The 57,671-nt window shown below is 71.0% G+C and carries 46 protein-coding genes and 1 tRNA gene (2 of these 47 cut by a window edge); 30 read left to right on the top strand and 17 right to left on the bottom strand.

Going from position 1 to position 57,671, the window contains the following annotated elements:
* Both OG780_RS11890 and OG780_RS11885 read left to right on the top strand, forming a co-directional pair.
* Positions 1–656: the 3' portion of a DegT/DnrJ/EryC1/StrS family aminotransferase gene (locus OG780_RS11890; protein ID WP_328458064.1), read on the top strand. It extends 7 nt beyond the left edge of the window; the window shows 656 of its 663 coding nt (coding positions 8–663); its start codon lies beyond the left edge, outside the window; its stop codon occupies positions 654–656.
* An 83-nt stretch (positions 657–739) separates the two neighbouring features.
* Positions 740–812: transfer RNA gene (locus OG780_RS11885), tRNA-Thr, on the top strand.
* Between the two features lie 115 nt (positions 813–927).
* Here the strand turns inward: OG780_RS11885 and OG780_RS11880 are convergent.
* Positions 928–3,675 (bottom strand): SpoIIE family protein phosphatase, encoded by a 2,748-nt coding sequence (locus OG780_RS11880; protein WP_328447408.1) that lies wholly within the window; start codon positions 3,673–3,675, stop codon positions 928–930.
* 400 nt (positions 3,676–4,075) lie between these two features.
* Between OG780_RS11880 and OG780_RS11875 the strand changes: the two genes are divergently transcribed.
* From OG780_RS11875 to OG780_RS11835, 9 genes are all read left to right on the top strand, one after another.
* Complete coding sequence (locus OG780_RS11875) at positions 4,076–9,571, top strand: HAMP domain-containing protein (protein ID WP_328447406.1); 5,496 nt, start codon at positions 4,076–4,078, stop codon at positions 9,569–9,571.
* Between the two features lie 331 nt (positions 9,572–9,902).
* Complete coding sequence (locus tag OG780_RS11870) at positions 9,903–10,586, top strand: response regulator (protein WP_151468805.1); 684 nt, start codon at positions 9,903–9,905, stop codon at positions 10,584–10,586.
* A gap of 173 nt (positions 10,587–10,759) precedes the next feature.
* The gene (locus OG780_RS11865) at positions 10,760–13,513 is read left to right on the top strand and encodes a DNA translocase FtsK (protein WP_328447403.1); all 2,754 of its coding nucleotides are present in this window, start codon (positions 10,760–10,762) and stop codon (positions 13,511–13,513) included.
* A 335-nt stretch (positions 13,514–13,848) separates the two neighbouring features.
* Positions 13,849–14,706 (top strand): helix-turn-helix domain-containing protein, encoded by an 858-nt coding sequence (locus tag OG780_RS11860; RefSeq protein ID WP_328447401.1) that lies wholly within the window; start codon positions 13,849–13,851, stop codon positions 14,704–14,706.
* Between the two features lie 92 nt (positions 14,707–14,798).
* Positions 14,799–16,274, top strand: a complete 1,476-nt coding sequence (rimO, locus tag OG780_RS11855) for a 30S ribosomal protein S12 methylthiotransferase RimO (protein ID WP_326785137.1) — start codon at positions 14,799–14,801, stop codon at positions 16,272–16,274.
* The gene (pgsA, locus tag OG780_RS11850; RefSeq protein ID WP_328447399.1) at positions 16,271–17,065 is read left to right on the top strand and encodes a CDP-diacylglycerol--glycerol-3-phosphate 3-phosphatidyltransferase; all 795 of its coding nucleotides are present in this window, start codon (positions 16,271–16,273) and stop codon (positions 17,063–17,065) included. Before rimO ends, pgsA begins: the two co-directional genes overlap by 4 nt.
* Positions 17,062–17,607, top strand: coding sequence for a CinA family protein (locus tag OG780_RS11845; protein WP_328447397.1), 546 nt, complete (start codon positions 17,062–17,064; stop codon positions 17,605–17,607). Before pgsA ends, OG780_RS11845 begins: the two co-directional genes overlap by 4 nt.
* A gap of 109 nt (positions 17,608–17,716) precedes the next feature.
* Positions 17,717–18,094, top strand: coding sequence for a helix-turn-helix domain-containing protein (locus tag OG780_RS11840; RefSeq protein WP_326785134.1), 378 nt, complete (start codon positions 17,717–17,719; stop codon positions 18,092–18,094).
* 247 nt (positions 18,095–18,341) lie between these two features.
* Entirely contained in the window at positions 18,342–18,812 is a 471-nt protein-coding gene (locus OG780_RS11835; protein WP_328447394.1) for a Dps family protein, read from the top strand.
* 353 nt (positions 18,813–19,165) lie between these two features.
* Here OG780_RS11835 and OG780_RS11825 read toward each other — a convergent pair whose 3' ends face one another.
* The 3 genes from OG780_RS11825 to OG780_RS11815 form a co-directional block, all read right to left on the bottom strand.
* A complete protein-coding gene (locus OG780_RS11825) occupies positions 19,166–19,927 on the bottom strand; it encodes an SDR family NAD(P)-dependent oxidoreductase (RefSeq protein ID WP_328447390.1) in 762 nt (253 codons plus the stop codon).
* 165 nt (positions 19,928–20,092) lie between these two features.
* Entirely contained in the window at positions 20,093–20,968 is an 876-nt protein-coding gene (locus OG780_RS11820; protein ID WP_328447389.1) for an Fpg/Nei family DNA glycosylase, read from the bottom strand.
* A gap of 32 nt (positions 20,969–21,000) precedes the next feature.
* Positions 21,001–26,061: an ATP-dependent helicase gene (locus OG780_RS11815; RefSeq protein WP_328447387.1), complete on the bottom strand. Its 5,061-nt coding sequence runs from the start codon at positions 26,059–26,061 to the stop codon at positions 21,001–21,003.
* A 156-nt stretch (positions 26,062–26,217) separates the two neighbouring features.
* Here OG780_RS11815 and OG780_RS11810 point away from each other — a divergent pair, with 156 nt between their 5' ends.
* From OG780_RS11810 to OG780_RS11800, 3 genes are read left to right on the top strand one after another with little or no spacing between them, the layout of a single operon-like run.
* The gene (locus OG780_RS11810; protein ID WP_328447385.1) at positions 26,218–27,210 is read left to right on the top strand and encodes an AraC family transcriptional regulator; all 993 of its coding nucleotides are present in this window, start codon (positions 26,218–26,220) and stop codon (positions 27,208–27,210) included.
* Positions 27,111–27,926 (top strand): AzlC family ABC transporter permease, encoded by an 816-nt coding sequence (locus OG780_RS11805; RefSeq protein ID WP_328458062.1) that lies wholly within the window; start codon positions 27,111–27,113, stop codon positions 27,924–27,926. Before OG780_RS11810 ends, OG780_RS11805 begins: the two co-directional genes overlap by 100 nt.
* Positions 27,923–28,231, top strand: a complete 309-nt coding sequence (locus tag OG780_RS11800; RefSeq protein WP_328447383.1) for an AzlD domain-containing protein — start codon at positions 27,923–27,925, stop codon at positions 28,229–28,231. Before OG780_RS11805 ends, OG780_RS11800 begins: the two co-directional genes overlap by 4 nt.
* A 182-nt stretch (positions 28,232–28,413) precedes the next feature.
* Here OG780_RS11800 and OG780_RS11795 read toward each other — a convergent pair whose 3' ends face one another.
* Positions 28,414–29,358, bottom strand: a complete 945-nt coding sequence (locus OG780_RS11795; protein ID WP_328447381.1) for a hypothetical protein — start codon at positions 29,356–29,358, stop codon at positions 28,414–28,416.
* Positions 29,359–29,438: 80 nt separating this feature from the next.
* On the opposite strand from OG780_RS11795, the gene OG780_RS11790 reads away from it, so the two are divergent.
* Positions 29,439–29,633, top strand: coding sequence for a DUF3046 domain-containing protein (locus tag OG780_RS11790; RefSeq protein ID WP_326785125.1), 195 nt, complete (start codon positions 29,439–29,441; stop codon positions 29,631–29,633).
* Between the two features lie 71 nt (positions 29,634–29,704).
* A complete protein-coding gene (locus OG780_RS11785) occupies positions 29,705–30,916 on the top strand; it encodes an AI-2E family transporter (protein ID WP_328447378.1) in 1,212 nt (403 codons plus the stop codon).
* Between the two features lie 30 nt (positions 30,917–30,946).
* Here OG780_RS11785 and OG780_RS11780 read toward each other — a convergent pair whose 3' ends face one another.
* Complete coding sequence (locus OG780_RS11780) at positions 30,947–31,723, bottom strand: hypothetical protein (RefSeq protein ID WP_328447376.1); 777 nt, start codon at positions 31,721–31,723, stop codon at positions 30,947–30,949.
* Between the two features lie 388 nt (positions 31,724–32,111).
* Between OG780_RS11780 and recA the strand changes: the two genes are divergently transcribed.
* Both recA and recX read left to right on the top strand, forming a co-directional pair.
* Positions 32,112–33,233: a recombinase RecA gene (gene recA, locus OG780_RS11775; RefSeq protein WP_328447374.1), complete on the top strand. Its 1,122-nt coding sequence runs from the start codon at positions 32,112–32,114 to the stop codon at positions 33,231–33,233.
* Between the two features lie 3 nt (positions 33,234–33,236).
* Entirely contained in the window at positions 33,237–34,157 is a 921-nt protein-coding gene (gene recX, locus OG780_RS11770; protein WP_328447372.1) for a recombination regulator RecX, read from the top strand.
* 43 nt (positions 34,158–34,200) lie between these two features.
* Here the strand turns inward: recX and OG780_RS11765 are convergent, their stop codons facing one another.
* The 8 genes from OG780_RS11765 to OG780_RS11730 form a co-directional block, all read right to left on the bottom strand.
* Complete coding sequence (locus OG780_RS11765) at positions 34,201–34,614, bottom strand: rhodanese-like domain-containing protein (protein WP_328447370.1); 414 nt, start codon at positions 34,612–34,614, stop codon at positions 34,201–34,203.
* Positions 34,611–35,183 carry a cysteine dioxygenase gene (locus OG780_RS11760; RefSeq protein WP_443062150.1) on the bottom strand — a complete coding sequence of 191 codons (573 nt, stop codon included), beginning with the start codon at positions 35,181–35,183 and terminating at the stop codon, positions 34,611–34,613. Before OG780_RS11760 ends, OG780_RS11765 begins: the two co-directional genes overlap by 4 nt.
* Positions 35,184–35,256: 73 nt before the next feature.
* Positions 35,257–35,328 carry a putative leader peptide gene (locus OG780_RS11755; RefSeq protein WP_318658241.1) on the bottom strand — a complete coding sequence of 24 codons (72 nt, stop codon included), beginning with the start codon at positions 35,326–35,328 and terminating at the stop codon, positions 35,257–35,259.
* 122 nt (positions 35,329–35,450) lie between these two features.
* A complete protein-coding gene (locus OG780_RS11750; RefSeq protein WP_328447368.1) occupies positions 35,451–37,202 on the bottom strand; it encodes an FAD-dependent monooxygenase in 1,752 nt (583 codons plus the stop codon).
* A gap of 232 nt (positions 37,203–37,434) precedes the next feature.
* Positions 37,435–38,322 (bottom strand): amino acid ABC transporter permease, encoded by an 888-nt coding sequence (locus tag OG780_RS11745; RefSeq protein ID WP_328447365.1) that lies wholly within the window; start codon positions 38,320–38,322, stop codon positions 37,435–37,437.
* Entirely contained in the window at positions 38,319–38,987 is a 669-nt protein-coding gene (locus OG780_RS11740) for an amino acid ABC transporter permease (protein ID WP_328447363.1), read from the bottom strand. The genes OG780_RS11745 and OG780_RS11740 overlap by 4 nt, the downstream gene beginning before the upstream one ends.
* 178 nt (positions 38,988–39,165) lie before the next feature.
* On the bottom strand, positions 39,166–40,008 hold the full coding sequence (locus tag OG780_RS11735; RefSeq protein WP_328447361.1) for a glutamate ABC transporter substrate-binding protein: 843 nt from the start codon (positions 40,006–40,008) through the stop codon (positions 39,166–39,168).
* A 121-nt stretch (positions 40,009–40,129) separates the two neighbouring features.
* Positions 40,130–40,906, bottom strand: coding sequence for an amino acid ABC transporter ATP-binding protein (locus tag OG780_RS11730; protein WP_328447359.1), 777 nt, complete (start codon positions 40,904–40,906; stop codon positions 40,130–40,132).
* 324 nt (positions 40,907–41,230) lie between these two features.
* Here OG780_RS11730 and OG780_RS11725 point away from each other — a divergent pair, with 324 nt between their 5' ends.
* Positions 41,231–41,917 (top strand): response regulator transcription factor, encoded by a 687-nt coding sequence (locus OG780_RS11725; protein WP_326785114.1) that lies wholly within the window; start codon positions 41,231–41,233, stop codon positions 41,915–41,917.
* Between the two features lie 8 nt (positions 41,918–41,925).
* Positions 41,926–43,332: a HAMP domain-containing sensor histidine kinase gene (locus OG780_RS11720; RefSeq protein ID WP_328447355.1), complete on the top strand. Its 1,407-nt coding sequence runs from the start codon at positions 41,926–41,928 to the stop codon at positions 43,330–43,332.
* Positions 43,333–43,369: 37 nt separating this feature from the next.
* On the opposite strand, the gene OG780_RS11715 is transcribed toward OG780_RS11720, so the two are convergent.
* Entirely contained in the window at positions 43,370–44,368 is a 999-nt protein-coding gene (locus OG780_RS11715; RefSeq protein WP_328447353.1) for a TAXI family TRAP transporter solute-binding subunit, read from the bottom strand.
* A gap of 81 nt (positions 44,369–44,449) precedes the next feature.
* Between OG780_RS11715 and OG780_RS11710 the strand changes: the two genes are divergently transcribed.
* From OG780_RS11710 to OG780_RS11695, 4 genes are all read left to right on the top strand, one after another.
* The gene (locus tag OG780_RS11710) at positions 44,450–44,944 is read left to right on the top strand and encodes a MazG nucleotide pyrophosphohydrolase domain-containing protein (protein WP_328447351.1); all 495 of its coding nucleotides are present in this window, start codon (positions 44,450–44,452) and stop codon (positions 44,942–44,944) included.
* Positions 44,945–45,060: 116 nt separating this feature from the next.
* Positions 45,061–45,939: an alpha/beta hydrolase gene (locus tag OG780_RS11705; protein WP_328447349.1), complete on the top strand. Its 879-nt coding sequence runs from the start codon at positions 45,061–45,063 to the stop codon at positions 45,937–45,939.
* Between the two features lie 138 nt (positions 45,940–46,077).
* A complete protein-coding gene (gene miaB / locus OG780_RS11700) occupies positions 46,078–47,604 on the top strand; it encodes a tRNA (N6-isopentenyl adenosine(37)-C2)-methylthiotransferase MiaB (protein WP_328447347.1) in 1,527 nt (508 codons plus the stop codon).
* A gap of 50 nt (positions 47,605–47,654) precedes the next feature.
* The gene (locus tag OG780_RS11695) at positions 47,655–48,431 is read left to right on the top strand and encodes a class III extradiol dioxygenase subunit B-like domain-containing protein (RefSeq protein ID WP_328447345.1); all 777 of its coding nucleotides are present in this window, start codon (positions 47,655–47,657) and stop codon (positions 48,429–48,431) included.
* 163 nt (positions 48,432–48,594) lie between these two features.
* Here OG780_RS11695 and OG780_RS11690 read toward each other — a convergent pair whose 3' ends face one another.
* Positions 48,595–48,861: an antitoxin gene (locus tag OG780_RS11690; RefSeq protein WP_328447343.1), complete on the bottom strand. Its 267-nt coding sequence runs from the start codon at positions 48,859–48,861 to the stop codon at positions 48,595–48,597.
* Between the two features lie 25 nt (positions 48,862–48,886).
* A complete protein-coding gene (locus OG780_RS11685) occupies positions 48,887–49,126 on the bottom strand; it encodes a hypothetical protein (protein ID WP_328447341.1) in 240 nt (79 codons plus the stop codon).
* Positions 49,127–49,308: 182 nt separating this feature from the next.
* Here OG780_RS11685 and miaA point away from each other — a divergent pair, with 182 nt between their 5' ends.
* From miaA to hflX, 6 genes are all read left to right on the top strand, one after another.
* The gene (gene miaA / locus OG780_RS11680; RefSeq protein ID WP_328447339.1) at positions 49,309–50,247 is read left to right on the top strand and encodes a tRNA (adenosine(37)-N6)-dimethylallyltransferase MiaA; all 939 of its coding nucleotides are present in this window, start codon (positions 49,309–49,311) and stop codon (positions 50,245–50,247) included.
* 107 nt (positions 50,248–50,354) lie between these two features.
* On the top strand, positions 50,355–50,894 hold the full coding sequence (locus OG780_RS11675) for a hypothetical protein (RefSeq protein ID WP_328458058.1): 540 nt from the start codon (positions 50,355–50,357) through the stop codon (positions 50,892–50,894).
* Between the two features lie 111 nt (positions 50,895–51,005).
* Positions 51,006–51,875, top strand: a complete 870-nt coding sequence (dapF, locus tag OG780_RS11670; protein ID WP_328447337.1) for a diaminopimelate epimerase — start codon at positions 51,006–51,008, stop codon at positions 51,873–51,875.
* 236 nt (positions 51,876–52,111) lie between these two features.
* On the top strand, positions 52,112–54,307 hold the full coding sequence (locus tag OG780_RS11665; RefSeq protein WP_328447335.1) for a RelA/SpoT family protein: 2,196 nt from the start codon (positions 52,112–52,114) through the stop codon (positions 54,305–54,307).
* 167 nt (positions 54,308–54,474) lie between these two features.
* Positions 54,475–55,971, top strand: a complete 1,497-nt coding sequence (locus OG780_RS11660) for a M1 family metallopeptidase (protein ID WP_328447333.1) — start codon at positions 54,475–54,477, stop codon at positions 55,969–55,971.
* A gap of 285 nt (positions 55,972–56,256) precedes the next feature.
* Positions 56,257–57,671, top strand: partial view of a GTPase HflX gene (gene hflX / locus OG780_RS11655; protein WP_328447331.1) — the 5' portion only. The gene runs 82 nt beyond the window's last position; only the first 1,415 of its 1,497 coding nucleotides appear in the window; the start codon lies at positions 56,257–56,259; its stop codon lies beyond the right edge, outside the window.

Genomic DNA, 57,671 nt, shown 5'->3' with positions numbered 1-57,671 from the left:
CAGCCGCGGGCGTCGGAGCCGGTGACGAGGTCGTCGTTCCGGCCTTCGGGAACGTCGAGGTCGCCGACGCCGTCACCGAAGCCGGCGCCACCGTCGTCTTCGCTGACATAGACCCCGTGACGTACTGCCTCGACCCCGATGCGGTGGAGGCGGTCATAACTCCCCGGACGGCGGCGCTCGTTGTCGTGCACCGCTTCGGGCGGACCGCCGACATGGTGCGGTTGCGGGAGCTGGGGCAGCGGCATGAAGTGCTGGTCCTGGAACAGGGCGAGTCCGAGGCGCCGTACGACGACATCGCGCAGCGCAGGGAGCGGGCCGCCTATCTCGACGGCCGGCTCAGGGGCGTACGCACGCCCGTCAGCGGCGACGGACACACCTACCAGCAGTACGTCGTACGGGTGCCCGGCAACGGGCGTCCGGACCGCGACGCCTTCGCACGGGCCGTACGGGCCAGGGGAGTCGAGTGCCGGGTTCCGGTGAAGACGCCGGTGCACCGGCTGCCCGGGTTCCGTCGGGACGTACAGCTTCCCGAGACCGAGCGGGCCGCCGACGAGACCCTCTCGCTGCCTGTGGACGGGACGTTGACGAAGCGGGAGATGCAGCGGATCGTCTCCGCGTGCAACGCGCTCGGCGGACTGTTGCAACCGGCCTTCTGATCACGGCCGGACAGGTTGGGAGCACGGTCCGGTTCAGGGTATGATCTCTCTTGTTGCCGCGAGGGAAACCTCGAAAGCGACAGGCCCCCCTAGCTCAGTCGGCAGAGCGTCTCCATGGTAAGGAGAAGGTCAACGGTTCGATTCCGTTGGGGGGCTCAGACTGAAAAGGCCTCCGCCCTTGTGGGCGGGGGCCTTTCGCATGTCCGGGGGACTCTGGTCCCGGGACCTCAGCCCCCGGGACCGGAGTCCCGGGAGCGTCGGTCGCCGGGTCTCAGTCCGTGTGGAGGCCAGGGACGCGCATCGCCAGAATCGCCATGTCGTCCGACGGGGCGTCCGAGGCGAAGCGTTCGACCGCGCGCATGATGCGCGCGGCGACAGCGCCGGCCGTCAGCCCCGTGCACGTGGTGAGGACATCGGCGAGACCGTCGTCGCCGAGCATACGAGTGCCCTCGCGCCGTTCCGTGACCCCGTCCGTCACGCACAGCAGGACATCGCCCGGATCGAGTGTGACCGTCTGCTCGTACAGCTCCAGGTCCTCCATGACACCGAGGAGCGGCTGCGGTTCCGCGGCCGGCTCGACCGTTCCGTCCTGGCGCAGACGCAACGGGAGCGGATGGCCGGCGCAGACGACCTTCAGGACGGCGCTGCCGTCCTCCTGGGGCCACAACTCGCCGTAGAGAAGCGTCAGGAAGCGGCTGCGGGCGCCCTCGTCGAGGATGGCGGAGTTCAGCCGCTCCAGGACCGCGGGGCCGCCGTAGCCCTCGCGGGCCAGCAGGCGCAGTGCGTGCCGGGCCAGGCCCGTGACCGCCGCCGCCTCCGGGCCCGTACCGCAGACGTCGCCGATGGCGAAGCCGTACGCGCCGTCACGGATCGGGAAGAGGTCGTAGAAGTCGCCGCCGACTTCGTTGCCCTCTCCGGCCGCACGGTAGATGACCTCGACCTCGACGCCGTCGATCTGGGGGAGTTCCGGGGGCAGCAGGCTGCGCTGGAGGGACTGGCTGATCGCCGTGCGCTCCGAGTACAGGCGGGCGTTGTCCAGTGCGAGAGCCGCTCGCCGGGAGAGGTCCTCGGCCAACTCCAGGATCTCCTGGCGGAAATGCTCGTCCGACGGCTTGCCGAGGGTCAGCATGCCGATGACACGGTTGCGGGCGACCAGGGGAAGGACGACGGTCTCGCCACCGACAGCTGCGGCCGTCGCCAGGGTCGGGCCGATGCTGGAGCTCATCGACGTCTGCCCGCCGAGGCCCAGGCTGCGCATCGAGGTCCGCAGGGCCGCGTCGTGAGCGGCCGCGGCGGGAGCCGACCAGACACGGGCACCCGGGGTGGGGACCGGGTCCGGTGGGGCGATCTTCGAGAGCAACGCCTTGAGGCCGTCGATGAGTTCCTCGTCCTCGTGCAGGACGTACGAGAGGTAGGGATCGGAAGCCTGGTCGGCGATCGTGTACACGGCGCACCAGGTGGCCAGGGTCGGGACCGTCATCTGGGCCATGAGGGCGAGCGTCTGGTCGCGGTCCAGCGTGCCGGCGAGCAGGTCGGAGGCTTCGACGAGGAACGACAGCGAGCCGCGGCGCAGGCGTTCCAGCTCGCCGAGGCGGGCCGATTCCACCGCGAGGGCGATGCGGTCGGCGGCGAACTGGAGGCGCAGGGCCTCCTCGTTGGAGTAGCGGCCGGGTGATTCGGCCGCGACGCCCAGGGAGCCGGTCAGGCGGCCCTCGACCTTCAGCGGGACCGTGACGACCGAGCGCATGCCGGTACCGCCGAGGAGCGGTACGGCGCCGGGGACGAGCGTCAGGTCCTCGTGGACGGTGGGCATCCGGGCCGAGCCGTAGCGGCCGGGGCCCGCCTCGACGGGGACACGGGCGAAGCGCTGGCGCGCGGAGGGCAGGCCCGTGGAGGCGCGTACCTCCAACTCCGTCTCGTCGTCGGTCGCGAGGAGCAGGAAGGCGGAGTCGCCGTCCAGCATGTCGCGGGCCCGTTCCACCGTGCGCTGGAGAAGACCGTCGAGGTCGTCCGGGGCCGGCGATCCGATGAAGACCTCGAACGGATCCGTTGCCTGACCCTCCGCGTGGCTGCCCGCGTCGGAGGCGGGACCGCGCAACGGGGTCTGCAGGACAGCACGTTCGTGGTCGCGTACGAGGAGGCAGACGGTGGAGGGCTCGCCGCTCGTGTCGCGGACCCGCAGGTGCGAGGCGTACACCGGAGTGACACGGCCGTCGGCGCAGCGGACGCCGTAACTGCCTTCCCAGCGCGAGAGCTGGAGGGCCTCGACGATGCCGGTGCCGGTGCCGGGGGTGTGCGGCCAGGCCGCGAGGTCGGTGAGCGGTTTGCCGGTGACCTGGTCGGCCGCGTACCCGAAGAGTTCCTCGGCGTCCTCGTTCCAGGCGTTGATGGCGCCGGTGCGGTCGATCTGGACGACCGCCACGCGTACGCGGCCGTCGGCCAGGGGGAGGAGGTCGGCGGGAAGCGGGGGGCCGGCGGTTCGGGTGCCGACCGCGCGCTCGGGGAGGTCGAGCTGGAACCAGACCTGCTTGTGGGTGGGCGTGTAGTCGACGCCCCAGCGGCGGGCGAGGGCTGCGCAGAGCTGGAGGCCGCGGCCGCCCTCGCGGTCTGGGCTGCCCATGTTGACGGCCGTGGCCTGGAGTGGGATCTCGCGTTCCGGGTAGCGGTCCGCCACCTCGATGCGCACGCCGTCGTCGCTGCGCAGACACAGGACGTCGGCGGAGGTGCCCGCGTGCACAACGGCATTGGTGACCAGCTCGCTGGTCAGAACGACGGCGTCGTCGACGATGTCGGCGAAGCCCCAGCCCTGGAGGGTGTCCCGGACGAACGAGCGGGCGGTCGCGACGGACCGTCCCACGGGTTCGAAGCTGGCGGCCGCGCGCGCGGTGATCACAGAACTCCTCGTCCGATCGTCGGCATGCGGGGTTCCGTGGCCGGCCCGCTCCTGCGTGGGCAGAGCGTGGTTCCCTGTCGGCCGGGGATCCTGGGGTGTCCCTCCAGGATGCAGTCCGGTGGTCATGGTGCGGTGCCCCTCCGATGCCTGCCCGCTCGTACTCGTGCCACCGCCCAGGCCGGACGGGACCGGCACGGCTGGACAGCCGCTTGCAAGGTTACTTACCTTCGTGGGCCCTGCGGATGCCGGTCACGGGTGTTTCCGTCTTGAAGAGTGCGCTGTTTCCGTTCGGACAGGTGCGTGTGATTGCCTGCGGCCGGGGCCGAGGACTGTCCCGTGGGTGTGCGGACGATGTGCGAAGCTGCCGAACTGTTATGGCCTGGTTCGGCCGGGGTGAAACACTGGGCAGGCTCCAGGAACAGGTCCGGGCAGGTCGCGTGCCTCCCGCGGACCACGAACAGAAGTACCCGACAGAAGTACCCGAGTACGCCGAGCAGTATTGGTCGACCCTTGCGGGAGGGACACAGTGGAGTCTGGCGCAGCGACGCGGGGCGGTAGGACGCGCGCGAAAGGCGGACAGTCCCTGAACAGCGGGCGCACACCGCGCACCGGCACCACCGAGGTGGACACGGCGGCCCTGAACCGGTTGCTGGCGGCCCTGGTGGCGATGAGGGACGGCAACTTCCGTAAGCGGCTCACTGTTTCCGGTGACGGCGTGATGTCCGAGGTCTCGGCGGTCTTCAACGAGGTCGCCGACCGGAATCTGCACCTGACGGGCGAGCTGTCGCGGGTACGCCGTGTGGTGGGCCGTGAGGGCAAGCTCACGGAGCGGCTGGAGGCCGGCGCCGGCGAGGGTGCCTGGGCGGCCGCGATCGACGCCTCGAACGCGCTGGTGGACGATCTCGTACGGCCTGTCTCCGAGGTCGGCCGGGTGCTGTCCGCCGTCGCGGAGGGCGATCTGTCGCCGCGCATGGACCTGCGGGCGCAGGCGGCGGACGGGAACGGGCATCCGTTGCGCGGTGAGTTCCTGAAGGTCGGCCGGACCGTCAACAACCTGGTGGACCAGCTCTCGACGTTCACCGACGAGGTCACCCGGGTGGCCAGTGAGGTGGGTACCGAGGGCAAGCTCGGGGGGCAGGCCCGGGTCCGCGGTATGTCCGGTTCGTGGAAGGACCTCACGGACTCGGTCAACACGATGGCGCACCGGCTCACCGCGCAGGTGCGTGACATCGCTCTCGTGACGACGGCGGTCGCCAAGGGTGACCTGTCGCGGAAGGTCACGGTTCACGTGGCCGGCGAGATGCTGGAGCTGAAGAACACCGTCAACACGATGGTGGACCAGCTGTCCTCCTTCTCCTCCGAGGTGACCCGCGTCGCGCGCGAGGTGGGTACGGAGGGTGAGCTGGGCGGCCAGGCGCAGGTGCCCGGTGTGGCCGGTGTGTGGAAGGACCTCACCGATTCGGTGAACCTCATGGCCGGCAACCTGACGGCCCAGGTGCGCGGGATCGCCCAGGTGACGACGGCGGTCGCGAGCGGTGACCTGTCGCAGAAGGTGACCGTCTCCGCACGGGGTGAGGTCGCGCAGCTCGCCGAGACGATCAACCAGATGACCGAGACGCTGCGGACGTTCGCCGACGAGGTCACCCGTGTGGCCAACGAGGTCGGTGGCGAGGGACGGCTCGGCGGTCAGGCGAACGTGCCGGGGGCGGCGGGAACGTGGAAGGACCTCACGGACTCGGTCAACACGGTCTTCCGCAACCTCACGACCCAGGTGCGTGACATCGCCGCCGTGACGACCGCCGTGGCCAACGGCGATCTGTCGCAGAAGGTCAGTGTCCAGGTCGCCGGCGAGATGCTGGAGCTGAAGAACACCGTCAACACGATGGTCGACCAGCTGTCGTCCTTCGGTGTCGAGGTCACGCGCGTGGCCCGCGAGGTCGGTGTCGAGGGTGAACTGGGCGGCCAGGCACAGGTTCCGGGAGTGGCCGGCACCTGGAAGGACCTCACGGACTCCGTCAACACGGCGTTCCAGAACCTGACCGGCCAGGTGCGCAACATCGCGCAGGTGACCACGGCGGTCGCGAACGGTGACCTGTCGCAGAAGGTGACCGTCGAGGTCGCCGGCGAGATGCTGGAGCTGAAGGTCACCGTGAACACCATGGTGGACCAGCTGTCGAGCTTCGCCGACCAGGTGACCCGGATGGCCCGTGACGTGGGTACGGAGGGCCGGCTCGGTGGCCAGGCCCGGGTGGACGGCGTGTCCGGCACCTGGAAGGAACTCACCGACTCCGTCAACTTCATGGCGGGGAACCTGACTTCGCAGGTACGGCAGATCGCGCAGGTGACCACGGCGGTGGCGCGGGGTGACCTGTCGCAGAAGATCGACGTGGACGCGCGCGGCGAGATCCTGGAGCTGAAGAACACCATCAACACGATGGTCGACCAGCTCTCCGCGTTCGCCGACCAGGTGACGCGGGTGGCCCGTGACGTGGGTACCGAGGGCCGGCTCGGCGGTCAGGCGCAGGTGCCTGGCGTCGCCGGTGTGTGGCGTGACCTGACCGATTCGGTGAACGGCATGGCCGGCAACCTCACCGCGCAGGTGCGCAACATCGCGCAGGTCGCGACCGCGGTGGCGCGGGGTGACCTGTCGCAGAAGATCGACGTGGACGCGCGCGGCGAGATCCTGGAGCTGAAGAACACCCTCAACACGATGGTGGACCAGCTCTCGAACTTCGCCGAGCAGGTGACGCGGGTGGCCCGCGAGGTGGGCACGGAGGGCATCCTCGGCGGGCAGGCCGAGGTGCAGGGTGTCTCGGGCACCTGGAAGGACCTCACCCAGTCCGTGAACTTCATGGCGAACAACCTGACCATCCAGGTGCGCAACATCGCCGAGGTCACGACCGCGGTCGCCATGGGAGACCTGTCCAAGAAGATCACCGTCGACGCCAAGGGCGAGATCCTCGAACTGGTCACCACCGTCAACACGATGGTCGACCAGCTGTCGTCGTTCGCCGAGCAGGTGACCCGGGTGGCCCGCGAGGTGGGCACCGAGGGCCAGTTGGGCGGTCAGGCGCGGGTGCCCGGGGTCACGGGCATCTGGAAGGACCTGAGCGACAACGTCAACCTGATGGCCTACAACCTGACCATGCAGGTGCGGAACATCTCGCAGGTGGCGGCGGCCGTCGCCAACGGCGACCTGACCCGGACGGTGACGATCGAGGCGCGGGGCGAGGTCGCGCAGCTCGCCGACACCTTCAACACCATGGTGAAGACGCTGAGTTCGTTCGCCGAGCAGGTCACCAAGGTGGCCCGCGAAGTGGGTACGGACGGCATCCTCGGCGGTCAGGCGCAGGTCCCGGGAGTCGCCGGTACGTGGAAGGACCTCACCGAGTCGGTGAACGGGATGGCGTCCAACCTGACCGGCCAGGTGCGCAACATCGCGATGGTCACCACGGCCATCGCCAAGGGTGATCTCACCAAGAAGATCGACATCGACGCGCGCGGCGAGATCCTGGAGCTCAAGACCACCATCAACACGATGGTCGACCAGCTGTCGTCCTTCGCGGAGGAGGTCACCCGAGTCGCCCGGGAGGTGGGCACCGAGGGGCAGTTGGGTGGTCAGGCGCGCGTCCGTGACGTCGACGGCACCTGGCGCGACCTCACCGAGTCGGTGAACGAGATGGCCGGGAACCTGACCCGGCAGGTGCGTGCCATCGCGCGCGTGGCGACCGCGGTGACCCGCGGCGACCTGAACCTGAAGATCGACGTGGACGCCTCCGGCGAGATCCAGGAACTCCAGGACTACATCAACAAGATGATCGCCAACCTGCGCGACACCACCATCGCCAACAAGGAGCAGGACTGGCTGAAGGGCAACCTCGCCCGTATCTCCGCCCTGATGCAGGGCCGCCGCGATCTCGACGACGTGGCCTCGCTGATCATGAGCGAGCTGACGCCGGTCGTCTCGGCCCAGCACGGCGCGTTCTTCCTGTCGATGCCGCTGGTCGACGGCAAGGACGCGGGCACGGAGGACGAGGAGGCGTACGAGCTGCGCATGCTCGGGTCGTACGGCTACTCGATGGGCTCCATGCCGACGTCGTTCCGGCCCGGTGAGGCGCTGATCGGGACGGCCGCGCAGGAGAAGCGCACGATCCTGGTGGAGAACGCGCCGAGCGGCTATCTGAAGATCTCCTCCGGGCTCGGCGAGGCACCTCCGGCCCAGGTCATCGTGCTTCCGGTGCTCTTCGAGGGGACCGTGCTCGGTGTCATCGAGCTGGCGTCGTTCACGCCCTTCACGCAGATCCAGAAGGACTTCCTGAACCAGATCGCGGAGATGATCGCGACGAGCGTCAACACGATCTCGGTCAACACCAAGACGGAGGTGCTGCTGCGGCAGTCGCAGGAGCTCACCGAGCAGCTGCGGGAGCGGTCGGCGGAGTTGGAGAACCGGCAGAAGGCGCTCCAGGACTCGAACGCGGAACTGGAGGACAAGGCCGAGCTGCTGGCCCAGCAGAACCGCGACATCGAGGTCAAGAACACCGAGATCGAGGAAGCGCGTCAGGTTCTGGAGGAGCGCGCCGAACAACTCGCGGTCTCCATGCGCTACAAGAGCGAGTTCCTGGCGAACATGTCGCACGAGCTGCGGACACCGCTCAACTCGCTGCTGATCCTGGCCAAGCTGCTCGCCGACAACGCGGACACGAACCTCACGCCGAAGCAGGTCGAGTTCGCCGAGACGATCCACGGCGCGGGCTCCGACCTGCTCCAGCTCATCAACGACATCCTCGACCTGTCGAAGGTCGAGGCGGGCAAGATGGACGTGTCGCCGACCCGTATCGCGCTCGTCCAGCTCGTCGACTACGTGGAGGCGACGTTCCGTCCGCTGACCGCGGAGAAGGGGCTCGACTTCTCCGTACGGGTCTCGCCGGAGCTGCCCGCCACCCTGCACACCGACGAGCAGCGTCTTCTCCAGGTGCTGCGCAACCTGCTCTCCAACGCGGTGAAGTTCACCGACTCCGGAGCGGTCGAGCTGGTGATCCGGCCCGCCGGGGCGGACGTGCCGGTGGCCATCAGGGAGCAGCTGCTGGAGTCGGGGTCGCTGAGGGACGCGGACGCCGACCTCATCGCGTTCTCCGTGACCGACACCGGTATCGGGATCGCGGCGAGCAAGATGCGGGTCATCTTCGAGGCCTTCAAGCAGGCGGACGGCACGACGAGCCGCAAGTACGGCGGTACGGGTCTGGGGCTGTCCATCTCGCGGGAGATCGCGCGGCTGCTGGGCGGCGAGATCTACGCCCAGAGCGAGCCGGGTCGCGGCTCCACCTTCACGTTGTACCTGCCGCTGCACCCGAGCGAACTGCCGCCGCAGGGTTACGGGCAGCTCGCGCCGGCGCTGGAGGCGGGGGAGCTGCTGGCCTCCGAGGGCGAACTGCACAGCATCGGGATGCCGGCCGAGGTGAAGTCGTATCAGGACGCCCAGAACGGGCCCGCCGCGCTGTTCAGGAGGCGCCGCAGGGCGCTGCCCACGGCCGAGCAGCGCGCGGACGTGCCGGGGCAGCCGGACGGTGCCGCGGGCGCGGCTCAGGAGCCGTGGGGGGCCGCGGGGCAGCAGGACGCGGGGCAGCAGCAGGGCCGGGGCATCCGCTTCGAGGGCGAGAAGGTGCTGATCGTCGACGACGACATCCGCAATGTCTTCGCGCTGACCAGCGTCCTTGAGCAGCACGGACTTTCGGTGCTGTACGCGGAGAACGGCCGTGAGGGCATCGAGGTCCTGGAGCAGCACGACGATGTGACGGTCGTTCTGATGGACATCATGATGCCCGAGATGGACGGCTATGCCACGACCACGGCGATCCGGCGGATGCCGCAGTTCGCGGGGCTGCCGATCATCGCGCTGACGGCGAAGGCCATGAAGGGCGACCGGGAGAAGGCGATCGAGTCGGGCGCCTCCGACTACGTGACCAAGCCGGTCGATCCCGATCACCTGCTGTCGGTGATGGCCCAGTGGATGCGTCAGGAGTGACACACTCGGGGGAGCGACCCGGGTCGTCACGGTGACCGGTATCGGCACACCGTGACGACCCGGCCGTTCGGACGGCCCGGCGTCGGATGACCGACTGTGGCGGAAGCCGTGTAGAAGCACGGGATACGGGGAACCTTCTGGTCCCCTGCCGCGTTTCTGCTACGTGCACAGTGACATCACGGTGACAGGGTGTGGCGACGGGCGGGGTGCGGCTAGCATGACCGGCACAAGGACGGACGGCGCAAGGGAGTCGTCCCCAGGGGCGGCGCCCGGCGCTTCCCCAAGTCCTGCGGACAGGGGAGGCCCCATGCCGGGGCGAGGAGGGCGGGCCATGGTGCAGAAGGCCAAGATCCTCCTGGTCGATGACCGGCCGGAGAATCTGTTGGCGCTGGAGGCGATCCTCTCCGCGCTCGATCAGACACTGGTACGGGCATCGTCCGGGGAGGAAGCGCTCAAAGCGCTGCTCACGGACGACTTCGCGGTCATTCTGCTGGATGTTCAGATGCCCGGCATGGACGGATTCGAGACCGCCGCGCACATCAAGCGGCGGGAGCGGACCCGGGACATCCCGATCATCTTCCTCACCGCCATCAACCACGGACCCCACCACACCTTCCGGGGGTACGCGGCCGGCGCGGTGGACTACATCTCCAAGCCCTTCGACCCGTGGGTGCTGCGCGCGAAGGTCTCGGTGTTCGTCGAGCTCTACATGAAGAACTGCCAACTCCGTGAGCAGGCGGCCCTGTTGCGGCTCCAGCTCGAGGGCGGCGGCAAGGCGGCACTCGGCGAGGCCAAGGAGCCCGCCGGACTCCTCGCCGAACTCTCCGCGCGCCTCGCGGCCGTCGAGGAGCAGGCCGAGGCGCTGTCCAAGCAGCTCGACGACGACTCCGCGGACGCGGCGGCGGTGGCGACCGCGGCTCATCTCGAACGCAAACTCACCGGGTTGCGCAGGGCGCTGGACGCGCTGGAGCCGGGCACGGGGAGCGGGGCACCCTCGGTGCCGTCGCAGGGCTGAAGCCCGTACGGGCATGCACGGGCTGCCCCGCCGGACCTTGAGGAAGCGTCAGTTCCGTTTCTGGTGAGGGTGACACGATCGGGTGAACCTCAGCATCCCCCCTGTTCGAGCGAAGTCGAGAACTTGGGGGAGGCACACGTGTCGCCGACATCTCCACCGGTAACCTCACACACATGGCCCCACGTCAGTCCGCAGCCAAGAAGCCGCCCGCGAAGAAGGCGGCCGCTCCGACGAAGGCTCCGGCGAAGAAGGCCCCCGCGAAAAAAGCTCCCGTGAAGAAGGCGGCCGCCGGCAAGGCGCCCGCCAAGAGGGCCGCCGCGAAGAAGCCCGCCCCCGCGCCGGCGCCCAACCCGACCGCGGGCGTGTACAGACTCGTACGCGCCCTGTGGCTGGGCATCGCCCATGCCGTCGGAGCCGGCTTCCGCGGGATAGGGCGCGGTGCCAAGGGGCTCGACCCGGCGCACCGCAAGGACGGACTCGCGCTCCTGCTGATCGGTCTCGCGCTGATCGTCGCGGCGGGTACGTGGTCCAATCTGCGCGGTCCCGTCGGCGACCTCGTCGAGGTGCTCGTCACCGGCGCCTTCGGCCGCCTCGACCTCCTCGTCCCGATACTTCTCGCCGTGATCGCGGCGCGGCTCATCCGGCACCCCGAGCAGCCCGACGCGAACGGCCGGATCGTGATCGGTCTGTCGGCGCTCGCGATCGGCGTGCTCGGGCAGGTGCACATCGCGTGCGGTTCGCCGGCGCGCAGCGACGGGATGCAGGCGATAAGGGACGCCGGCGGGCTCATCGGCTGGGGGTCGGCCACCCCGCTGACGTACACGATGGGTGACGTCCTGGCCGTACCGCTCCTGGTGCTGCTCACGATCTTCGGGCTGCTGGTCGTCACGGCGACCCCGGTCAACGCGATTCCGCAGCGGCTGCGGCTGCTCGGCCAGAAGCTCGGCATCGTCCAGGCCGACTTCGACGAGGACGCGTTCCGTGAGGACGAGGAGCGCTACGACGAGCAGTGGCGTGAGGGGATCGCGGGGCGCTCCGGCGGGCGCTCGCGCGCCCCCGAGTCGTACGACCCCGACAGTGCCGAGCGGGAGGCGCTCACCAGGCGCCGGAGCCGCCCCCGGCGGCCCGGCGCGCAGCAGCCCGACATGAACCGGCCGATGGACGCCGTGGACGTCGCGGCGGCCGCCGCCGCGGCGCTGGACGGTGCCGTGCTGCACGGGATGCCGCCCTCGCCCCTGGTCGCCGATCTGACGCAGGGCGTCAGTGTGGAACGCGAGGGGTACGAGGAGACGACACCGGTGCCGGCCGCCCGCGCCAAGGTCGTCCCGGGCGCCAAGCGGCCCAAGCAGGAGGCCCTGCCGGTCGAGTCCGTCGTGCCCGACCTCACCAAGGCCGCGCCCGACGCCCCGCGCGAGCTGCCCCCGCGCGCGGAACAGCTCCAGCTCTCCGGGGACATCACCTACGCGCTGCCCTCCCTGGACCTCCTGGAGCGCGGCGGCCCCGGCAAGGTCCGCAGCGCCGCCAACGACGCGGTCGTCGACTCCCTGCGTCAGGTCTTCGCCGAGTTCAAGGTCGACGCCGACGTCACGGGCTTCACCCGCGGACCGACGGTCACGCGGTACGAGGTCACGCTCGGCCCCGCCGTGAAGGTCGAACGGATCACCGCGCTGACCAAGAACATCGCGTACGCGGTCGCCAGCCCCGACGTGCGGATCATCAGCCCGATCCCCGGCAAGTCCGCGGTCGGCATCGAGATCCCCAACACCGACCGCGAGATGGTCAACCTCGGTGACGTGCTGCGTCTCGCGGACGCGGCGGAGGACGACCATCCGATGCTGGTCGCGCTCGGCAAGGACGTCGAGGGCGGCTATGTGATGGCCAACCTGGCGAAGATGCCCCACGTCCTCGTCGCCGGAGCCACCGGTTCCGGCAAGTCGTCCTGCATCAACTGCCTGATCACCTCGGTCATGGTCCGCGCGACCCCCGAGGACGTGCGGATGGTCCTCGTGGACCCCAAGCGCGTCGAGCTGACCGCGTACGAGGGCATCCCGCACCTGATCACGCCGATCATCACCAACCCGAAACGGGCCGCCGAGGCGCTGCAGTGGGTCGTACGGGAGATGGACCTGCGCTACGACGACCTCGCGGCGTTCGGGTTCCGGCACATCGACGACTTCAACGAGGCCATCAGGAACGGCAAGGTCAAGCTGCCCGAGGGCAGCGAGCGGGAGCTGACCCCGTACCCGTATCTCCTGGTGATCGTCGACGAGCTCGCCGACCTGATGATGGTCGCGCCACGCGACGTCGAGGACTCGATCGTGCGCATCACCCAGCTCGCGCGCGCGGCCGGCATCCATCTGGTGCTCGCCACGCAGCGGCCCTCCGTCGACGTCGTCACCGGTCTGATCAAGGCGAACGTGCCCTCCCGGCTGGCCTTCGCGACCTCGTCGCTCGCGGACTCGCGGGTCATCCTCGACCAGCCCGGTGCCGAGAAGCTGATCGGCAAGGGCGACGGACTCTTCCTGCCGATGGGGGCCAACAAGCCCACGCGTATGCAGGGCGCCTTCGTCACCGAGGACGAGGTCGCGGCGATCGTGCAGCACTGCAAGGATCAGATGGCGCCCGTCTTCCGGGACGACGTCACCGTGGGCACCAAGCAGAAGAAGGAGATCGACGAGGACATCGGTGACGACCTCGACCTGCTGTGCGCGGCCGCCGAGCTGGTCGTCTCCACGCAGTTCGGGTCCACCTCGATGCTCCAGCGCAAGCTGCGCGTCGGCTTCGCCAAGGCGGGCCGTCTCATGGACCTCATGGAGTCGCGCGGGATCGTCGGGCCCAGCGAGGGTTCCAAGGCGCGTGACGTCCTGGTGAAGGCCGACGAGCTGGACGGGGTGTTGGCCGTGATGCGCGGGGAAGCAGAAGCGTAGGAGTCCCCGGCGAGGGGGGACGGGACAACCGGCAACGGCGCGGTGAGCGCGTGGCCGTCGCTCAGGAAGCGGCCGCGCTGTCGGGCGGATGGCGGAACGTCATGTTCCGAACCCGGCTGATATGTGAATGTGACTCACCCGTAAGGAGTCGGTGAGCAACCGTTTCGCCTTGTCGCACGTCAAGTTGAGCGAAGGGGCGTCACCATGTCCCTATATCAGGATGACCGGCCATTCTGATGGCGTACAAAGTCCCACCGCCCGGTTGCCCCACCCTTTCGTACCCCCCCTAGACTGAACTTCCAGCACAGGTGGCTACACGCTCGAAAGGCGCCCCCGTGTCCATCGTCAACTCACCTGACGGCAACTCCCCCGAAGACGAGCGTCCGTTCGAAGACGACCCTACGGCCGAACGGCTCTCGATCGGACGTGCCCTCCAGAAGGCACGCATCGAGGCCCATCTGACCGTCGACGACGTCAGCAACGCCACCCGCGTCCGCATCACGATCATCCACGCCATCGAACAGAACGACTTCGCTCCCTGTGGTGGCGACGTCTACGCGCGCGGGCACATCCGGACCCTGGCCCGCGCCGTCCGGCTCGACCCGGCTCCGCTGCTCGCGCAGTACGACGCCGAACACGGCGGACGTCCCGCGCCGACGCCCGCCGCCCCGCTGTTCGAGGCGGAACGCATCCGCCCCGAGCGCCGCGGCCCGAACTGGACGGCCGCCATGGTCGCCGCGATCGTCGCGGTGATCGGCTTCGTCGGGTTCACCATGGTCAAGGGCGGCGGCAACGGCGACGACTCGAAGACCCAGGTCGCCGAGGGGTCCACGCCGACCACCAAGAAGTCCGCCGCTCCGTCCGCGACCGCCACCAAGCCGGCCGACCCGAAGCCCGAACCGTCCGACAGCGCCATCGCGGCCGCCCCGCAGGACAAGGTGACCGTCCAGGTCAGCGCCGCGGACGGACGCAGCTGGATCTCCGCCAAGGACCACAACGGGCGGATGCTCTTCGACGGGCTGCTGAAGCAGGGCGAGTCCAAGACCTTCCAGGACAGCTCCAAGATCAACCTCATCCTCGGCGACGCCGGAGCCATCCAGCTCTTCGTCAACGGCAAGAAGATCGAGGATCAGTTCCAGCCGGGCGCGGTGGAGCGTCTGACGTACACGAAGGGTGACCCGCAGGTCGGATAGGGGTCCCGAGTAGCACACCGTCGACGGGGTTGGCCAAGATCGGCCAACCCCGTCGACGTGGGCTGTCGGCCAGACAAAGTAGTCTTGAGCCCATGCCTGAACGCCGTACCGTCGCACTCGTCACCCTTGGCTGCGCCCGTAACGAGGTGGACTCGGAGGAGCTCGCAGGCCGCTTGGAGGCGGACGGCTGGCAACTCGTGAAGGACGCCGAGCAAGCGGACGTCGCCGTCGTCAACACCTGCGGATTCGTCGAAGCCGCCAAGAAGGACTCCGTCGACGCCCTCCTCGAAGCCAATGACCTCAAGGGGCACGGCAGAACCCAGGCCGTGGTCGCGGTGGGCTGTATGGCCGAGCGCTACGGCAAGGAACTCGCCGACGCGCTCCCCGAGGCCGACGGTGTGCTCGGCTTCGACGACTACGCCGACATCTCCGACCGCCTCCAGACCATCCTGAACGGCGGCATCCACGCCTCCCACACCCCGCGCGACCGGCGCAAGCTGCTGCCGATCAGCCCGGCCGAGCGGCAGAGCGCCGGCGAGGAAGTGGCCCTTCCCGGCCACGGCACCCCCTCCGACCTCCCCGAGGGCGTCGCCCCGGTCTCCGGCCCCCGTGCGCCCCTGCGCCGCCGCCTGGACGGGTCCCCGGTCGCCTCGGTCAAGCTGGCCTCCGGCTGCGACCGCCGCTGCACGTTCTGCGCCATCCCCTCCTTCCGCGGTTCGTTCATCTCGCGCCGCCCCAGCGACGTCCTGAACGAGGCGCGCTGGCTGGCCGAGCAGGGCGTCAAGGAAGTGATGCTCGTCTCCGAGAACAACACCTCGTACGGCAAGGACCTGGGTGACATCCGTCTCCTGGAGACGATGCTCCCCGAGCTGGCCGAGATCGACGGCATCGAGCGCGTGCGGGTCAGCTACCTCCAGCCCGCCGAGATGCGCCCCGGGCTCATCGACGTCCTGACCTCGACGCCGAACGTCGCGCCCTACTTCGACCTGTCCTTCCAGCACTCCGCGCCCGACGTGCTGCGCTCGATGCGCCGCTTCGGTGACACCGACCGGTTCCTGGAACTGCTCGACACCATCCGGGCCAAGGCCCCGCAGGCCGGCGTGCGCTCCAACTTCATCGTGGGCTTCCCCGGTGAGAGCGAGGCCGACCTCGCGGAGCTGGAGCGCTTCCTCACCGGAGCACGCCTCGACGCGATCGGCGTCTTCGGGTACTCCGACGAGGAGGGCACCGAAGCGGCGACGTACGAGAACAAGCTGGACGAGGACGTCGTCGCCGAGCGCCTCGCGCGGGTGTCCCGGCTCGCCGAGGAGCTGGTCGCCCAGCGCGCGGAGGAGCGCGTGGGCGAAACCGTGCGCGTGCTGGTCGAGAGCATCGACGACGAGGACGGCGCGTACGGCCGCGCCGCGCACCAGGCGCCGGAGACGGACGGCCAGGTCCTGTTCACGAGCGGCGAAGGTCTGATCGTCGGCCGTATCGTCGAGGCCAAGGTGGTCGGCACGGAAGGTGTCGACCTGGTGGCCGAGCCGCTTCCGGGCTCGCTCGTGAGCGCTGAGGAGGCGGCCAGATGACCGGAGCCCCGGCATCCGCGGCAGGAGGCTCCCCGGGCGCCAAAGGTGCGACGGGCGCCCCCGGCGCATCCGGTGCTCCGGGCGCATCCGGCACCTCGGGTGCGTCGAGCGCTCCCGGCACCTCCGGTGCATCGGCTGCGTCCGGTGCCCCGGAAGGCCCGAAGACGCCTCGCGGCGGGAAGCTGGGCGCCGCGGCCGTCAACCAGGCCAGCCTGTGGAACATCGCCAACATCCTGACCATGATCCGGCTCGTCCTCGTGCCGGGTTTCGTGGCGCTGATGCTGGCCGACGGCGGATACGACCCCGCCATGCGGGCCTGGGCCTGGGCCGCCTTCGCCGTGGCCATGATCACCGACATCTTCGACGGTCATCTGGCGCGCACGTACAACCTGGTCACCGACTTCGGGAAGATCGCCGACCCCATCGCCGACAAGGCGATCATGGGCGCGGCGCTGGTCTGCCTGTCCGCCCTCGATGACCTGCCCTGGTGGGTCACCTTCGTGATCCTGGGCCGTGAGTTCGGCGTCACCCTGCTGCGCTTCGTCGTGATCCGCTACGGGGTCATCCCGGCGAGCCGCGGCGGCAAGCTGAAGACGCTGGCCCAGGGCACGGCGGTCGGCATGTACATCCTGCCGCTGACCGGGGCGCTGGCCACCCTGAGGTTCTGGGTGATGGCCGTCGCGGTCGTGCTGACCGTGGTCACCGGCCTCGATTATGTGCGGCAGGCCGTCGTGCTGCGCCGCCGCGGAATCGCCGAGCGGCGGGCGGCCGCCGCGGAGGCCGAGCGGTGAGTCCCACGGCCGCCGAAGTGGTGCGACTACTCACAGTGAGGGGCGAGACGCTCGCCGTCGCCGAGTCGCTCACCGGTGGCCTGGTGGCCGCGGAGATCACCGCGGTGCCGGGTGCCTCGAAGGCGTTCCGGGGCTCGGTGACCGCGTACGCCACTGAACTGAAGCACGAACTCCTCGGCGTCGATGTCACTCTTCTGGCCGAACGCGGTGCGGTGGATGCCCAGGTCGCGGCACAGATGGCGGCCGGGGTTCGCAAGGCGCTCGGAGCCGACTGGGGGATCGCGACCACCGGCGTCGCCGGTCCCGAACCGCAGGACGGACAGCCGGTCGGTACGGTCTACGTGGCCGTCGACGGCCCCTTCGCGGCGCCTTCCGGCACCCTTCGCGACGGGAAAGTGGTGCCACTGCGGTTGAACGGCGACCGGGCGGAAATCCGTATGGAGAGTGTACGCAGCGTACTCGCGCTGCTTCTTCGGGAGCTCGCGGGCGAACAGACCGGGAATGAGCGGGCACAGGATACGGAACAGAACGGGGGGTTTTGATGTTTGCAGCCCTGAGTGAACACGACATCGCTCCCCGCACGGCCGCGGCGCAAGGCGGTACGGTGGGGCGTGAAGGATGCGGCTACGCGGTCCGAGGAGGGAGCCACCGATGATTCTGCTCCGTCGCCTGCTGGGTGACGTGCTGCGTCGGCAGCGCCAGCGCCAGGGCCGTACTCTGCGCGAAGTCTCCTCGTCCGCCCGAGTCTCACTCGGCTATCTCTCCGAGGTGGAGCGGGGGCAGAAGGAGGCATCCTCCGAACTGCTCTCCGCGATCTGCGACGCGCTGGACGTACGGATGTCCGAGCTCATGCGGGAAGTGAGCGACGAGCTCGCCCTCGCCGAGCTGGCACAGTCGGCTGCGGCCACCGCACCGGTGTCCGCACCGGTGCGTCGCCCGATGCTCAATTCCGTATCGGTGACCGGTGTGCCACCGGAACGGGTCACGATCAAGGCGCCTGCCGAAGCGGTCGACGTCGTCGCCGCCTGACGCTCACCAGCTCGCGTTTCCTGAGCTGAGAGACGTACCACCGAAGCCCCGGCCGGGGCTTCCCCGGGGAGACCCGGAGAAGCGCGGCCGGGGCTTCCGTGTTCCCCGCGGTCCCTCATGGGCCCATTTGCCGGTATCCGGCGCGGCCTCCATGGTGGAGGGATCCGGCGAAAGCCGCCGCCGGCCGTCGTGGCCGCCGCGGCCTGAGAGGCCGGCCGGCGGAGGCGTCGTGAATCGGAGGATGCGGATGTACGTCGTGAAGAGCTCCCTGTCCGACGCGGACCTGAAGACCGTAGCCGAGGCACTCCAGGGCGCCCTGGTCGATCTGGTGGACCTCTCCCTCGTGGCCAAGCAGGTCCACTGGAACGTGGTGGGGCCCCGCTTCCGTTCCGTCCACCTCCAGCTCGACGAGGTCGTGGACATCGCGCGACTGCACTCCGACACCGTGGCGGAGCGTGCCTCGACCCTGGGTGTCCCGCCGGACGGGCGGGCCGCCACCGTGGCGTCGAGCAGCGGCGTCGCGGACACGCCCGCGGGCTGGATCAAGGACGCCGACGCCGTACGGACGCTCGTGGAGGCGCTCGGCGCGGTGATCGCGCGGATACGGGAACGGGTCGCCGTCACCGCGGACCCGGATCCGGTGAGCCAGGACATCCTCATCGGGATCACGGCCGACCTGGAGAAACATCACTGGATGTTCCAGGCGGAGAACGGGTGAGCGCCCGGGAGCCGCTTCGCCCCGGCCGGTGCCGCGTGCCGCCGGTGTGCCCTGCTCGCGCGTGAGATCGGCGGCCCGGTGCCGCGCCGGAGGAGGTGCCATGGCAGGGCGAACAGTACGCCGGGGGGCTTGCCTGGCGCTCGGCGCGCTGTGGTGGTTCAGCGTGCTCCGGCTCGCGCTCGCGCCCGATGCCGGGGTCCTCGAAGGAGCGGTCGCCGCGGGCGGGTGGGGGCTCAGCCTGCTGCCGGTGCACTGCGTCCCGAAGTCCCGGTCCGCCGGTGCCGTGGGATCGGACCGGGGGCGGGACCGCCGGCGGGGTAGCCGACGCGGGTACGGGCGTGGTGGCGGGTGGGCTACCAGGGCATGGCGACGCCGCCGTTGGGGCGGAGGATCTGGCCGGTGGTGAATGCCGAGGCGTCCGAGGCCAGGTACAGAACGGCGTGGGCGATGTCCTCGGGCTCCCCGACGCGGCCCAGTGGTGACAGGCGTGCCATGAACGCCTCGGTGTGCGCCTGGCGCTCGCCGTGACGGTCGGTCATGGGCGTGCGGATCCAGCCGGGCGCCACGGCGTTGACGCGTATGCCGTGCGGGCCGACCTCGGTCGCCAGCGTCTTCGTCAGCTGTACGACGGCCGCCTTGGCCGCGCTGTAGCACAACAGGCCGGGACCGCCGGAGTCGATGGCGCCCGATGCCATGGTGATGACGCTGCCGCGGACGCCGTTCTCGATCATGGAGCGTGCGGCCGCCTGGCAGGCGTACAGGACCCCCTTGAAGTTGACGTTCAGGACCCGGTCCAGATCCTCGTCCAGGGTCTCCAGGACCGGGCTGCTGTGCATGATCCCGGCCACCGCCGCCATGACGTCGACACGGCCGCACGACGCGACGGCCTCTTGGACCCGGGCCCGGTCGGTGACGTCGAGCGGGTGACCGAGCGCGGTGCCGCCCTGGCCCTTGATCAGCGTCGCCGTCTCGTGCAGGCCCGGCTCGTCGACGTCCGCGCAGTGCACGGTGGCGCCCGCCTCCGCGAGCAGGACCGCCGCAGCGCGGCCGATGCCGCCGGCCGCGCCGGTGACGAATGCGGTGCGTCCGGTGAGGTCGTACGCGGAGAGGCCCATGAAGGGGACGGTACGAAGAGATCTGACGGTCCGTCAATTGGTCGCGCGTGAGTTGATGCGCCGCCGGCTGGGCGGGTGGCCGGGCCGGATGCGGTGCGGCGCGTGGCCTGCGGTGCGTGCGACGCGGGGCTGGGCGGTGGTTCCAGGGGCCGTTCTGCCCGGGGCTCAGCGGTGCGGTCGGCCGGGTGCCTGGGACTCGCGCCCGGTGGGGCGGTGCGCCCTGACGGTGCGCCGGCCGGGGTCCGGCCGCGGGGTGGGGCCCGTCTGGCAGTGGGGGCACCAGTACGTGGGGCGCTCGCGGGATCCGTCGCCCTGGTTCCCCGAGCGGACCGGTGTTCCGCAGCGCAGACACGGGCGCGGGGTGCGCCCGTACACGAACAGGTTCTGTTCGCGGCGCCCGGTGGTGACACGGACCGGACGGTCGCGGTTGAACTCCAGCAGCTTCTTGGCCAGGGCCGGCAGTTGGGCGGCACGGTCGGCGGGCAGCGCGCCGACGGACAGCCAGGGGGTGACGCCGAGCAGGAAACACAGCTCGCTCTTGTACACGTTCCCGATGCCGGCGAGATTGCGCTGGTCCAGGAGGGCCTCGCCGAGGGCGCGGTCGGGGTCGCGAAGAAGGTTCTCCAGGGCTCTGTCCGGGTCCCAGCCGGGACCCAGGAGGTCGGGGCCGAGGTGACCGACCGCGCGGGATTCGTCGGTGGTGCGGAGCAGTTCGAGCACGGGCAGGCGGTAGCCGACCGCCGTACGGTCCGCCGTGCCGAGGACGGCCCGGATCTGGTGTGCGGGGCCTCCGCTCCAGCGTCGGCCGGTGTCGTACACCTTCCACGAACCGTCCATCCGCAGATGCGAGTGCAGGGTCAGACCGCCCTCGATCCGGGTGAGGAGGTGCTTGCCGCGCGGGGTGACGTCCAGGACGGCGCGGCCGGTGAGGTCGGCCGTGGCGTACCGGGGCACCCGCAGGTCGGCACGGGTCAGGACCTTGCCCGCGAGGGCGACGTGCAGGCGCCTCGCGGCCTGCCAGACCGTGTCTCCTTCGGGCATGACTCCAGGGTTGCACGGGTGGGGGTGGTCGGTCAGGCGCGAAGGCGGAGTCCGCGCGGGGTGGCGATGAAGCCCGCTCCTTCCAGGAGAGTGCCGAGGGGTGAGGTGAGGGCCGAGGCGCCGTTGACCCGCTCGACGGTGACCGTGCCGAGCGAGCCCGCGCGGGCGGCGGCGGCGAGGGCCTCCGCCGCGGCGCCCAGGCGGGTGTCCTGCGCGAGGGGACTGTCCGGGTCGGTTGGCCAGGCCAGCAGTGTCTTGCCGCCGCGTTCCATGTACAGAGCCAGTTCACCGTCGACCAGGACGACCAGGGAACCTGCCTTGCGGCCCGGCTTGTGGCCCGCTTCGGTCGGGGACTCGGGCCACGGGAGGGCCGCGCCGTAGGCGTTCGCGGGGTCGGCGGCGGCCAGCACGACGGCCGGGGAGGCGGTACGGGAACGGGAGCGGGCGCCGGGAAAACCCGCACCGCCGGGGTAGCCGGAACCGTTCGCCGGGTACGGCGAGCCGCCGCGGTCGGACCGGGCGTTCCGGCTGTGGGGCGCGCCGGGGTGGGACACATCGGGGTGCGGGGAGCCGGCCGTGAGCGCGGAGTCGCCGGAGAAGGCGTGGTCGTCGCCGAAGCCGAGGTCGAGGGCGGATCCGGGGCCGAGCGGGGAATCGGGGCCGAGGGCGAGGTCGCGCGTGAGGTCGTTCAAGAAGTCCGGACCGTCGGAGACATCGTCCCGGTCCACGGAGGACTCGCCACGGTCCTCGCTGCCGAAGCCCGAGCCGGAAGGCGGGAAGGCGGCGGTGTCCGGGAAGCCGTGGGCAGCCGGGGAGTTGTCCGGGACGCCGGGGTCGAAGAGAGCGGCGCCCCGGTCACGCGCGTTCGCCGCGGCCCGCAGTCGGTCCACCGCGCCGTCCATGGCGAACTGGGCCGCGCCGAGTCCCTCGACCACATAGCCCCGCCGTGCCTGGCCGCTGTCCTCGAAGGCCGACAGGATGCGGTACACCGCCGAGAAGCCTCCCTCGACACCCTCCGCCGCGACGGCTCCCCGGGTCACCACCCCGTGCCGGTCGAGCAGAGTGCGGGCCAGGGCGTGGGCGCGGACGGTGGCGTCGGGATCACGCTCGGGCAGCAGCGACCAGCGGCCCGCCACGGTGGGGGGACCCGTACGCGACTGGGGGCGCGCCCCTCCCGTCAGGGAGCCGTAGCGCCCGCGGGGGACCGAGCGCTTGGCGCGGTGGGCGGTCGATCCCGCGGTGCGGCCCGAACCCAGCAGGGAGCGCATCGGCGCGAGCGTGTCGTTCGTCAGGCGCCCGGACCAGGCCAGTTCCCAGATCGCGTCGGCGAGCTGCGGATCGGTCGCGTCGGGGTGCGTGGTGGCGCGGACCTGGTCGGCGATCTGACGGAAGAACAGGCCGTAGCCCCCCGAGAGGGTGTCGAGGACCGACTGATGCAGAGCCGTCGGCTCCAGGGGGTGCGCGGCCGGAAGGAGCAGGGGGGCGGCGTCCGCGAGATACAACGACACCCAGCCGTCCTTGCCCGGCAGTGAACCCGCCCCGGCCCAGACCACCTCACCGGCGGCCGTGAGCTCGTCGAGCAGCGCGGGCGTGTAACCGGAGACCCGGGACGGCAGCACGAGCTTCTCCAGCGCGGACGCCGGCACCGACGCGCCCTGCAACTGTTCGACGGCACGCACCAGTCCGTCGATGCCGCGCAGCCCGTGGCCACTGCCCACGTGCTGCCACTGCGGCAGGAACTGGGCGAGCGTGGCGGGCGGGACCGGCTCGAGTTCATGGCGCAGCGCCGCGAGCGAACGGCGGCGCAGCCTGCGCAGCACCGCCGCGTCGCACCACTCCTGGCCGATGCCCGCCGGATGGAACTCTCCTTGGACGACCCGGCCGTTCGCCGCGAGGCGATGCAGCGCGCCGTCGGTGACGGCCGTGCCGAGACCGAAGCGGGCGGCGGCCGTCGCCGAGGTGAACGGGCCGTGGGTGCGCGCGTACCGGGCGAGGAGATCGCCGAGCGGATCCTTGACCGGCTCGGTGAAGGCTTCCGGGACGCCGACGGGCAGCGCCGTGCCGAGCGCGTCGCGCAGCCGGCCCGCGTCCTCGATCGCCGTCCAGTGGTCGGCTCCGGCGATCCGGACCCGGATGGCGCGGCGGGCGGCCGCCAGCTCCTTCGCCCACTGCGGCTCCGCGCCCCGCTCGGCCAGCTCGGCCTCCGTGAGCGGCCCGAGCAGCCGCAGCAGGTCGGCGACACCCTCCACGTCCTTGATACGGCGGTCCTCGGTGAGCCACTGGAGTTCGCGCTCCAGCTCGGTCAGGACGTCGGCGTCCAGGAGCTCGCGCAGTTCGGCCTGGCCCAGCAGTTCGGCCAGCAGGCGCGAGTCCAGCGACAGCGCGGCGGCCCGCCGTTCGGCGAGCGGTGAGTCGCCCTCGTACAGGAACTGGGCGACGTACCCGAAGAGCAGGGAACGGGCGAAGGGGGAGGGCTCGGGGGTGGTGACCTCGACGAGGCGGACCTTGCGGGACTCGATGTCGCCCATCAGCTCCGTGAGACCGGGGACGTCGAAGACGTCCTGGAGGCATTCGCGCACCGCTTCCAGGACGATCGGGAACGAACCGAACTCACTGGCCACCTGGAGCAGCTGGGCGGCGCGCTGGCGCTGCTGCCACAGCGGGGTGCGCTTGCCTGGGTTGCGGCGCGGCAGGAGCAGGGCGCGGGCGGCGCATTCGCGGAAGCGGGCGGCGAAGAGGGCCGAACTGCCGACCTGGTCCGTGACGAGCTGGTTGACCTCGCCCTTGTCGAAGGCGACGTCCGCCGCTCCGACCGGTGCCTGCTCGGCGTCGTACTCCGTGCCCGCCTTCAGGGGTGCCTGGTCGAGCAGGTCCAGGCCCATCAGGTCGGCGTCGGGCAGCCGCAGCACGATGCCGTCGTCCGCGTGCATGACCTGGGCGTCCATGCCGTAGCGCTCGGAGAGTTTGGCGCCCAGGGCGAGGGCCCAGGGAGCGTGGACCTGGGCGCCGAAGGGGGAGTGCACGACCACACGCCAGTCGCCCAGCTCGTCGCGGAAGCGCTCGACGACGATCGTGCGGTCGTCCGGGACGTGCCCGCACGCCTCGCGCTGCTCGGTGAGGTACGCGATGACGTTGTCGGCGGCCCAGGCGTCCAGGCCGGCGGCGAGCAGACGCAGGCGGGCGTCGCCCTCGGGGAGCGAGCCGACCTCGCGGAGGAACGCGCCCACCGCGCGGCCCAGTTCGAGCGGGCGTCCGAGCTGGTCGCCCTTCCAGAAGGGCAGCCTGCCGGGGACGCCGGGCGCAGGGGAGACCAGGACGCGGTCCCGGGTGATGTCCTCGATGCGCCAGGAGCTGGTGCCGAGGGTGAAGACATCGCCCACCCGGGACTCGTAGACCATCTCCTCGTCGAGTTCGCCGACCCGGCCGCCGCCCTTCTTGGGGTCGGATCCCGCGAGGAACACCCCGAAGAGTCCGCGGTCGGGGATGGTGCCCCCGGAGGTGACGGCGAGGCGCTGGGCGCCGGGGCGGCCGGTCACCGTGCCCGCGACACGGTCCCACACCACCCGCGGCCTCAGCTCGGCGAAGGCGTCCGACGGATAGCGGCCCGCGAGCATGTCGAGCACGGCGGTGAACGCCGACTCGGGGAGCGAGGCGAAAGGGGCCGCCCGGCGGACCGTGGTGAGCAGATCGTCGACCTGCCAGGTGTCGAGCGCCGTCATGGCGACGAGCTGCTGGGCCAGCACGTCCAGAGGATTGGCGGGGACCCGGAGGGACTCGATGGAGCCGGTGCGCATCCGCTCGGTGACCACGGCCGCCTGCACCAGGTCGCCCCGGTACTTCGGGAAGACCACGCCGGTGGAGACCGCGCCGACCTGGTGACCCGCACGGCCCACGCGCTGCAGCCCCGAGGCCACGGACGGCGGCGACTCCACCTGGACGACGAGGTCGACCGCGCCCATGTCGATGCCCAGTTCGAGACTGGAGGTGGCGACCACGGCGGGCAGACGGCCGGCCTTCAGGTCCTCCTCGACCTGCGCCCGCTGTTCCTTGGAGACCGAACCGTGGTGAGCGCGGGCGATGACCGGCGGGGCCCCCTGCGCCGCGCCCGAGCCGCCCATCAGCTCGGCCGGGGCGTGCGCCTCCTCCAGGGGCTCGCCGGTCGCCCTCTCGTACGCGATCTCGTTGAGCCGGTTGCACAGACGCTCGGCCAGGCGGCGCGAGTTGGCGAACACGATCGTCGAGCGGTGGGACTGGACGAGGTCGGCGATCCGCTCCTCGACGTGCGGCCAGATGGACGGCTTCTCCGCGCCCTCCTTGCCGTCGGCGGCCGGGGACCCGCCCAGCTCGCCCAGGTCCTGCACCGGGACGACCACGGACAGGTCGAACTCCTTGCCGGACGGCGGCTGGACGATCTCCACCTTGCGGCGGGGCGAGAGATAGCGTGCCACCTCGTCCACGGGACGCACCGTCGCCGAGAGACCGATGCGCCGGGCCGGCTTCGGCAGCAGCTCGTCGAGGCGCTCCAGCGTGAGCGCGAGATGGGCGCCGCGCTTGGTGCCCGCGACCGCGTGCACCTCGTCCAGGATCACCGTCTCGATGCCGGTCAGCGCGTCGCGCGTGGCCGAGGTCAGCATCAGGAACAGCGACTCGGGGGTCGTGATCAGGATGTCCGGGGGACGGGTGGCCAGCGCCCGGCGCTCGGCGGGCGGGGTGTCGCCGGAACGGATGCCCACCTTCACCTCCGGCTCCGGCAGCCCGAGCCGCACGGACTCCTGCCGGATACCGGTCAGCGGGCTGCGCAGATTGCGCTCCACGTCGACGGCGAGCGCCTTGAGCGGCGACACGTAGAGAACCCGGCAGCGCTTCCGCGGGTCCGCGGGAGGCGGAGCCGAGGCCAGCTGGTCGAGCGCGGCGAGGAAAGCGGCCAGTGTCTTGCCCGAACCGGTGGGGGCCACGACCAGCACGTCCGAACCCGCGCCGATGGCCGCCCATGCCCCGGCCTGGGCCGCGGTGGGCGCGGAGAAGGCCCCCGTGAACCAGCCTCGGGTCGCGGGGGAGAAGCCGTCGAGCGCTCGGTGTGCGGAGCTGACCATGCGTCCATCCTGCACCCGCCCACTGACAACATCGCTGACCTGCGAGAACGCCACGGTTGAGCGGAGGGGGCACGGTGCGCCGCCGGATCCGGGCAGAGCGGCACAGCGGGCAGGCGTCGGCGGTCGGTCCCTGGCACGGTGGCGGACAATGAGGACGTGGCAGGTTCGGGGCAGGAGCGGGCACGGCACTGGCAGTACGCGGAGCTGCCCGGTGTCGATCTCCTGCGGGCCCGCTACATCGAGAAGATCTTCGTGCGCCACACCCACGAGAACTTCGTCATCGCCGCCGTCACCGAGGGCGTCGAGGTCTTCCACCACGGCGGCGCCGACCAGTACGCGGGACCGGGTTCGCTGGCACTGGTCAACCCCGACACCCCGCACACCGGGCGCGCGGGCGTTCCCGAGGGCTGGAGATACGGGGCTGTGTACCCCTCGCCGGACATGGTGGCCGAGATCGCCGCCGAGACCACCACCCTTCGCGGCACCCCCGGATTCAGCCGCCCGGTACTCGACGACCCGTATGCGGCGGGCCTGGTCCACCAGGTGCTCAGGGCCGCGGAGGAGGGCAACGCGCTGGCCGCCGACACCTTGCTGAGGGTCGCCGTGACCCGGCTGCTGCGCCTGAACGGAGGGCCGCTGCCGCAGCGGGCCGTGCGCACCGCGGGCGCCCGGCTCGCGGCACGCGCGCGTGGCGTGCTGGACGAGCGGATGGCCGAACCGCCGACCCTGGAGCGGCTCGCGGCGGATCTCGACACCAGCCCGTTCGCGCTGCTGCGCGCCTTCCGGGACGCCTACGGCATGCCGCCCCACACCTGGCTGACCGATGCGCGGGTGCGCCGCGCACGGCACCTCCTGGACGCCGGGTCCACCCCCGCCGAAGCGGCCGTCGCCGTCGGCTTCACGGATCAGCCGCATCTCAACCGCCACTTCGGCCGGATCGTGGGCGTGCCTCCGGGCGCCTACCAGCGGGAGCGCAAGAACGTACAAGACACCGGGGGGCGACTCCTCGTACCGTCCGACGCGTGGCACAACAGACAGCTCTCCCAGACATACGCAGTGAAGAAGGCGGAAAACCCGACACGGCCGTCGTCCGCGACGCTCTTGGAGTCGGGGTCGCCGTCGGACTGTCCGGTTTCGCCTTCGGGGTGACCTCGGCCGGCAGCGGCCTCAGCCTGCTCCAGACCTGCGCCCTCAGCCTCCTGGTGTTCACCGGGGCGTCGCAGTTCGCGCTCGTGGGCGCGCTCGCGGCCGGGGGCAACCCGCTCACCGCGGCCGCCGGCGCGTTCTTCCTCGGGGTCCGGAACGCGTTCTACGGGCTGCGGCTGTCCCAGCTCCTGGCCCTCCCGCGCGCGGTACGCCCGTTCGCCGCGCAGTGGGTGATCGACGAGACCACGGCCGTGGCGCTCGCGCAGCCCACCCGCCGCAGCGTCCGGATCGGCTTCACCGTCACCGGCCTGTCCCTCTACCTGCTGTGGAACCTCACCACCTTCCTCGGCGCGGCCGGGGCCGAGGCCATCGGGGACACCGACGCGTGGGGCCTGGACGCGGCCGGACCCGCGGTGTTCCTTGCGCTGCTCGCGCCGATGCTGAAGACCGCCACGGAACGCGCTGTCGCGGGAATCGCGGTCCTTCTGGGGCTCGGGCTGCTGCCCGTGCTGCCCGCCGGAGTCCCGGTGCTGGTGGCCGCCCTGGCCGCCCCCGCCGTGCTCTACGCGACGGGGCGCCGCCGCGCGGACACAGCCCGCGACGCCTCCGCGGGCGGGTCGGACGAGGCACCGGCCGGCGCGGTGAACGGGTCACCGGCCGGTGCGCACGACGACGGGCCGGACGTGTCGGGTTCGGACGTGTCAGGAGACGTGCGGTGAACATCTGGATCGCCATCGGCGTCACCGCCGTCGGCTGCTACGCCGTCAAGCTCATCGGTCTGCTGATTCCCGCGGGCGTCCTGGAGCGGCCGCTCGTCCGGCGCCTCGCCGCTCTGCTGCCCGTCGCGCTCCTGGCCGCTCTGACGGCCCAGCAGACCTTCGCCGACGGGCGTGTCCTCGTCCTCGACGCGAAGGCCGCCGGGCTCGCCGCGGCGGCCGTCGCGCTGATCCTGCGCGCCCCGTTCCTGGTGGTGGTCGCCGCGGCGGTGGTGGTGACGGCCGGGGTCCGCGCACTGACGGGCTGAGAACCGGGCCAGGTGCTCTGCACAGGGGCGCTCCGGAGCACCTGGCACGCCGGAGTGCCCCTGATGCCCGGCGCGCACCGGCAGGCCTGGACGCCCGACGCACCGCCGGCCGGACACCCGGCGCACCGGCCGGCCCTGACACCTCGGCGCAGCGGAGTGATCGGAAACCGGGCCCGGTGACCTCAGCCGACGGCCCGGCCGTACGCACTGAGGGTGCGCAAGGCCTCGATGGTCACCATGGGGCGGCACTCAAGGGCCGTGCCCGGTGCCCACTGACGCCAGCGGATCGGCCACCCGCCGTCCTCCTGCTGATCGTCCGCGAGGTGGTCCAGTGAGCGGGCCATCTCCTCGTCGGTGAACCACGCGCGCGCGAGCGAGTCCGGCGTCCGCGCGTAGTCGTGCGGGAAGTGGTGCTCACCCGGCGCGTACCCGGGGGCGACGGGGCAGGCCTCCAGGCGCCCGGGGTCCAGCGCGGCGAGCCGCTGCTCACGGACGAGCCGGCCCAGCCGGTCGGCGTTCACCAGCGCGCGCGGGCGGTCGGTCGCGGAGTCCAGGAAGGCGACCGCCGCCTCGATCTCGTACGGATGGGACTTCTCCAGGGACTCCACCGCCTGCCAGCAGAAGTCCGTGGCCCGGAACAGCCAGGCGTTCCACACCTCGTTGCGGTGCAGCAGGCCCACGACGGGGCCGGTGGCGAGGAGTTCGCTCGGCGGATCGTCGACGACGGGCACGAAAGGGGCCGCCGGATAGCCGCGCTGGCTGGGATGGACGGCGGGCAGCGCGCCGTCCGCCGTCGACACGGAGGTCAGATAGCGGCACACCCGCTCCACCCGCTGCCCGCTGCAGCGTCCGATCGAGTCGAGGACACGCAGCGCGTGAGCGGTGTGCAGCGGCTGGCTGACCGGGCCGCGCAGATCGGGTTCGAGCGCGTGGCCGTATCCGTCGTCGTCGTTGCGGTAGGCGGCCAGCGCCGTCTCCACCGCGTCGGCATCGCCTCCGAGGAAGTGATAGGCGAAGCGGCGCTGCTCCAGCACGCGCGCGGTGAGCCAGACGAAGTGCTCGGCGCGGGCCAGGGGGGAGTGCGCGGGGGGCTTCTGGGGGAGTCGAGATGCTCCGGTTTCGGCCATGCGTCAGACCGTAGGGCGGAAAGCGGTCTCGGCACGCGGTCCCGGCTCTGGCCCACTCTCAGGGGCGGGATACTGGAGTCATGCGGTTGACGGTCTTCTGGCAGCGAATGGCTGATCACTTCGGCGCGGGCACCGCCGAGACGTTCGCGCGCGATCATGTGATGACGGAACTCGGCGGGCGCACCGTCCACGAGGCGCTGGACGCGGGCTGGGAGGCCAAGGACGTGTGGCGCGTGGTGTGCGCGAACATGAATGTTCCGCACGAGAACCACTGAACGGAGCCCAGGACCGGGAAAGACCGGGGGGACGTGGATCCGGTGTCGGTGGCGTGGGCCAGACTTGGCGGGTGGCCCCGACAGATGAGAACACGCAGGTCGATCAGCAGTCATCACCGCTCGGCACGACGCCGCCCGGTCCGCCGGACGCCGACGCCGCCGGGCAGGGTGCGCGCATGCCGCGCTGGCTGCCCCGGGCCATGGTGCTCGCCCTCACCCTCATCGCCGTGTTCCAGCTCGGCAGTTGGGCGTTCCACCAGCTGACCAACCTGCTGATCAACATCCTGATCTCGTTCTTCCTCGCGCTCGCGATCGAACCCGCGGTCAGCTGGATGGCCTCACGAGGCATGCGCAGGGGGCTGGCCACCTTCCTTGTCTTCCTGGGCTCGCTGATCATGGTCGCCGGGTTCGTCACCCTGCTCGGCTCGATGCTCGCGGGCCAGATCATCAAGATGATCGAGGGCTTCCCCGACTACCTCGACTCGGTCATCAACTGGATCAACACGCACTTCCACACCGACCTCAGACGGGTCGACATCCAGGAGGGCCTGCTCCACTCCGACTGGCTGCGCAAGTACGTGCAGAACAGCGCCACCGGCGTCCTGGACGTGTCCGGACAGGTGCTCGGCGGCCTCTTCCAGCTGCTGACGGTCGCCCTGTTCTCGTTCTACTTCGCCGCCGACGGGCCCCGGCTGCGGCGCGCGCTGTGCTCGGTGCTGCCGCCGGCCCGGCAGGCCGAGGTGCTGCGCGCCTGGGAGATAGCCGTCGACAAGACCGGCGGCTACCTGTACTCACGCGGCCTGATGGCGCTGATCTCGGGCGTCGCGCACTACATCCTGCTGGAGGCGCTGGGCGTGCCCTACGCGCCCGTGCTCGGTGTGTGGGTCGGTCTGGTCTCGCAGTTCATCCCGACCATCGGCACCTATCTCGCGGGCGCCCTGCCGATGCTGATCGCCTTCACGATCGACCCCTGGTACGCGCTGTGGGTGCTCGTCTTCGTCGTGCTCTACCAGCAGTTCGAGAACTACGTGCTCCAGCCCAAGCTGACCTCCAGGACGGTGGACATCCACCCCGCGGTCGCCTTCGGGTCCGTGATCGCGGGCACCGCGCTCCTCGGGGCCGTGGGCGCGCTGATCGCCATCCCCGCCGTCGCCACCCTGCAGGCGTTCCTGGGGGCGTACGTGAAGCGCTACGACGTCACGGACGACCCGCGGGTGCACGGGCACCGCACCCGCGGCTCGGCAGGCATCCTCGCGGGCGTACGGCGGCGGCTCGGCCGGTGACGTTCGCGGTGGCCCGGCCGGTGGTGACGTTCACCAGGTGAGGACGGCCTGGACACCGGCGGCCACGACGGCCGCCGTGTAGAGGCCGACCGCCCCCCACACGATCCGCCGCCGGACCTCGTCGCTCCAGCCGGTGTGTGAGAGCAGCCAGGCCAGCGCGGGCAGCACGAGGACGGCGTGCAGGCTCACTCCGTGCAGCGGCTTGAGCGGAGCCGTCGAGTGGTACGCGGCCTCCTGGTGGCCGGTCCTGGTGAGGACGACCCCACGCGCGATCATCACGGCGCCCGAGGCCAGCGCGACGAGCAGGATCGCGAACCCCGAGCGCACGGCGAGCGGCATGCCCGCGGGCCCCGTGGGCATGCCGCGGAACGAGGCGACCGCGAACGCGGTCAGCACCACGACCAGAATCCCGCCGCCCACCGCGAGCATCATGGACACCACCGTGTCGAAGCCGGTCTCCATGTCGAGATGCGAGGGAACCCGGCGCCACGCCTGAAGGGTGATCCCGCCGACCTCCAGGACGCAGTCCGCGGCGAACACGACGAGCAGCGCGGTGCGCCGCCTCGCCTCCATCCGCACGTACGACGTGACCCAGGTGATCGCGATCAGGGTCAGGCCGAAGGAGAGCCCGAAGGTGACCGGCTTGCGCCAGGAGACGGGACCGTCCCACGGACCGCCGTCGACGGCGAAGACCAGCAGATGCAGCAAGCCGGAGAGGACGAGCAGGGCGCCCGTTGCCCGGCAGAGCCGCTCTGCCGGCCGGAGCGAGGGCTTCGGCGGTGTCGGTGCGAGGGTCGTCGTCGGCATGGCCCACAGCCTGCCGGGCGGGGCCGGCGGTGTCGTCGTACGGCCGAAGGCGCCGGCCCTACGCCCTGGGGAGTAGCCCCGGTCCGGGGCGGGTAGCGGGTTCCGGAGATGCGCCGGGCGGGTTCCGGGCCCGGAACCGCGGGATCCTCTGTCGTTGTCGGAGCGCGAACGTAGTCTCGGAAGAGTCGCGTGGTGTGCTTGACACGAAAATCGAACATCCGTTCTTATTGGGATTGCGGCGAAGCTTTCGACGGGTGATTCGGCATGGTTTCGACGGAGATGTGCCCGAGTTATCCACAGGCTGGACGGGCGTCGGGGCGCATTGTCAGTGGCAGGCGTTAGCGTCTTTGACGTGAAGCGATCGACTCAAGCAAACCGGGTGGAACCCATGGCAGGAACCGACCGCGAGAAGGCGCTCGACGCCGCGCTCGCGCAGATTGAACGGCAGTTCGGCAAGGGCGCTGTGATGCGCCTGGGCGAGCGGCCGAATGAGCCCATCGAGGTCATCCCCACCGGGTCGACCGCGCTCGACGTCGCCCTCGGCGTCGGCGGCCTGCCGCGCGGCCGAGTGGTGGAGGTGTACGGTCCGGAGTCCTCCGGCAAGACGACTCTCACCCTGCACGCGGTGGCGAACGCGCAGAAGGCCGGCGGCCAGGTGGCGTTCATCGACGCCGAGCACGCCCTCGACCCCGAGTACGCCAAGAAGCTCGGCGTCGACATCGACAACCTGATCCTGTCGCAGCCGGACAACGGCGAGCAGGCCCTGGAGATCGTGGACATGCTGGTCCGCTCCGGTGCGCTCGACCTCATCGTCATCGACTCCGTCGCCGCCCTGGTGCCGCGGGCCGAGATCGAGGGCGAGATGGGCGACTCGCACGTGGGTCTGCAGGCCCGTCTGATGAGCCAGGCCCTGCGCAAGATCACCAGCGCCCTGAACCAGTCGAAGACGACGGCGATCTTCATCAACCAGCTCCGCGAGAAGATCGGCGTGATGTTCGGCTCCCCGGAGACCACGACCGGTGGCCGGGCGCTGAAGTTCTACGCCTCGGTGCGCCTCGACATCCGCCGCATCGAGACGCTGAAGGACGGCACGGACGCGGTCGGCAACCGCACGCGCGTCAAGGTCGTCAAGAACAAGGTCGCGCCGCCCTTCAAGCAGGCCGAGTTCGACATCCTCTACGGGCAGGGCATCAGCCGCGAGGGCGGTCTGATCGACATGGGCGTGGAGAACGGCTTCGTCCGCAAGGCCGGCGCCTGGTACACGTACGAGGGCGACCAGCTCGGCCAGGGCAAGGAGAACGCGCGCAACTTCCTGAAGGACAACCCCGACCTCGCCAACGAGATCGAGAAGAAGATCAAGGAGAAGCTGGGCGTCGGTGTGAAGCCCGAGCAGCCCGCAGCCGAGCCCGGCGTGGACGCCGCGGTCTCGGCCGTTCCGGACGACGCCGCGAAGGTGCCCGCTCCGGCTGCCAAGACCACCAAGTCCAGGGCCGCGGCGGCCAAGAGCTAGTCCATGACACGACGAACCGACTGGGCCGAGTACGCCTATCCCCTCACCCCCGAGGGGCCGGGGCAGGGTGACGGCGGTCCGGCCGGAGACGGTGACAGGCCGTACGGCGGTGCTGGGGGGTACGGAGGCCATCCGTACGGCACCGACGGCGGGTTCCACGAAGCCGACGGTTTCTACGGCGTCGCTCCGGACGAACGGGATCCGGACGGCGGAGGTTCGACGGGCGGTGACGCACGGCACGGTGACGGCCTGCCGCGCGGTCACGGCTCGCCGGACGCGGTCTTCCGGCGCGGTGAACGTACCGACGGCGGACCGCGTGGTGGAAGGGGTCGTCGACGGCGCGGCGGTTTCGGTGAGCCGTCCGGCGACCCGCGGGACGGAGACACCCCCACCTCGTCGAGGGCCGAGAAGGGGGAGTCCCCGGGGGACCCGGCTGAGCGGGCGCGAGCGATCTGTCTGCGCCTGCTCACCGGGACCCCGCGCACGCGCAAGCAACTGGCGGACGCGTTGCGCAAGCGCGAGATCCCGGACGAGGTCGCGGACGAGGTGCTGTCACGGTTCGAGGAGGTCGGGCTGATCAACGACAGCGCCTTCGCGGACGCCTGGGTCGAGTCCCGGCACCATGGCCGGGGGCTGGCCCGGCGGGCGCTCGTCCAGGAACTGCGGACCAAGGGCGTGGAATCGACGCTGATCGACGAAGCCGTCGGACAGCTCGACTCCGAGCAGGAGGAGGCGACCGCGCGCGAGCTGGTCGCGCGCAAGCTGCGCTCCACACGCGGACTGGACCGCGACAAGCGGCTGAGACGCCTCGCCGGTATGCTCGCCCGCAAGGGCTACTCCCAGGGCATGGCCCTGCGCGTGGTCCGCCAGGCGCTGGAGGAAGAGGGCGAGGACACGGAAGGGCTCGGGGACGAGGGATTCTGATCCCACTTCTGATCCCACGGGCGCCCGTCCGTGAGGAGCGCGGTCAGCTCCCCGTGCCGGCGGCCGTCACCGGAAGGCCCGCGCTCTTCCACGCCTGGAAGCCGCCGATCAGATCGGTGGCCCTGTGCAGTCCGAGCCGGCGCAGGGACTCGGCAGCCAGGCTGGAGGCGTACCCCTCGTTGCAGAACAGCACGACCCGCAGGTCATGGCTCGTGGCCTCCGGGGCACGGTGACTGCCCGTGGGGTCGAGCCGCCACTCCAGTTCGTTGCGCTCGACGACGAGGGCGCCGGGGATCAGGCCGTCCCGTTCCCGCAGGGCGGCGTACCGGGTGTCGACCAGAAGTGCTTCGCCACTCCGCACGGCCTCGTAGGCCTCCTCGGCCTCCACCCGGTCCAGGCCCGCGCGGACCTGCTCCAGCAAGGTGTCGATGCCGATGGGCTGCCGGGCGTCACTCACTGCCAGTCCTCCGGACGTTCGACATGCTCCAGGCGCAGGATCGGGCCCGTACGGCTGTAGCGGCGGATCTGCGGGAGCGGCGGGTAGTAGGCGTGGACCGAGATCGCGTGCTCCTCGGCGGACTCGTTCAGTACCTCGTGCACGTGATGGCGCCCGAAGCCGCGGCCGGTGCCCGCCGGCAGTTTCCGCTGCCGGTCGATGTCCTCGGTGAGTTCCAGGGTCTTCCAGCCGTCGGCGGGCAGCCGGGCGGCGAGGGAGTTCTCCTTGAGCTCGCCCCGCGCGGTGAGGAAGGCGCCCACCGATTCGGCGTGGTCGTGCCAGCCGGTTCCGGTTCCGGGCGGCCAGCCGATGAGCCAGGCCTCACTGCCGCCGGGGCCTTCGAGCCGCACCCAGGTACGGCCCTCGGGGTCGAGGGGGAGCGAGGCGATCAGCTCGGCGTCGGCTGCCGTACGGCGTACGAAGGCCAGCAGGTCGGCCTGCGTGGGGGTTCGGGGTGCGCCGGAGACGGCGGAGGGCACGGAGGCGGCGGCTGCCGAGGCAGACGTGGAGACAGCGGGTGGTACAGACACTCGGACCGTCCTGGGAGTTCGCGAGAAGCGCGCGGCGGCATGGCGGCGGCGCGCGGGAGATGAGGATGCGAAGTCAGAAGGACGGACGACACACGCAGCCCGCATAGCGGACGAGGTCCATATGGACCCTCCGCCACAGGCGCACACAGGTGTCGGTCACGATCCGGAGTAGACCATGGCGGCGGGGACCGGTCAACTCACCGTCACCATGTGGACCATGGAGGCCCGAAGGACCGGGAAACCCCGGGCCGGACGGTCACGGGGCGTTCATCTCCTGCCCGCGGTCGCCTCCGCGGCGCTCTCCGTGTCCACCTGGGCCGCCGGACCCCCGAGGGTCGCCTCGGCCGCCTCGTACAGATCGGCCGGCCGGACCCCGCTGAGCGCGGTGACCAGGTGTCCGTCGGGGCGGACCAGCAGCACGGTGTGCGCCGCCGCGCCCGGGTAGCTCTCCGCGACGAGCAGTTCGGCGGGGTGCGGCAGCGCGGTCACGGCGGCGGCGAGCCGGGGCATGACGCCGGCCGTCACCCAGTGCTTGCGCGCCCACACCCCCGTACCCGGAGCGATCAGCACGACGAGCAGGACCCCGCGTCCGAGCCGTTCCCGCAGCGGTACGAACGAACCGTCCTCCGCGGTCACCCGGACATCGACGACCGGAGCACCGGGCTCGGTGTCGACAGGGGTGTGCGACTCGGCGGGCGGAGGCATGAGAGGGGAGTGGGTGTACGCCCCCGGCGCGCCCAGCGGGCCGCGACCCAGGTGGCCGTCCGTGAGCAGGGCGTCGTGGCCGCGGGCGGACCCGGGGACGTAGGCGCGGAGACCGCCGCCGCTGCGCAGCAGGGGCAGTGCCTGGTCGGCGGCGCGCAGCCGGGCGGCGACCACCGCGCGCCGTTCCGTCTGGTAGCTGTCGAGGAGCGCGGGGTGCGGGCCGTGGTGCCAGGTGAGCGCCAGCTTCCAGGCGAGGTTGTCGGCGTCCCGCAGCCCCTCGTCCAGGCCCTGGGTACCGAGGGTGCCGAGCAGATGGGCCGCGTCCCCGGCGAGGAAGACCCGGTCGGCGCGCCAGCGGCGGGCCAGCCGGTGGTGGACGGTGTGGACTCCGGTGTCGAGCAGTTCGTACGCGGGTGTGGCGCCGCCGCTCCAGCCCCCGAGGGTCTCCCGGATACGGGCCACCAGCAGGTCGGGCGTGACGAGGTCCTTGCCCGGTGGCAGGAGCCAGTCAAGACGCCAGACGTCCTCGGCGAGTGGACGGGCGCTCACCTCGCCGGCCGAGGGGCCGGAGCTGCGCCACGGCGTCATCCGGTGCAGCAACGCCTCCCCGGGCCAGGGAAGTTCCGTGCGCAGGGCCGCCACGGCGTGGCGTTCGACGGCGGTGCGCCCGGGGAAGCGGATGTCCTGGAGCTTGCGCACCGTCGAGCGCGGTCCGTCGCAGCCGACCAGGTAACTGCCGCGCCACCAGGTGCCGTTGGGTCCCCGGGTGTGCGCCGTGACGCCGGAGGTGTCCTGCTCGACGGAGTCGAGGCGGCTGTGCACGGCGACCTTGATGAGCCGCTCGTGGATGATGGCCTCGCGCAGGGCGCCGGTCAGCGCGTGCTGGGCGATGTGCAGGGGGGCGCTGAACTCCTCACCGTCCGCGGCGCTTTCCGCACCCCGGGACGGGCCGGTGCCGCGCGCGGCGACGATCCCCCGAGGATCGTCGCCCCACGCGGTATCGGCGCCGAGAGGATCGGCGACGCCCTTCGTGCTCCCGGGAACCTTCCCGTCGAAGGAGATCTCGCGCATCACCTGCCTGCGCCGCATCGACCGCCATCCGGCCCAACGGAAGCCGGCGTCGTCGAGAGGCAGTCCTGTCAGCCGTTCGACCAGCGCGACCGTGTCCTCGCGCAGCACCACGGTCCGCGCGAGCCGCTGTTCGTCCTTGCCCGGTCCCTCGTCGAGGACCACGGAGGGGACTTCCTGGCGGGCCAGCGCAAGGGCCAGCGTGAGCCCCACGGGCCCCGCTCCGACGATGATCACCGGGTCCACGGCGCGGTGCCCCCTGCACGGAGCTGTGTCCTGAGGGACGTACGGGAACAGGCAGGTGGAGCAGGGTGCACGATCACAGAACGTATGCAACCCATTGCCGCTGCTTGCGTCAAGTGACGGGGTCAGTGGCGGTCGCGTCACTGACCCCTTCGGTCACACTGATCGACTGATGTTCGGACGATACGTCAGAACGAGGGGTGTCGTGGCCCCGCATTCCGTCGGCGAACCGCCCTCAGGCTCTGCCGGCACCCGTCGAGGCCGTGCCGGCGACGGCCGCGTCGTTCGGCGAGAGCACCGCGCCGGTCGACTTCTTGCCGCGGCGCAGGCGCCCCTCCAGCCAGGAGGCGAAGCTGGTGATCGCGAAGTTCAGCACGATGAAGATGACGGCGACCACGATGAAGCTCGGAACGACGTTGGCGTAGTTGGCCGCGAGAGTGCTGCGTGCGGTGAGGAGTTCGGCGTAGCCGATCATCACACCGCCCAATGCGGTGTCCTTCACGATGACGACGAGCTGGCTGACGAGCGCCGGGAGCATCACGGTGACCGACTGCGGCAGCAGGATGCTGGTCATCGTCTGGCCCTTGCGTAGCCCGATCGCGTACGCGGCCTCGGTCTGTCCTCTGGGGAGCGCGAGGATGCCCGCCCGTACGACCTCGGCGAGAACCGCGGAGTTGTAGAGCACCAGACCGGTGACGACCGCGTAGAACGGACGGTCCTCGCTCGCGACGTTCGCGGACTTGGCGTAGAGCTCGTTCGCGAACAGCATGAGCAGCAGGACCGGGATGGACCGGAAGAACTCGACCACGGCGCCGACGGGAACCCGCACCCAGCGGTGGTCGGACAGACGCGCGATACCGAGGGCGGCACCCAGAGGAAGGGCGATCACCATGCTGAGCGCAGCGGCCTTCAGCGTGTTCCAGAGGCCCGGCAGCAGATAGGTGTTCCAGGCGTCGGCCGTGGTGAACGGTTCCCACAGGTCCCACGTGAGCTGGCCCTTGTCGTCCATCACCTGCCAGATCCACCACAGGAGCAGCGCGAGCAGGACGACGAACAGCACCGAGAAGACCACGTTGCGGCGCTTGGCGCGGGGGCCGGGGGCGTCGTAGAGGACGGAGGTCATCGCTTTACCGCCAGTCGCTTGCCCAGCCAGCCGAGGAAGAGGCCGGTGGGGAGGGTCAGGACCACGAAGCCGAAGGCGAAGACCGCGGCGATGAGGACCGTCTGGGCCTCGTTCTCGATCATCGTCTTCATCAGGCTCGCGGCCTCGGCCACGCCGATGGCGGCGGCCACGGTCGTGTTCTTGGTCAGCGCGATCAGCACGTTGGCCAGCGGGATGATGACGGAACGGAACGCCTGCGGCAGCACGACGAGCCTCAGGGTCTGGCTGAAGCTGAGCCCGATCGCGCGGGCCGCCTCGGCCTGTCCGACCGGCACGGTGTTGATGCCGGAGCGCAGCGCCTCGCAGACGAACGCCGCGTGGTAGCCGACGAGACTGAGCACCGCGAGCCGGAAACCCTGGACATCGAAGTTGTCGGACGCGCCCATCGTCACACCGAAGATGTCCGCGAGGCCGAGCGAACTGAACACGATGATGACCGTCAGCGGGATGTTCCGGACGATATTCACGTAGGCGGTGCCGAATCCGCGCATGAGCGGGACCGGGCTGACCCGCATCGCGGCCAGCAGGGTGCCCAGGACCAGGGAGCCGAGGGCGGAGACGACGGTGAGCTTCACCGTCGTCCAGAACGCCCCCAGGACGTCATAACCTTGAAGAAAGTCGAACACGATCTCCCGCGCTTCCGGGTGGTGGCGTACGTGGCGGACTGGGCGGGCGCGGCATGCCGCCGCCGTGATCGCGACGGACGGCGGCACACCTGCGCAACCCCGTGTGAACCGCGGATTCCCGCGTCGTCCGAGGTCCCTGCGTTTCTCGCGGTGCCCGGGTCACCGGGCGGTGTCCGCGCTACTTGACGATGACGCCGATCTTCGGGGCCTGCTCGTTCTGGTACTTCGCCGGGCCGAAGTTCTTGTCGACCGCCTGCTTCCAGGCGCCGTCGCTGACCATCTTCTCCAGCGCGGTGTTGATCTTCTTCTCCAGCTCGGCATCGCCCTTCTTGACGCCGACGCCGTAGTTCTCGTTGCTCAGCTTGAGGCCGGCGAGCTTGAACTGGCCCTTGTACTTGTCCTGCGCGGCGAAGCCCGCGAGGATCGAGTCGTCGGTGGTCACCGCGTCAACGGCACCGCTCTGCAGGGCGGCGATGCACTCCGAGTAGCCGCTGTACTTCTTCAGGTTGGCCTTCGGGGCGATGGTGTCGTGGATGTTCTGCGCCGAGGTCGAACCGGTCACGGAGCAGAGCTTCTTGCCGTTGAGGTCCGTGGCCTTCGAGATGTTCGCGTCCTTCTTGACCAGCAGGTCCTGGTGGGCCAGCAGGTACGGGCCCGCGAAGTCGACCTTCTGCTTGCGCTCGTCGGTGATCGAGTAGGTGGCCGCGATGAACTTCACGTCGCCGCGGGCGAGCGCGTTCTCGCGGTCGGCGCTCTTGGTCTCGACGAACTCGATCTGGCTGGGCTTGTAGCCGAGTTCCTTGGCCACGTAGGTCGCGACGTCCACGTCGAAACCGGCGAAGGAGCCGTCGGGCTGCTTCAGGCCGAGACCGGGCTGGTCGTACTTGATGCCGACCTTGATCTTGCCGCCGCCCGAGGACGAGGACCCGCTGTCGTCCTTGTCGCTCGAACCGCACGCGGTGGCGGTCGCGGCGAGCGCGAGTACGGCGGCCGAGGCGGCGGCTGCCTTGCGGAGCTTCATGGTGAACATCCTTTGAGTCAGGGCGAAGTACGGGCCGTCGACGGGCGGGTGACGTGCGGGGTCCCCGTGTACCGGGACGTGGTCTCCCCGCAGGGGGAGGCGGTCTCCCGGCGCGGAGACATCAGTGGTGGAGGATCTTCGAGAGGAAGTCCTTGGCACGGTCGCTGCGCGGATTGCTGAAGAACTGGTCCGGCACAGCCTCTTCGACGATGCGGCCGTCCGCCATGAAGACGACTCGGTTGGCAGCCGAACGGGCGAAGCCCATCTCATGGGTGACGACGATCATGGTCATGCCGTCCCGGGCGAGCTGCTGCATGACCTCGAGGACCTCGTTGATCATCTCGGGGTCCAGCGCCGAGGTCGGCTCGTCGAACAGCATGACCTTCGGGTCCATCGCCAACGCCCTTGCGATGGCGACGCGTTGCTGCTGGCCGCCCGACAGCTGCGCCGGGTACTTGTCCGCCTGCGTGCTGACGCCGACGCGGTCGAGCAGGGCGCGCGCCTTCTCCTCCGCCGCCTGCCTGCCGGTCCTGCGGACCTTGATCTGCCCCAGCATCACGTTCTCGAGCACGGTCTTGTGCGCGAAGAGGTTGAAGGACTGGAAGACCATGCCCACATCGGCGCGGAGCCGGGCGAGCGCCTTGCCCTCCTGGGGCAGCGGCTTGCCGTCGATCGAGATGTCACCCGAATCGATCGTCTCCAGACGGTTGATGGTGCGGCACAGGGTGGACTTTCCGGACCCGGAGGGCCCGATGACCACGACGACCTCGCCACGCGTGATCGTCAGGTCGATGTCCTGGAGCACGTGCAACGCGCCGAAGTGCTTGTTGACGCTCTTCAGGACGACCAGTTCGTCGGTCCCGGCCATGGCGTCCTCGGCCGCCGATGCTTCGGTCATCGCTTTTGGGCTCCGTCCTCCTCGTTTCGGAGGACAGTAGTAACCCCTCACGACCAGCGTCATTACATCTGAGGGGAACTTGAGCATCACGATCCGGTAGCAATCGGACATGTGTCGTAGCAGCCGTACGGACGCGCGTACCGGCTGGGTAACGGAAGCCCCGGGCAACCCGAAGCCCCTTGACGCCGTCCTTGTCCATCGGCGTGACTTCCTAGGTGCACGCGTGCGTGCACCGACGTTCTTGAAAAGGACCGTTCGACCGATGAGACCCGAGACCGTACGACCGACGAAACGGGTACGACCGATGAACCGGAGGGGGCCGGAATGAGACTGCTCCTCGTCGAGGACGACAACCATGTCGCCGCCGCCCTGTCCGCGGTGCTGGCACGGCACGGCTTCGAGGTCACGCATGCCCGAAGCGGCGAGGAGGCCCTTCAGGCCCTCGTCCCGGAGAGCGACGGCTTCGGCGTCGTCCTGCTCGACCTGGGACTGCCCGACCAGGACGGCTACGAGGTCTGCGGCAAGATCCGCAAGCGGACCGCCACGCCGGTGATCATGGTCACCGCGCGCGCGGACGTACGGTCCCGCATCCACGGCCTCAACCTCGGCGCCGACGACTACGTCGTGAAGCCCTACGACACCGGGGAACTGCTCGCCCGGATCCACGCCGTCAGCCGGCGCAGCGCCCACGACGACGTGTCGGCTTCCGGCGAGACCATGGTGCTGCTCGGCCCCGTACGCATCGAGCTCCCCAACCGCCAGGTCACCGTGGACGGTTCGACGGTCCAGCTGACCCGCAAGGAGTTCGACCTGCTCGCGCTGCTGGCCCAGCGCCCCGGGGTGGTGTTCCGCCGGGAGCAGATCATCAGCGAGGTGTGGCGCACGAGCTGGGAAGGAACCGGCCGCACGCTGGAGGTGCACGTGGCGTCGTTGCGCTCCAAGCTGCGCATGCCGGCGCTGATCGAGACCGTACGAGGCGTCGGGTACCGGCTCGTCGCCCCGGCCGCGTAGCGGGCACGGTGCGTACCCGTCTGCTGCCGCTGCTCATCGTCCTGATGGCGGCCGTGCTGCTCGCGCTCGGCGTCCCGCTCGCGGCGAGCGTCGCCGCGCAGCAGCAGCAGCGCGTCGTCGTCGACCGCATCGACGACACCGCGCGCTTCGCGGCCCTCGCCCAGTACGTCACCGACTACCCGAGCCGCTCCCGGGCCGGCTTCCCGGACGAGCGCGGCGAGACCCTGCGCACCGAACTCGCCCGCTACCACGAGGTGTACGGCATCCGGGCCGGCGTCTTCTACCGCGACGACGAGCCGATGGCCAACGCGCCGGAGAGCTGGATCCTGCCCAAGACCGGAGCGACCCGCGCCGCCTTCGACGAGGCGCTCGACAGCCGCCGCAGTCACGACCCCGAACAGGTCTGGCCCTGGCAGCGCAACCGTCTCGTCGTCGCCTCCCCGGTCATCAGGGACGGCGACGTCATCGGTGTCGTCGTCACCGACTCGCCCACCGGGCAGATGCGTTCCGAGACCCTGCACGGCTGGCTGATCATCGGCGTGGGCGAGATCGCCGCGATGCTCCTCGCGCTCGGCGCCGCGCTGCGCCTCACCGGCTGGGTGCTCAGACCCGTACGCGTTCTCGACGCCACCACCCACGACATCGCGACCGGCCGGCTGAAGTCCCGGGTCGCACCCGCCGGCGGGCCGCCCGAACTCCAGCGTCTGGCACGGTCGTTCAACGAGATGGCGGACAACGTCGAGAGCGTGCTGGAGCAGCAGCGTGCCTTCGTCGCCGACGCCTCGCACCAACTGCGCAACCCGCTCTCGGCACTGCTGCTGCGGATCGAGCTGCTCGCCCTCGAACTCCCGGAGGACAACGAGGAGATCGCGTCCGTCCGTACCGAGGGCAAGCGTCTCACCCAGGTGCTCGACGACCTGCTCGACCTGGCGCTCGCCGAGCACGCCGAGGCCGATGTGCGCCTGACCGACATCGGCGCGCTGGCCGCCGAGCGCGTGGCGTCCTGGCAGCCGGTCGCCGACAGCAGGGGCGTACGGCTGGCGGGGAACTGCCCGCCCACGACCGCGTGGGCCGACCCCATCACGCTGTCCAGCGCCCTGGACGCGGTGATCGACAACGCGGTTAAGTTCACGCCCGAGGGGGAGTGTGTCGAGGTGACGGTCGCCTCGAACGGCACCTCCTCGACCGTCGTGGTCACCGACGGAGGCCCCGGCCTCGGCGACGAGGACCTGGCGCGCATAGGCGACCGCTTCTGGCGTAGCGCGGCCCATCAGAACATCAAGGGCTCGGGCCTCGGCCTCTCCATCTCCCGGGCCCTGCTCGCCGCGGGCGGCGGCTCCATCGCGTACGGCCGCCACGAACCGCACGGCCTGCGGGTCACGGTGACGGTGCCCAGGTCGGAGCCGGTGGCCTGAGAGATCCCCTGCCGCGTTCGCCGCGGTGGGGGCGCCGTTACGGCTTGATCGACCGGTAGTAGCGGCGCGCGCCCTCGTGCAGGGGCAGCGGGTCCGTGTAGATCGCCGTGCGCAGGTCCACCAGCTGGGCCGCGTGCACCACTTCGCCGATGTGGTCGCGGTTGGCGATCACCGTGCGGGTGAGCTCCTCGGTGAGCTTCGGGTCGGCGTCCTCCCGGGTGATCAGGAAGTTGGCCACGGCCAGCGTCTGCACGGAGGAGCCGCGCTGCGCCTCGGGATAGGCGTCGGCGGGCATCACCGCGGACCGGTAGTAACGGGAGGCGCCGCCCTGCTCGTGCAGCTTCTCGACGAGGTCGCTGCCGATCGGCACCAGCCGGACGTCGTAGGTCTTGGAGAGCCCCAGAACGGCGTTCGTCGGCAGGCCGCCCGACCAGAAGAAGGCGTCGATCTCGTGGTGCTTGAGCAGGTCGGGCATGTCCGCGATGCCGGCGGCGAGGGGCTTGATGTCCGTGTCGGGGTCAAGACCCGCCGCCTGGAGCACATGGTTCGCGATCAGCCGCACCCCGGATCCGCTCGGTCCCACGGCGACCCTCATGCCCTTCAGGTCCGCCACGGTCTGCACGGGCGAGGAGCGCGGGACCACCAGGTGCACATAGTCGTCGTAGAGCCGCGAGCAGCCGCGCAGCCGGCCCGAGCCCGGCTTGTTCTGGAGGACGTACGTCTCCACGGCGTCGGCCGCCGCGATGGTGAAGTCGGCCTCGCCCGTGGCCACGCGCCGGACGTTCTGCTGCGATCCGTCGCTGTTCTTCAGCTGCACGTCCAGGTGTGGCATGTCCTTGGCGATGGCGCCCTGGAGGAGTTTGCCGTACATCTGGTAGACCCCGCTCCGGGTGCCCGTGCTGAAGATGATCGTCCCGCTCGGGGACTCCTCGCCCAGCGGCAGCAGCCACCACAGCAGCAGCCCGATGACCGAGAAGACGGCCGCCGAGCCGAACAGCGCGCGGCGCCGGCCGATACGGGGGAGTACCTGGAACATGCGCGCGATCCTGCCAGCCCGGGCCCGGTCCTGGCCAGGCCGGACCCGCGAGCGGGCGCGGCGGATCGGTAGGCTCGCCGGATGCAGTCGCCGTCGCCGTCGCAGGTCCCGCCGTCCGACTCCCCCGTGTCCACGGTCCCGTCGTCCGGTTCTCCGGTGTCCACGGTCCCGCCGTCGCCCTCCCCGGCCTCACTGGTCCGTGAGTTCCATCTCGCCTTCGGCCTCGATGTCCGCGGCGCCCCGACCGAGGTCTCCCCGAGGCTCGCCGCACACCGGGGCGAGCTGCTGGCGGAGGAGGTCGCCGAGGTCGCCGAGGTCTCGGTCGGCGGCCCGCTCGACCGGCTGGCGCACGAACTCGCCGACGTCGTGTACGTGGCGTACGGCACGGCCCTCGTCCACGGGATCGACCTCGACGCGGTGATCGCCGAGATCCACCGGGCCAACATGACGAAGCTCGGCCCCGACGGGGACGTCGCCCGCAGAGCCGACGGCAAGGTCCTCAAGGGCGAGCACTACCGGGCACCGGACGTGTCGGAGGTGCTGCGGCGGCAGGGGTGGAGCGCACCGGACGCGTAGGACCCGGGGCGTCCCCACGGGGGAGGCCGTACGGGCCGCCGCCACCGAACGGCCGTCCCGAGAGGGAGGCCGCACGGCCGCCGCCGCACGGGCACCAGCGACGACCAGGAGAGCGCATGAACCAGCCGGCCGAGCTCGATCTGCCCGTCGAGGGCGGAACCCTCCGTGTCCTGAGGTTCGGCAGGGGGCCGCGAATCGCTCTGGCGGCGCACGGCATCACCGGATCCGGGATGTCCTTTCGCGCCATGGCCCGTCACCTCCCCGACGAGTGGAGCCTGTTCGCGCCCGACCTGCGTGGACGCGGCGGAAGCGCGGACACCCCCGGCCCGTACGGCCTCGACCGGCACGCCATGGACCTGTGCCGTCTGGCCCAGGACCTGGGCGGCGGCCGGCCGGTCGCCCTGACCGGGCACTCGATGGGCGCGTACACCGCGCTGAGAGCGGCCGCGCTCCGGCCCGCGCTGTTCGACCGGCTGCTGCTCGTCGACGGCGGTCTGCCGCTGCCCGTCCCGCCCGGCACGGACCTCGACGCCGTCCTCGACACCACGCTCGGACCCGCGCTGGTCCGCCTCGGCCGGACGTACGACACCGACGCGGCCTACGTCGACTTCTTCCGCGTGCATCCGGCGCTCGGACCGCACTGGAACGCGGACATCGAGACGTACGTGCGCTACGACGTCAGGGGCCCCCGGGGTGCCAGGCGTTCGAAGGTGCGGGAGGAGGCCGTGCGGCACGACGGGCGTGATCTGCTGGTGTCCGCCGACCTGTTCGCCGCCGGCCTCACGGGGCTGGGCGTCCCGGCCCTGCTGCTGCACGCGCCCCTCGGACTGCTCGGACAGGAGCCGCCGATGCTGGAGGCGTCCGTCGTCGCACGCTGGACCGGCGGGCCGGTGAACCTCCCCGCCGAGCTGGTCGAGGGCTCCAACCACTACACGATCCTGCTCGGAACCGCCGCGAGGACCGTCGCCGAGCGGTTCGTCGCGCTGGGCGGGTGACGGAGGGGCGCGGGGGGAGGGGTGCCGGAGGCCTCCGGCCGCACGCCGGGTGCCGGAAACCGCACGTCGTGTGACGGGCGACGGGTGGCCCCGGCTCCGGCGTCCGGACGTACTCCCGGCACCGCCTACCCTTGTCCCATGAGCAGCGGCGACCGGAGTCAGGCAGTGGACGTTCAGGAATCCAAGACGTACGAAGTGCGCACCTACGGGTGTCAGATGAACGTCCATGACTCCGAACGGCTCTCCGGGCTCCTCGAAGGCGCCGGTTACGTGCGGGCGCCCGAGGGCGCGGACGGGGACGCGGACGTCGTCGTCTTCAACACCTGCGCCGTACGCGAGAACGCAGACAACAAGCTCTACGGCAACCTCGGCCGCCTCGCCCCGATGAAGACGAAGCGCCCCGGCATGCAGATCGCCGTCGGCGGCTGCCTCGCCCAGAAGGACCGCGACACCATCGTGAAGCGGGCGCCCTGGGTGGACGTCGTCTTCGGCACGCACAACATCGGCAAGCTGCCCGTCCTCCTGGAGCGCGCCCGCGTCCAGGAGGAGGCGCAGATCGAGATCGCCGAGTCCCTGGAGGCCTTCCCCTCCACACTGCCGACCCGCCGCGAGAGCGCGTACGCGGCCTGGGTGTCGATCTCCGTCGGCTGCAACAACACCTGCACGTTCTGCATCGTCCCCGCGCTGCGCGGCAAGGAGAAGGACCGCAGGACCGGCGACATCCTGGCCGAGATCGAGGCACTGGTCGGCGAGGGCGTCTCCGAGATCACCCTCCTCGGCCAGAACGTCAACGCGTACGGCAGCGACATCGGCGACCGCGAGGCCTTCAGCAAGCTGCTGCGCGCCTGCGGGAAGATCGAGGGCCTGGAGCGCGTGCGCTTCACCTCGCCGCACCCGCGCGACTTCACCGACGACGTGATCGCCGCCATGGCGGAGACGCCGAACGTCATGCCGCAGCTGCACATGCCGATGCAGTCCGGATCGGACACCGTCCTGAAGGCCATGCGCCGCTCGTACCGCCAGGAGCGCTTCCTCGGGATCATCGAGAAGGTCCGGGCCGCCATCCCGCACGCGGCGATCACCACCGACATCATCGTGGGCTTCCCCGGCGAGACGGAGGAGGACTTCGAGCAGACCCTCCACGCGGTCCGCGAGGCCCGCTTCTCGGCGGCGTTCACGTTCCAGTACTCCAAGCGTCCCGGGACTCCGGCGGCCACCATGGAGGGGCAGATCCCCAAGGAGGTCGTCCAGGCGCGCTACGAGCGTCTCGTCGCCCTCCAGGAGGAGATCTCCTGGGACGAGAACAAGAAGCAGGTCGGCCGCGTCCTGGAGCTGATGGTCGCCGAGGGCGAGGGCCGCAAGGACGGCGCCACCCACCGTCTCTCGGGCCGCGCCTCCGACAACCGGCTGGTCCACTTCACCAAGCCCGACGCAGAGGTCCGCCCCGGTGACGTGGTCACCGTCGAGATCACGTACGCCGCCCCGCACCACCTGCTCGCCGAGGGCGCCGTCCTGGACGTGCGCCGCACGCGCGCGGGCGACGCCTGGGAGAAGCGCAACGCCGCCGAGACCGCCAAGCCGGCCGGCGTCATGCTGGGCCTGCCGAAGATCGGGGCCCCGGAGCCGCTTCCGGTCGCCGCGGGCAGCGGCTGCGGCTGCGACTGACCGCGCCCGCCGGGGCGGACCGGGCGGTGCGCGGCGATACGCTGCGGCTCATGCTTGTAGCCGCCGCAGTCTGCCCCTGCCCTCCGCTGCTCGTCCCCGATGTCGCCGCGGGAGCGGCCCCCGAGCTGGACGTCGCGCGCGCCGCGGTCATGGACGCGCTGGGCGTGCTCGCCGCGTCCCGTCCCGACCTGCTGGTGGTCGTCGGCCCGGCCGAGAAGAGCGGTCGCGGACCCCATCCGGAGGGCACCCGCGGCTCCTTCAGCGGCTTCGGGGTCGACCTCGACGTGTGCCTCGGCCGTCCGGACGCCGGCTACGCGAACCGTGACACGGACGGCGCGGGTGCGAACCGCGACACGGACGGCGCGGGTCCCGGTTCACCGGAACGTGAGCTGCCGCCCTCGCTCGCCGTCGCCGCATGGCTGCTGGAGCGCACCGGCTGGTCCGACGCCCCGGTGGAGGGGCTCGGGGTCGGAGAACCCCTGGAGGCCGAGCGGTGCGTCGAGACAGGGGCGCAGATCGGCGGGCGGGCCGGGCGGGTGGCCCTGCTCGTGATGGGGGACGCCAGCGCGTGCAGGACCCTCAAGGCGCCGGGCTATCTCGACGAGCGCGCGGAGGCCTTCGACGCGGAGGTCGCGCGGGCGCTCGGGGCGGCCGACGTCGCGTCCCTCAAGGCGCTGGACATCGATCTGGCGTACGAGCTGAAGGCCGCGGGGCGCGCGCCCTGGCAGGTCCTCGCGGGCGCGGGCGAGGGCGCGGGACTCGGCGGCGCCCTGCTGTACGACGACGCTCCCTACGGGGTGGGATACCTGGTGGCGGCCTGGTCGTAGACCGGGGTCGGATGCCAGGCCGTACGCGGCGAACGGCCTGGGCGTGCTCCTCGGACTCCCCGCCGCTTTCTCGGACGCACCCGCCGACACGCAGTCACCGGACGCGGCGGACGGCCGGAAGCAGCCTGAGCTCTTCGCGGCCGTCCGCCGATGCGCGGGTCGTTCAGGACGCCGGGGGCGGGGCCGGCATGTCCGACGGACTCGCGTCCCCGCCCCCGGCGTCCTTGTGCGCGAGGCGGTCCATGGCGTCCTTCGCCTTGCCCGTGCCTGTATGGATCGTGTCGCTGTACTTGTGCCCGGTCTTGTCGTCGACCACCTTCGCGGCCTTGTCGAGGCCGTGAGCGACCTTGTGCCCGTGCTGTTGCGCGAGCCCGGAGACCTTGTCCTTGGCGGGCTCCAGCTTGGCTTTCAGATTGTCCATCAGACCCATGGTTCGCCTTCCCTCGCGGGACAGATCAGGTGCGGGAGCCCTTGTCGGCCTCGTTGTCGGCGGCCTCTTCGGGGGTCTGCTGCCGGGGGATGCCGGCGTCCTCCGCGGCGGTGGCCCCGGCGGTCCGAGCCGTCGCCTCGCCCTCGTTCCCCCCGGACGAACCCTCGGCCTCCACCGCTCCCCGCGCCTCGACGGCCGGTGCCTCGACGGCCGGTGCCTCCTCGGTGGCCTTCGACCTTCGGAGAAGCCGTTCAAAAACGCCCATATCAGCTCCATACGTTACTCGTGAGGGCGAAATTCCGCGTCGCCCGGTGCGGCCCATTGCGTCAACCGGGTCACCGGTCCTCGGAACCGGCGGCCGGAACCTCGCATGAGGGAACGAACCCGGAAGCCTGGCGTCACGCTGCTCGTTGCCGGAGAGGTCCCGGGGTTTGCGAGACTGGGACCGTGAGCAGCGCACCTCCCGCACCCCGGGTCATCGCCGTCGTCGGACCGACCGCCGCAGGAAAGTCCGATCTGGGCGTCTTCCTCGCCAGGCGTCTCGGCGGCGAGGTCATCAACGCCGACTCGATGCAGCTGTACCGCGGGATGGACATCGGCACCGCCAAGCTGACGCTCGCCGAGCGCGGCGGCGTCCCGCACCACCTCCTGGACATCTGGGACGTGACGGTCGCCGCCAGCGTCGCCGAGTACCAGCGGCTCGCCCGAGCCCGGATCGACGCGCTGCTCGCCGAGGGGCGCTGGCCGGTCCTGGTGGGCGGCTCCGGACTGTACGTCCGCGGAGCCGTCGACAAGATGGAGTTCCCCGGCACCGACCCCGCCGTGCGCGCCCGCCTGGAGGAGGAGCTCACCCTGCGCGGCTCCGGAGCCCTGCACGCGCGGCTCGCCATGGCCGACCCCGGGGCCGCCCAGGCGATCCTGCCCAGCAACGGCCGCCGCATCGTCCGCGCCCTCGAGGTCATCGAGATCACCGGCAAGCCCTTCACCGCCAACCTGCCCGGCCACGACTCCGTCTACGACACCCTCCAGATCGGTGTGGACGTGGCCCGCCCCGAGCTCGACGAGCGCATCGCGCGGCGGGTGGACCGGATGTGGGAGGCCGGGCTCGTGGACGAAGTGCGCACGCTGGAGGCGCAAGGCCTGCGCGCCGGGCGCACGGCCTCCCGCGCGCTCGGATACCAGCAGGTCCTCGCAGCGCTCGCCGGGGAGTGCACCGAGGACGAGGCCCGCGCCGAGACCGTTCGCGCCACCAAGCGCTTCGCGCGCCGTCAGGATTCATGGTTCCGGCGCGACCCCAGGGTGCATTGGCTCAGTGGGGCTGCGGCGGATCTCACAGGACTTCCGGAACTCGCACTGGCGTTGGTCGAACGACCGGTCACAGCCTGATCACGTCATGGCATCGGGACGCTCCGGCCGTCATCCGGGCCTCCGGTGCCGTGCCATCATCGAGCTTCGATCGACCAGTGAAATCCGAGTTGGGAGGGCGCGTGGCGATGGAGGCCGGCCCTCGCGACACTGCACGAGGCACTGAGTACGGTGCTGATCGGGACGGAGTTCGTCTGAGCATCGATCCGGACGCCGACCTCGGCGTCGAGCCGGAGCTGGGCGGAGAGCGACTGAGCTCCGACGGCCCCGAGGACACCCCTGGCGGAGTGATCGCCGATGGCCCCGGCCCCGGCGAGATGTCCCCGGAGCCGGAGGTCGAGGTCGAGCTGCGCCCGCAGCGCCTGCTGCGCATCTGGCAGCTCGCGCCCATCGTGGCGCTGGCCGCGACGGGCTCCCTGATGTTCGCCTTCCCGCTCGCCTTCGAGTTCGGCGACGGCGGTGCCGTGGTCGCCATGCTCGGCCTGCTGATCTGCCTGTGCGCCGCCGGCTGGGGCCTGATGGCCGCCCGCCGGGTCGGCTACGCGCTGCCCGGCTTCCCGCCGCGCGGCTCCGGCCGACGCGCCGACTGGCGGGTGGTGCTCGCCTACGTCGTGATCGTCGCCGCGGTGGCCGTGCTCGCCGTGGGACGCGTGGCCCGACTGCGCTGACCCCGGGCCCGTTCCGCGGCGGACCACCGCGGGCCGGTGCCGGCGTGAGCGCCGTCCCGGCACCCGCACCGCGCGGGCAGGGCTGTCGTAGCGACCCCGTACGATCGAGGAATGAGCACGCGGATCGCCTTCCTCAAGGGCCACGGGACCGAGAACGACTTCGTGATCATCCCGGACCCGGAGAATGTCCTCGACCTGCCTCCCGCCGCCGTCGCCGCCCTGTGCGACCGCCGCGCGGGCATCGGCGGAGACGGTCTGCTGCACGTCGTGCGGTCCGCCGCGCACCCCGAGGCCGAGGAGATGGCGGCCGAGGCGGAGTGGTTCATGGACTACCGCAACGGCGACGGTTCGGTCGCCGAGATGTGCGGCAACGGAGTGCGTGTGTTCGCCCACTATCTCCACCGCGCCGGACATGTGGCCGAAGGGGACACCGCGATCGCCACGCGCGGCGGCGTGAAGCCCGTCCACATCGCCAAGGACGGAGACGTCACCGTCGGCATGGGCAAGGCGCGCCTCCCCGAGGGCGAGGTCACGGTGAGCGTCGGCGAGCGCAGCTGGCCCGCGCGCAACGTGAACATGGGCAACCCGCACGCGGTCGCCTTCGTGGACGACCTCACGCACGCCGGCGATCTTTTCACGCCGCCGCCGTTCACCCCGGCCTCCGCCTACCCGGACGGGGTCAACGTCGAGTTCGTCGTCGACCGCGGGCCGCGCCATGTCGCCCTGCGGGTCCACGAACGCGGCTCGGGCGAGACCCGCTCCTGCGGCACGGGCGCCTGCGCCGTGGCCGTCGCCACCGCCCGCCGCGACAACGCCGACCCCGCCGTGACCGGCACCCCGGCGACGTACACCGTCGACGTGCCCGGCGGACGCCTGGTCATCACCGAGCACGCGGACGGCGAGATCGAGATGACGGGCCCCGCCGTGATCGTCGCCGAGGGCGAGATCGACGCGGAGTGGCTGGACGGCGCGCTGCGCTGAGCCGCACAGGACGGACGTCGTACGTCCTTGCCGTCCCTTCCAGAAAATCGAAACCGTAAACCCCAAAACCTTCGCTCGATCGGGTGATCCGTTTCACGCTCGGCGAGAGGCGGCCAACCGGGCGTGGTGGGGTCGGTAGCATCAAGCACCGGCCCGGACGGGGGATCGACACCATCCCCTGAGCCGAGTACGCCATGGGGCACCCGTCCGCCGGTCTGACGCAGCCGGAGGTGCCCATGAGTGCGGAGGCGACGAATCCCGCGAAGCCAGGCCCTGCCACGCCCGCCGACCGGCGCCCGGCGTCGCTGGAGCCCGGGGTGCCCCCGGCGCACCGCAAGAAGGCACGGGCCCGGATCGATCTGCGCCGGCTCGGGCGGGCCGCGCTGCTCGGGCCCGCGGCCCGCGACCGGCTGCCGGACGCGATCGGGCATGTGGCCGAGGCCCACCGCGCCCACCACCCCGACGCCAAGCTGGAGCCCCTGCGCCGGGCGTACGTGCTCGCGGAGTCCTCGCACCGCGGCCAGATGCGCAAGAGCGGCGAGCCGTACATCACCCACCCGCTCGCCGTGACCCTGATCCTCGCCGAACTCGGCGCGGAGACGACGACGCTGACCGCCTCCCTGCTCCACGACACCGTCGAGGACACGGAAGTGACGCTCGATCAGGTCCGTGAGGAGTTCGGCGACGAGGTCTGCTACCTGGTCGACGGCGTCACCAAACTGGAGAAGGTCGACTACGGCGCCGCCGCCGAACCGGAGACCTTCCGCAAGATGCTCGTCGCCACGGGCAACGACGTCCGGGTCATGTCGATCAAACTCGCCGACCGGCTGCACAACATGCGGACCCTCGGCGTCATGCGACCCGAGAAACAGGCACGCATCGCCAAGGTGACCCGGGACGTGCTCATCCCGCTCGCCGAGCGCCTCGGCGTGCAGGCGCTCAAGACCGAACTGGAAGACCTCGTCTTCGCGATCCTGCACCCCGAGGAGTACGAGCACACCCGGGAGCTGATCGTCGAGAACGCGAGCCGGGCGGACGACCCGCTCGCGGAGATCGCCGAGGAGGTGCGCGTCGTCCTGCGCGACGCCGGCATCCAGGCCGAAGTCCTCATAAGGCCGAGGCACTTCGTCTCCGTGCACCGTGTGTCGCGCAAGCGCGGCCCGATGCGCGGCGCCGACTTCGGACGCCTCCTGGTACTCGTGAACGAGGACGCCGACTGCTACGGCGTCCTCGGCGAACTGCACACCTGTCTCACCCCGGTGGTCTCGGAGTTCAAGGACTTCATCGCCGTCCCCAAGTTCAACCTGTACCAGTCGCTGCACACGGCCGTCACCCGCGGCGACGGCCAGGTCGCCGAAGTCCTCATCCGCACCCACCAGATGCACAAGGTCGCCGAGGCCGGAGTCATCGCGCTCGGCAATCCCTACGCCCCGCCGTCGGAGGAACAGCCGGACGGCGGAGGCGAGCGCCCCTTCGACGGCGAGCGCGCCGACCCCACCCGCCCCGGCTGGCTCTCCCGGCTGCTCGACTGGCAGCAGGGCGCTCCTGACCCGGACACCTTCTGGTCGACGCTGCGCGAAGACCTCGCCCAGGACCGTGAGATCACCGTCTTCCGCGCCGACGGAGGCTCGCTCGGCCTGCCGGAGGGCGCCAGTTGCGTCGACGCGGCGTACGCGCAGTACGGCGAGGACGCGCACGCCTGCATCGGCGCCCGCGTCAACGGCCGCCTGGCGACGCTGAGTACGGTCCTGAAGGACGGCGACACCGTTCAACTGCTCATGGGCCAGGACCCCGCCTCCGAGCCCTCCAGGGAGTGGCTGGAGCACGCGCACACGGCCGCCGCGCGGATCGCCATCCAGCGCTGGATGGCCACACACCCCGCACCCGGCGACGAGGAGACGGCCCGGGCCTCCGCCGCCGGCCCCCGGCCGCCCGTCGCGGCTCCGCCCCGCCCCGCCGAGACGCAGACCGCCCGCCCGGCGAGCGCCGTCGCCGACCCGCCCGGCGCGTCCGTACGCATGGCCGGCTGCTGTACGCCCGTACCTCCCGACGAGGTGACCGGCTTCGCCGTCCGCGGGGGAGTGGTCACCGTGCACCGCGTGGAGTGCGCCGGAGCGGCGCGCATGAAGAGCGCGGGGCGCCCGGAGGTGGGAGTGCGCTGGGGCGACACCACCGAGTGCCGCGTCACCCTGGTCGCCGAGTCGTTCGGACGCCCGCATCTGCTCGCCGACCTCACCGAAGCCATCGCGGGGGAGGGGGTCGCCATCGTCTCCGCGACCGTCGAACCCCCGAGCCAGCAGCGGGTACGCCACACCTACACGCTCCAACTCCCGGACGCGGCCCACCTCCCGGGCCTGATGCGCGCGATGCGCAACGTGCCGGGCGTGTACGACGTGAGCCGCGCCCAGCATCCGGCGACCGCGGCACAGTAGACCGGGCTTCACGCGGTCCTCCGGCGGCGGGGGCGAAGGCGGCCGGACACGGGGTGCCGGGTCCGGCAGCCGCGCGCTGCCCCCAAAGAGTCCTGGGACCTACTCGTTCGGGTGGGCCGGGTGCGAGTCGGCCGCGCGGAGGAGGTGCGCGCTGGTAGCCGTGGTCCATGCCGCACAACCCCACCCCCACGCCCGCACGCCCGAGAAGCCGCCGCGTCACGGCGGCCCTGCTCACCTCGGCCGTCTCCGTCTGCCTGATCGCCGCGAGCGCCCCGGACCCGGCCGGGCCCCTGGGGGTCGGCGACCGCCTCTTCCCTACTCTCGGCAACCCCGGGTACGACGTCGAGTCGTACGACCTCGACTTCGTCTATCCCGGCCGCAACGACAAGCCGCTCACCGCCGTGACCACGATCGACGCCGTGACCACCGAGTCGCTCGACCGCGTCAACCTCGACTTCGCGCACGGAAGCGTCCGGTCGGTCGAGGTCGACGGAGCTCCCGCCCGCTTCACCAAGGCCGGCGAGGATCTGGTGGTGACGCCGGCCGAACGGCTGCCCGCCGGGAGCCCGGTGCGCATCACCGTGCGGCACACCAGCGACCCGGTGAGCGCGAAGGGCCAGGACGGAGGCTGGGTACGGACCAAGGACGGGCTCGCGATGGCCGGTCAGGCCGACGCCGCGCACCTGGTCTACCCGTGCAACGACCATCCCTCCGACAAGGCCGTGTTCACCGTCCGCGTCACGGCCCCCGACGGGTACACGGTCGTCGCCAACGGACTGCCCCGAGGCACCCGCCGGGCCCGCGGCGCCACGACCTGGACGTACCGGACCGAGCACCCCATGGCCACCGAGCTGACCCAGGTGTCCATCGGCCGCTCGGCCGTGCTGCACCGGCAGGGACCGCACGGCCTGCCCGTCCGGGATGTCGTCCCCAGCGCCGACCGCGCGGCGCTCGAACCGTGGCTGCGCAAGACCCCCGGCCAGATCGCCTGGATGGAGAGCAAGGTCGGACGGTACCCCTTCGAGACCTACGGGCTGCTGATGGCCCAGGCGCAGACCGGCTTCGAGCTGGAGACGCAGACGCTCTCGCTCTTCGAGAAGGAGCTCTTCACCCAGCCCGCCTACCCGAAGTGGTACGTCGACTCGATCATGGTGCACGAGCTGTCGCACCAGTGGTTCGGCGACAGCGTCACCCCCCGCACCTGGTCCGACGTATGGCTCAACGAAGGCCACGCCACCTGGTACGAAGCGCTGTACGCCGAGGAGAAGGCGCACAAGCCCATGGAGAAGCGGATGAAGGCCGCCTACCGGCTGTCCGACTCCTGGCGGGCCGCCGGCGGCCCGCCCGCCAGGCCCAAGGGACCCAAGCCCGGCCAGAAGATCAGCATCTTCCGGCCGAACGTCTACGACGGCGCGGCCCTGGCCCTGTACGCGCTGCGCCAGGAGATCGGGCGCGCCGACTTCGAGCGCCTGGAGCGCACGTGGGTGAGCCTCAACCGCGACGGCGTGGCCTCGACGGCCGACTTCGTGGACCTCGCCTCCGCCGTCGCCGCACGTGATCTGAGCGGCTTCTTCAAGGCGTGGCTGTACGCCGCGAAGACGCCGCCGATGCCCGGGCACCCGGACTGGAAGAGCGACGCACCGAAGGAACGCAAGAGCGCGTGAGGCCCGCGCAGGGGCCCCGGAGCGACGGGAGCGCCCCCGGAGCGCCGGGACCGGGCCTGTCGCGGCACCCCGCGGGCAGCGATGCCCGCGGGTGTCCGGCGGGTCACGATAAGTCGCGTGACGGGCCAGGCCGTGCCGTGCGACCATCTCCGAGCCGGCGGCGCGACCCCTCCATGGAGGGTTGGTCCGCCCGGAACCGGGAATCTCCCGGTGGCCACGCGCGTTGTTCCCTCTGTGGGGCGGCATCCGTCGGCCCGCGGCTCACCCCATCTACGTAAGGATCCAATGACCTCCTCTTCTTCCCCTTCCCAGGACGCGCAGACTTCCGCGCAGAACTACCCCGAAGGTCTTCGGGCCGATGCCCTGATGGAAGAGGACGTCGCCTGGAGCCACGAGATCGACGGAGACCGGGACGGCGAGCAGTTCGAACGCTCCGAGCGCGCGGCGCTGCGCCGTGTGGCGGGCCTCTCCACCGAGCTCGAGGACGTCACCGAGGTCGAGTACCGACAGCTCCGTCTGGAGCGCGTCGTCCTCGTCGGTGTCTGGACCTCGGGGACCATCCAGGACGCGGACAACTCGCTGGCCGAGCTGGCCGCGCTCGCGGAGACCGCGGGAGCGCTCGTGCTCGACGGCGTCGTCCAGCGCCGTGACAAGCCCGACGCGGCCACGTACATCGGTTCCGGCAAGGCCAACGAGCTCCGGGACGTCGTGATCGAGACCGGCGCCGACACCGTGATCTGTGACGGTGAACTGAGCCCCGGCCAGCTGATCCACCTCGAGGACGTCGTCAAGGTCAAGGTCATCGACCGTACGGCCCTGATCCTCGACATCTTCGCCCAGCACGCCAAGTCCCGGGAGGGCAAGGCGCAGGTGGCGCTCGCGCAGATGCAGTACATGCTGCCGAGGCTGCGAGGCTGGGGTCAGTCGCTGTCCCGTCAGATGGGCGGCGGCAAGGGCGGCGGCCTCGCCACCCGTGGTCCCGGTGAGACCAAGATCGAGACGGACCGGCGCCGCATCCGCGAGAAGATGGCGAAGATGCGCCGGGAGATCGCGGAGATGAAGACCGGCCGCGAGATCAAGCGCCAGGAGCGCCGCCGCAACAAGGTGCCCTCGGTCGCCATCGCCGGTTACACGAACGCCGGCAAGTCGTCCCTGCTCAACCGCCTCACGGGCGCGGGCGTCCTCGTCGAGAACGCGCTGTTCGCGACCCTCGACCCGACCGTGCGCCGGGCCGAGACCCCGAGCGGGCGGCTGTACACGCTGGTCGACACGGTCGGATTCGTACGCCATCTGCCGCACCACCTGGTCGAGGCGTTCCGCTCCACCATGGAGGAGGTCGGCGAGTCCGACCTGATCCTGCACGTCGTGGACGGTTCGCACCCGGCACCGGAGGAGCAGCTGGCCGCGGTCCGCGAGGTCATCGGTGACGTCGGCGCGACCAAGGTGCCCGAGATCGTCGTGATCAACAAGGCGGACGCGGCGGACCCGCTGGTGCTCCAGCGCCTGCTGCGGATCGAGAAGCGTTCCATCGCGGTCTCGGCGCGTACGGGCCAGGGCATGGACGAACTGCTCGCGCTGATCGACAACGAGCTGCCGCGCCCCTCGGTCGAGGTCGAGGCGCTCGTTCCGTACACGCACGGCAAGCTCGTCGCCCGCGCCCACACCGAGGGCGAGGTGATCTCCGAGGAGCACACCGAGGA

Origin of the sequence: Streptomyces sp. NBC_00386 (assembly GCF_036063235.1) — a bacterium.
Taxonomy (GTDB): domain Bacteria; phylum Actinomycetota; class Actinomycetes; order Streptomycetales; family Streptomycetaceae; genus Streptomyces.
This window is presented reverse-complemented; position numbering and strand designations above follow the sequence as displayed.

Excerpts from the sequence above, each read along its gene's own strand:
- OG780_RS11880 (WP_328447408.1), bottom strand. The coding sequence starts at position 3,675 with ATGACCACCGGACTGCATCCTGGAGGGACACCCCAGGATCCCCGGCCG.
- OG780_RS11870 (WP_151468805.1), top strand. The coding sequence starts at position 9,903 with ATGGTGCAGAAGGCCAAGATCCTCCTGGTCGATGACCGGCCGGAGAAT.
- OG780_RS11865 (WP_328447403.1), top strand. The coding sequence starts at position 10,760 with ATGGCCCCACGTCAGTCCGCAGCCAAGAAGCCGCCCGCGAAGAAGGCG.
- rimO (WP_326785137.1), top strand. The coding sequence starts at position 14,799 with ATGCCTGAACGCCGTACCGTCGCACTCGTCACCCTTGGCTGCGCCCGT.
- pgsA (WP_328447399.1), top strand. The coding sequence starts at position 16,271 with ATGACCGGAGCCCCGGCATCCGCGGCAGGAGGCTCCCCGGGCGCCAAA.
- OG780_RS11840 (WP_326785134.1), top strand. The coding sequence starts at position 17,717 with ATGATTCTGCTCCGTCGCCTGCTGGGTGACGTGCTGCGTCGGCAGCGC.
- OG780_RS11835 (WP_328447394.1), top strand. The coding sequence starts at position 18,342 with ATGTACGTCGTGAAGAGCTCCCTGTCCGACGCGGACCTGAAGACCGTA.
- OG780_RS11825 (WP_328447390.1), bottom strand. The coding sequence starts at position 19,927 with ATGGGCCTCTCCGCGTACGACCTCACCGGACGCACCGCATTCGTCACC.
- OG780_RS11820 (WP_328447389.1), bottom strand. The coding sequence starts at position 20,968 with ATGCCCGAAGGAGACACGGTCTGGCAGGCCGCGAGGCGCCTGCACGTC.
- OG780_RS11815 (WP_328447387.1), bottom strand. The coding sequence starts at position 26,061 with ATGGTCAGCTCCGCACACCGAGCGCTCGACGGCTTCTCCCCCGCGACC.
- OG780_RS11795 (WP_328447381.1), bottom strand. The coding sequence starts at position 29,358 with ATGGCCGAAACCGGAGCATCTCGACTCCCCCAGAAGCCCCCCGCGCAC.
- OG780_RS11790 (WP_326785125.1), top strand. The coding sequence starts at position 29,439 with ATGCGGTTGACGGTCTTCTGGCAGCGAATGGCTGATCACTTCGGCGCG.
- OG780_RS11780 (WP_328447376.1), bottom strand. The coding sequence starts at position 31,723 with ATGCCGACGACGACCCTCGCACCGACACCGCCGAAGCCCTCGCTCCGG.
- recA (WP_328447374.1), top strand. The coding sequence starts at position 32,112 with ATGGCAGGAACCGACCGCGAGAAGGCGCTCGACGCCGCGCTCGCGCAG.
- recX (WP_328447372.1), top strand. The coding sequence starts at position 33,237 with ATGACACGACGAACCGACTGGGCCGAGTACGCCTATCCCCTCACCCCC.
- OG780_RS11745 (WP_328447365.1), bottom strand. The coding sequence starts at position 38,322 with ATGACCTCCGTCCTCTACGACGCCCCCGGCCCCCGCGCCAAGCGCCGC.
- OG780_RS11735 (WP_328447361.1), bottom strand. The coding sequence starts at position 40,008 with ATGAAGCTCCGCAAGGCAGCCGCCGCCTCGGCCGCCGTACTCGCGCTC.
- OG780_RS11730 (WP_328447359.1), bottom strand. The coding sequence starts at position 40,906 with ATGACCGAAGCATCGGCGGCCGAGGACGCCATGGCCGGGACCGACGAA.
- OG780_RS11725 (WP_326785114.1), top strand. The coding sequence starts at position 41,231 with ATGAGACTGCTCCTCGTCGAGGACGACAACCATGTCGCCGCCGCCCTG.
- OG780_RS11715 (WP_328447353.1), bottom strand. The coding sequence starts at position 44,368 with ATGTTCCAGGTACTCCCCCGTATCGGCCGGCGCCGCGCGCTGTTCGGC.
- OG780_RS11710 (WP_328447351.1), top strand. The coding sequence starts at position 44,450 with ATGCAGTCGCCGTCGCCGTCGCAGGTCCCGCCGTCCGACTCCCCCGTG.
- OG780_RS11705 (WP_328447349.1), top strand. The coding sequence starts at position 45,061 with ATGAACCAGCCGGCCGAGCTCGATCTGCCCGTCGAGGGCGGAACCCTC.
- miaB (WP_328447347.1), top strand. The coding sequence starts at position 46,078 with ATGAGCAGCGGCGACCGGAGTCAGGCAGTGGACGTTCAGGAATCCAAG.
- OG780_RS11695 (WP_328447345.1), top strand. The coding sequence starts at position 47,655 with ATGCTTGTAGCCGCCGCAGTCTGCCCCTGCCCTCCGCTGCTCGTCCCC.
- OG780_RS11690 (WP_328447343.1), bottom strand. The coding sequence starts at position 48,861 with ATGGGTCTGATGGACAATCTGAAAGCCAAGCTGGAGCCCGCCAAGGAC.
- OG780_RS11685 (WP_328447341.1), bottom strand. The coding sequence starts at position 49,126 with ATGGGCGTTTTTGAACGGCTTCTCCGAAGGTCGAAGGCCACCGAGGAG.
- OG780_RS11675 (WP_328458058.1), top strand. The coding sequence starts at position 50,355 with ATGGAGGCCGGCCCTCGCGACACTGCACGAGGCACTGAGTACGGTGCT.
- dapF (WP_328447337.1), top strand. The coding sequence starts at position 51,006 with ATGAGCACGCGGATCGCCTTCCTCAAGGGCCACGGGACCGAGAACGAC.
- OG780_RS11665 (WP_328447335.1), top strand. The coding sequence starts at position 52,112 with ATGAGTGCGGAGGCGACGAATCCCGCGAAGCCAGGCCCTGCCACGCCC.
- OG780_RS11660 (WP_328447333.1), top strand. The coding sequence starts at position 54,475 with ATGCCGCACAACCCCACCCCCACGCCCGCACGCCCGAGAAGCCGCCGC.